Source organism: Gordonia sp. NPDC003376 (assembly GCF_053589235.1).
In genome coordinates this window covers 258,997-316,667 of record NZ_JBSFRM010000004.1, presented here as the reverse complement: position 1 = coordinate 316,667, position 57,671 = coordinate 258,997, and the positions used below count along the sequence as shown (strand labels likewise).

Annotated in this window: 50 protein-coding genes (2 of these 50 only partly in view); 27 read left to right on the top strand and 23 right to left on the bottom strand. The window is 68.9% G+C overall.

Annotated elements, in window-relative coordinates; translation table 11 throughout:
- A protein-coding gene (locus tag ACWDUA_RS07075; protein WP_449750299.1) for a polyprenyl synthetase family protein crosses the window boundary here: on the bottom strand, positions 1-439 show its start. Its footprint begins 578 nt before the window's first position; the window shows 439 of its 1,017 coding nt (coding positions 1-439); it begins with the start codon at positions 437-439; its stop codon lies beyond the left edge, outside the window.
- Positions 440-591: 152 nt separating this feature from the next.
- Between ACWDUA_RS07075 and ACWDUA_RS07070 the strand changes: the two genes are divergently transcribed.
- Positions 592-1,848, top strand: a complete 1,257-nt coding sequence (locus ACWDUA_RS07070; RefSeq protein ID WP_449750298.1) for a geranylgeranyl reductase family protein — start codon at positions 592-594, stop codon at positions 1,846-1,848.
- 24 nt (positions 1,849-1,872) lie between these two features.
- Here the strand turns inward: ACWDUA_RS07070 and ACWDUA_RS07065 are convergent, their stop codons facing one another.
- The 4 genes from ACWDUA_RS07065 to menD all read right to left on the bottom strand — a co-directional run bounded on the left by ACWDUA_RS07065 (position 1,873) and on the right by menD (position 6,045).
- Positions 1,873-2,568, bottom strand: a complete 696-nt coding sequence (locus ACWDUA_RS07065) for a demethylmenaquinone methyltransferase (RefSeq protein WP_449750297.1) — start codon at positions 2,566-2,568, stop codon at positions 1,873-1,875.
- Between the two features lie 10 nt (positions 2,569-2,578).
- The gene (locus tag ACWDUA_RS07060) at positions 2,579-3,748 is read right to left on the bottom strand and encodes a glycosyltransferase family 4 protein (RefSeq protein WP_449750296.1); all 1,170 of its coding nucleotides are present in this window, start codon (positions 3,746-3,748) and stop codon (positions 2,579-2,581) included.
- 97 nt (positions 3,749-3,845) lie between these two features.
- Positions 3,846-4,349 (bottom strand): hypothetical protein, encoded by a 504-nt coding sequence (locus tag ACWDUA_RS07055; RefSeq protein ID WP_449750295.1) that lies wholly within the window; start codon positions 4,347-4,349, stop codon positions 3,846-3,848.
- A 37-nt stretch (positions 4,350-4,386) separates the two neighbouring features.
- Positions 4,387-6,045, bottom strand: coding sequence for a 2-succinyl-5-enolpyruvyl-6-hydroxy-3-cyclohexene-1-carboxylic-acid synthase (gene menD, locus ACWDUA_RS07050; RefSeq protein ID WP_449750294.1), 1,659 nt, complete (start codon positions 6,043-6,045; stop codon positions 4,387-4,389).
- A gap of 27 nt (positions 6,046-6,072) precedes the next feature.
- On the opposite strand from menD, the gene ACWDUA_RS07045 reads away from it, so the two are divergent.
- From ACWDUA_RS07045 to ACWDUA_RS07035, 3 genes are all read left to right on the top strand, one after another.
- Positions 6,073-6,687, top strand: a complete 615-nt coding sequence (locus ACWDUA_RS07045) for a class I SAM-dependent methyltransferase (RefSeq protein WP_449750293.1) — start codon at positions 6,073-6,075, stop codon at positions 6,685-6,687.
- A 390-nt stretch (positions 6,688-7,077) separates the two neighbouring features.
- Positions 7,078-8,193: an AbrB family transcriptional regulator gene (locus tag ACWDUA_RS07040; RefSeq protein WP_449750292.1), complete on the top strand. Its 1,116-nt coding sequence runs from the start codon at positions 7,078-7,080 to the stop codon at positions 8,191-8,193.
- A gap of 43 nt (positions 8,194-8,236) precedes the next feature.
- Positions 8,237-9,511: a saccharopine dehydrogenase family protein gene (locus tag ACWDUA_RS07035; RefSeq protein ID WP_449750291.1), complete on the top strand. Its 1,275-nt coding sequence runs from the start codon at positions 8,237-8,239 to the stop codon at positions 9,509-9,511.
- A 174-nt stretch (positions 9,512-9,685) separates the two neighbouring features.
- On the opposite strand, the gene ACWDUA_RS07030 is transcribed toward ACWDUA_RS07035, so the two are convergent.
- Both ACWDUA_RS07030 and ACWDUA_RS07025 read right to left on the bottom strand, forming a co-directional pair.
- Complete coding sequence (locus ACWDUA_RS07030) at positions 9,686-10,342, bottom strand: PaaI family thioesterase (RefSeq protein ID WP_449750290.1); 657 nt, start codon at positions 10,340-10,342, stop codon at positions 9,686-9,688.
- Positions 10,343-10,392: 50 nt separating this feature from the next.
- Entirely contained in the window at positions 10,393-10,578 is a 186-nt protein-coding gene (locus ACWDUA_RS07025) for a hypothetical protein (RefSeq protein ID WP_449750289.1), read from the bottom strand.
- A 154-nt stretch (positions 10,579-10,732) separates the two neighbouring features.
- Between ACWDUA_RS07025 and ACWDUA_RS07020 the strand changes: the two genes are divergently transcribed.
- The 7 genes from ACWDUA_RS07020 (at position 10,733) to ACWDUA_RS06990 (ending at position 18,443) form a co-directional block, all read left to right on the top strand.
- Positions 10,733-11,653, top strand: coding sequence for a LysR family transcriptional regulator (locus ACWDUA_RS07020; protein WP_449750288.1), 921 nt, complete (start codon positions 10,733-10,735; stop codon positions 11,651-11,653).
- 140 nt (positions 11,654-11,793) lie between these two features.
- A complete protein-coding gene (locus ACWDUA_RS07015; protein ID WP_449750287.1) occupies positions 11,794-12,954 on the top strand; it encodes a hypothetical protein in 1,161 nt (386 codons plus the stop codon).
- Complete coding sequence (locus ACWDUA_RS07010) at positions 12,951-13,829, top strand: glycosyltransferase family 2 protein (RefSeq protein ID WP_449750286.1); 879 nt, start codon at positions 12,951-12,953, stop codon at positions 13,827-13,829. Before ACWDUA_RS07015 ends, ACWDUA_RS07010 begins: the two co-directional genes overlap by 4 nt.
- Complete coding sequence (locus ACWDUA_RS07005) at positions 13,826-15,208, top strand: O-antigen polymerase (RefSeq protein ID WP_449750285.1); 1,383 nt, start codon at positions 13,826-13,828, stop codon at positions 15,206-15,208. Before ACWDUA_RS07010 ends, ACWDUA_RS07005 begins: the two co-directional genes overlap by 4 nt.
- Entirely contained in the window at positions 15,205-16,293 is a 1,089-nt protein-coding gene (locus ACWDUA_RS07000) for a right-handed parallel beta-helix repeat-containing protein (RefSeq protein WP_449750284.1), read from the top strand. The genes ACWDUA_RS07005 and ACWDUA_RS07000 overlap by 4 nt, the downstream gene beginning before the upstream one ends.
- Positions 16,294-16,299: 6 nt before the next feature.
- A complete protein-coding gene (locus ACWDUA_RS06995) occupies positions 16,300-17,343 on the top strand; it encodes a glycosyltransferase family 4 protein (protein ID WP_449750283.1) in 1,044 nt (347 codons plus the stop codon).
- Positions 17,344-17,345: 2 nt separating this feature from the next.
- On the top strand, positions 17,346-18,443 hold the full coding sequence (locus ACWDUA_RS06990) for a glycosyltransferase family 4 protein (RefSeq protein ID WP_449750282.1): 1,098 nt from the start codon (positions 17,346-17,348) through the stop codon (positions 18,441-18,443).
- A 17-nt stretch (positions 18,444-18,460) separates the two neighbouring features.
- Here the strand turns inward: ACWDUA_RS06990 and ACWDUA_RS06985 are convergent, their stop codons facing one another.
- Positions 18,461-19,789: a lipopolysaccharide biosynthesis protein gene (locus ACWDUA_RS06985; RefSeq protein WP_449750281.1), complete on the bottom strand. Its 1,329-nt coding sequence runs from the start codon at positions 19,787-19,789 to the stop codon at positions 18,461-18,463.
- Here ACWDUA_RS06985 and ACWDUA_RS06980 point away from each other — a divergent pair.
- The gene (locus ACWDUA_RS06980) at positions 19,788-21,266 is read left to right on the top strand and encodes a glycosyltransferase 87 family protein (protein ID WP_449750280.1); all 1,479 of its coding nucleotides are present in this window, start codon (positions 19,788-19,790) and stop codon (positions 21,264-21,266) included. The two genes, ACWDUA_RS06985 and ACWDUA_RS06980, sit on opposite strands and share 2 nt — an antisense overlap.
- Here the strand turns inward: ACWDUA_RS06980 and ACWDUA_RS06975 are convergent.
- Both ACWDUA_RS06975 and ACWDUA_RS06970 read right to left on the bottom strand, forming a co-directional pair.
- Positions 21,216-22,220: a polysaccharide deacetylase family protein gene (locus tag ACWDUA_RS06975; RefSeq protein ID WP_449750279.1), complete on the bottom strand. Its 1,005-nt coding sequence runs from the start codon at positions 22,218-22,220 to the stop codon at positions 21,216-21,218. The two genes, ACWDUA_RS06980 and ACWDUA_RS06975, sit on opposite strands and share 51 nt — an antisense overlap.
- Positions 22,217-22,984 (bottom strand): hypothetical protein, encoded by a 768-nt coding sequence (locus tag ACWDUA_RS06970; protein ID WP_449750278.1) that lies wholly within the window; start codon positions 22,982-22,984, stop codon positions 22,217-22,219. Before ACWDUA_RS06970 ends, ACWDUA_RS06975 begins: the two co-directional genes overlap by 4 nt.
- 235 nt (positions 22,985-23,219) lie before the next feature.
- On the opposite strand from ACWDUA_RS06970, the gene wecB reads away from it, so the two are divergent.
- From wecB to ACWDUA_RS06945, 5 genes are all read left to right on the top strand, one after another.
- Positions 23,220-24,449, top strand: a complete 1,230-nt coding sequence (gene wecB / locus ACWDUA_RS06965) for a non-hydrolyzing UDP-N-acetylglucosamine 2-epimerase (protein ID WP_449750277.1) — start codon at positions 23,220-23,222, stop codon at positions 24,447-24,449.
- Positions 24,450-24,703: 254 nt separating this feature from the next.
- The gene (locus tag ACWDUA_RS06960; protein WP_449750276.1) at positions 24,704-25,549 is read left to right on the top strand and encodes a glycosyltransferase family 2 protein; all 846 of its coding nucleotides are present in this window, start codon (positions 24,704-24,706) and stop codon (positions 25,547-25,549) included.
- 4 nt (positions 25,550-25,553) lie between these two features.
- Positions 25,554-26,924: an FAD-dependent oxidoreductase gene (locus tag ACWDUA_RS06955; RefSeq protein WP_449750275.1), complete on the top strand. Its 1,371-nt coding sequence runs from the start codon at positions 25,554-25,556 to the stop codon at positions 26,922-26,924.
- Positions 26,869-28,218, top strand: a complete 1,350-nt coding sequence (locus ACWDUA_RS06950; protein ID WP_449750274.1) for a sugar transferase — start codon at positions 26,869-26,871, stop codon at positions 28,216-28,218. Before ACWDUA_RS06955 ends, ACWDUA_RS06950 begins: the two co-directional genes overlap by 56 nt.
- A 300-nt stretch (positions 28,219-28,518) precedes the next feature.
- Positions 28,519-30,864 carry a diguanylate cyclase gene (locus ACWDUA_RS06945; RefSeq protein ID WP_449750273.1) on the top strand — a complete coding sequence of 782 codons (2,346 nt, stop codon included), beginning with the start codon at positions 28,519-28,521 and terminating at the stop codon, positions 30,862-30,864.
- A gap of 14 nt (positions 30,865-30,878) precedes the next feature.
- Here the strand turns inward: ACWDUA_RS06945 and ACWDUA_RS06940 are convergent, their stop codons facing one another.
- On the bottom strand, positions 30,879-31,589 hold the full coding sequence (locus tag ACWDUA_RS06940; protein WP_449750272.1) for a hypothetical protein: 711 nt from the start codon (positions 31,587-31,589) through the stop codon (positions 30,879-30,881).
- Between the two features lie 386 nt (positions 31,590-31,975).
- On the opposite strand from ACWDUA_RS06940, the gene ACWDUA_RS06935 reads away from it, so the two are divergent.
- Entirely contained in the window at positions 31,976-32,935 is a 960-nt protein-coding gene (locus ACWDUA_RS06935; protein ID WP_449750271.1) for a 1,4-dihydroxy-2-naphthoyl-CoA synthase, read from the top strand.
- Between the two features lies 1 nt (position 32,936).
- Positions 32,937-33,536, top strand: coding sequence for a YdcF family protein (locus ACWDUA_RS06930; RefSeq protein WP_449750270.1), 600 nt, complete (start codon positions 32,937-32,939; stop codon positions 33,534-33,536).
- 28 nt (positions 33,537-33,564) lie between these two features.
- On the opposite strand, the gene ACWDUA_RS06925 is transcribed toward ACWDUA_RS06930, so the two are convergent.
- Positions 33,565-34,275 carry a hypothetical protein gene (locus ACWDUA_RS06925; protein ID WP_449750269.1) on the bottom strand — a complete coding sequence of 237 codons (711 nt, stop codon included), beginning with the start codon at positions 34,273-34,275 and terminating at the stop codon, positions 33,565-33,567.
- Positions 34,276-34,609: 334 nt separating this feature from the next.
- Here ACWDUA_RS06925 and ACWDUA_RS06920 point away from each other — a divergent pair, with 334 nt between their 5' ends.
- Positions 34,610-36,754, top strand: coding sequence for an Rv1355c family protein (locus ACWDUA_RS06920; RefSeq protein WP_449750268.1), 2,145 nt, complete (start codon positions 34,610-34,612; stop codon positions 36,752-36,754).
- Here the strand turns inward: ACWDUA_RS06920 and ACWDUA_RS06915 are convergent.
- Both ACWDUA_RS06915 and ACWDUA_RS06910 read right to left on the bottom strand, forming a co-directional pair.
- Positions 36,722-38,059 carry a glutamate-1-semialdehyde 2,1-aminomutase gene (locus ACWDUA_RS06915; RefSeq protein WP_449750267.1) on the bottom strand — a complete coding sequence of 446 codons (1,338 nt, stop codon included), beginning with the start codon at positions 38,057-38,059 and terminating at the stop codon, positions 36,722-36,724. The two genes, ACWDUA_RS06920 and ACWDUA_RS06915, sit on opposite strands and share 33 nt — an antisense overlap.
- Entirely contained in the window at positions 38,052-39,188 is a 1,137-nt protein-coding gene (locus tag ACWDUA_RS06910; RefSeq protein WP_449750266.1) for a class I SAM-dependent methyltransferase, read from the bottom strand. Before ACWDUA_RS06910 ends, ACWDUA_RS06915 begins: the two co-directional genes overlap by 8 nt.
- Positions 39,189-39,202: 14 nt before the next feature.
- Between ACWDUA_RS06910 and ACWDUA_RS06905 the strand changes: the two genes are divergently transcribed.
- Complete coding sequence (locus ACWDUA_RS06905; protein ID WP_449750265.1) at positions 39,203-39,754, top strand: dTDP-4-dehydrorhamnose 3,5-epimerase family protein; 552 nt, start codon at positions 39,203-39,205, stop codon at positions 39,752-39,754.
- Here ACWDUA_RS06905 and ACWDUA_RS06900 read toward each other — a convergent pair.
- The 5 genes from ACWDUA_RS06900 to ACWDUA_RS06880 all read right to left on the bottom strand — a co-directional run bounded on the left by ACWDUA_RS06900 (position 39,738) and on the right by ACWDUA_RS06880 (position 45,072).
- Positions 39,738-40,766 carry an NAD-dependent epimerase/dehydratase family protein gene (locus tag ACWDUA_RS06900; RefSeq protein WP_449750264.1) on the bottom strand — a complete coding sequence of 343 codons (1,029 nt, stop codon included), beginning with the start codon at positions 40,764-40,766 and terminating at the stop codon, positions 39,738-39,740. The genes ACWDUA_RS06905 and ACWDUA_RS06900 overlap by 17 nt on opposite strands.
- 1 nt (position 40,767) lies before the next feature.
- Positions 40,768-41,418 carry a PIG-L deacetylase family protein gene (locus tag ACWDUA_RS06895; RefSeq protein ID WP_449750263.1) on the bottom strand — a complete coding sequence of 217 codons (651 nt, stop codon included), beginning with the start codon at positions 41,416-41,418 and terminating at the stop codon, positions 40,768-40,770.
- Positions 41,415-42,233: a glucose-1-phosphate cytidylyltransferase gene (locus tag ACWDUA_RS06890; RefSeq protein WP_449750262.1), complete on the bottom strand. Its 819-nt coding sequence runs from the start codon at positions 42,231-42,233 to the stop codon at positions 41,415-41,417. Before ACWDUA_RS06890 ends, ACWDUA_RS06895 begins: the two co-directional genes overlap by 4 nt.
- 1 nt (position 42,234) lies before the next feature.
- Positions 42,235-43,485 (bottom strand): methyltransferase domain-containing protein, encoded by a 1,251-nt coding sequence (locus ACWDUA_RS06885; protein WP_449750261.1) that lies wholly within the window; start codon positions 43,483-43,485, stop codon positions 42,235-42,237.
- 207 nt (positions 43,486-43,692) lie between these two features.
- Positions 43,693-45,072: an exopolysaccharide biosynthesis polyprenyl glycosylphosphotransferase gene (locus ACWDUA_RS06880; protein ID WP_449750260.1), complete on the bottom strand. Its 1,380-nt coding sequence runs from the start codon at positions 45,070-45,072 to the stop codon at positions 43,693-43,695.
- Positions 45,073-45,538: 466 nt separating this feature from the next.
- On the opposite strand from ACWDUA_RS06880, the gene ACWDUA_RS06875 reads away from it, so the two are divergent.
- Positions 45,539-46,666 (top strand): diguanylate cyclase, encoded by a 1,128-nt coding sequence (locus tag ACWDUA_RS06875; RefSeq protein ID WP_449750259.1) that lies wholly within the window; start codon positions 45,539-45,541, stop codon positions 46,664-46,666.
- A 62-nt stretch (positions 46,667-46,728) separates the two neighbouring features.
- Here the strand turns inward: ACWDUA_RS06875 and ACWDUA_RS06870 are convergent, their stop codons facing one another.
- From ACWDUA_RS06870 to ACWDUA_RS06860, 3 genes are read right to left on the bottom strand one after another with little or no spacing between them, the layout of a single operon-like run.
- Entirely contained in the window at positions 46,729-47,838 is a 1,110-nt protein-coding gene (locus ACWDUA_RS06870; RefSeq protein ID WP_449750258.1) for a glycosyltransferase family 4 protein, read from the bottom strand.
- The gene (locus ACWDUA_RS06865; protein ID WP_449750257.1) at positions 47,835-49,403 is read right to left on the bottom strand and encodes a flippase; all 1,569 of its coding nucleotides are present in this window, start codon (positions 49,401-49,403) and stop codon (positions 47,835-47,837) included. The genes ACWDUA_RS06870 and ACWDUA_RS06865 overlap by 4 nt, the downstream gene beginning before the upstream one ends.
- A gap of 14 nt (positions 49,404-49,417) precedes the next feature.
- Positions 49,418-50,473 carry a glycosyltransferase family 4 protein gene (locus ACWDUA_RS06860; RefSeq protein WP_449750256.1) on the bottom strand — a complete coding sequence of 352 codons (1,056 nt, stop codon included), beginning with the start codon at positions 50,471-50,473 and terminating at the stop codon, positions 49,418-49,420.
- A 258-nt stretch (positions 50,474-50,731) separates the two neighbouring features.
- Between ACWDUA_RS06860 and ACWDUA_RS06855 the strand changes: the two genes are divergently transcribed.
- Genes ACWDUA_RS06855 through ACWDUA_RS06845 form a run of 3 tightly spaced genes read left to right on the top strand, consistent with a single transcriptional unit; the run spans position 50,732 to position 54,638 of the window.
- Positions 50,732-51,895: a glycosyltransferase gene (locus tag ACWDUA_RS06855; RefSeq protein WP_449750255.1), complete on the top strand. Its 1,164-nt coding sequence runs from the start codon at positions 50,732-50,734 to the stop codon at positions 51,893-51,895.
- Between the two features lie 2 nt (positions 51,896-51,897).
- Complete coding sequence (locus ACWDUA_RS06850) at positions 51,898-53,559, top strand: hypothetical protein (RefSeq protein WP_449750254.1); 1,662 nt, start codon at positions 51,898-51,900, stop codon at positions 53,557-53,559.
- Positions 53,556-54,638 (top strand): glycosyltransferase family 4 protein, encoded by a 1,083-nt coding sequence (locus ACWDUA_RS06845; RefSeq protein ID WP_449750253.1) that lies wholly within the window; start codon positions 53,556-53,558, stop codon positions 54,636-54,638. Before ACWDUA_RS06850 ends, ACWDUA_RS06845 begins: the two co-directional genes overlap by 4 nt.
- 10 nt (positions 54,639-54,648) lie before the next feature.
- Here ACWDUA_RS06845 and ACWDUA_RS06840 read toward each other — a convergent pair whose 3' ends face one another.
- Positions 54,649-55,473: a glycosyltransferase family 2 protein gene (locus tag ACWDUA_RS06840; RefSeq protein WP_449750252.1), complete on the bottom strand. Its 825-nt coding sequence runs from the start codon at positions 55,471-55,473 to the stop codon at positions 54,649-54,651.
- A 101-nt stretch (positions 55,474-55,574) separates the two neighbouring features.
- Between ACWDUA_RS06840 and ACWDUA_RS06835 the strand changes: the two genes are divergently transcribed.
- On the top strand, positions 55,575-56,966 hold the full coding sequence (locus tag ACWDUA_RS06835; RefSeq protein WP_449750251.1) for an O-antigen ligase family protein: 1,392 nt from the start codon (positions 55,575-55,577) through the stop codon (positions 56,964-56,966).
- Positions 56,966-57,671: the 5' portion of a beta-xylosidase gene (locus tag ACWDUA_RS06830; RefSeq protein ID WP_449750250.1), read on the top strand. The gene runs 431 nt beyond the window's last position; the window shows 706 of its 1,137 coding nt (coding positions 1-706); it begins with the start codon at positions 56,966-56,968; the stop codon falls past the right edge of the window. The genes ACWDUA_RS06835 and ACWDUA_RS06830 overlap by 1 nt, the downstream gene beginning before the upstream one ends.

Below are 57,671 nucleotides of genomic sequence, written 5' to 3'. Positions count from 1 at the left end.
TCTCGGCGATGATCCGTACCGCGTCGGGACCCAGCGTCGACACCAGCCGCGAGGCGCGGGCGAACAGGAAGTCGCCGGCGAGGATCGCGATCGAATTGGTCCAGCGCGCGTTCGCGCTCTGTGCGCCACGTCGCATCGGCGCCTCGTCCATCACGTCGTCGTGGTACAGCGTCGCCAGGTGGATCATCTCGACGACGGTGGCCGAGGTGATCACATCGCCGCTGCCGGCCTCCGGCCCGAACTGGGCGGCCAGGATCGCGAACATGGGCCGGAACCGCTTGCCACCGGCCCGGGCCAGGTGGGTGGCCGCCTCGGTCATCACATCGTCCCCCGACGCCAGCTCGGTGAGCAGCAGGTCCTCGACCCGTGCCAGTGACGATCGAACCGTCTCGGCGAACTCGTCGGTCACGAGGTCTACCCCGGTGAATGTCGACTTCACGTGTTGCGCCGCTCCCCTCGAGAACGTGGACAGCCCAGTCCGCGACACCTGTGTCGGCGCGCAGAACCCGGGCACTTCTGCTAGCAGCCTATCCGCAACCCCTCCCACCGCCCGATCGACGTGGGTCACCCGCGCGCCGACATACTTGTCCGGTGACCACCGACGCGCCACGTATCGACATCCCTGCCTCCGCCGACGTCCTGGTGGTCGGCGCGGGTCCCGGCGGGTCGGCCGCCGCCGCCCACGCCGCCGACGCCGGATATGACGTCGTGCTCGCCGACGCGGCCGCCTTTCCCCGCGACAAGACCTGCGGTGACGGCCTGACCCCGCGCGCGGTGGCCGAGCTCGACGCCCTGGGCCTGGGTGACCTGCTCGACGGACGGCCGCGCCTGGACGGCCTGCAGCTCAACGGGTGGGGCCGGTCGGTGTACGTGCCGTGGCCGTCGGGCCGCTTCCCCACCCATGGCAGCGCCATCGCGCGCACCGAACTCGACGACGCGATCCGCCGCTTCGCCCTCGGCCGCGGTGCGCGGATGGCCGCACCCGCCAAGGCCGTCGACGTCGTCCTCGACGACGGCCGGATCACCTCGGTCGTCCTCGACACCCCGGCCGGGCGGCACACCATCCGCGTCGGACAGGTGATCGTCGCCGACGGCGTGCGGTCCGGGCTGGGCAAGATCCTCGGCCGCACCTGGCACCGCGACACCGCCTACGGCGTCGCCGCCCGCTCCTATGTGCCGTCGCCGCTGTCGGATGCGCGGGTGATGGGCTCACATCTGGAGTTACGCGGCCCCGACGGCGAACTGCTGCCCGGTTACGGCTGGGTGTTCCCGCTCGGGTCGACGGGCCTGCTCAACGTGGGCGTGGGTGCGCTCGCGACGGCCAAACGGCCGGCGAGCATGGCGTTGCGGCCGATCCTCGAGCACTACGCGCGGATGGTCGGCGACGAGTGGCAGATCACCGGCGACCCGGTCCGGATCGCCTCCGCACTGCTCCCGATGGGCGGGGCGGTCAGCGGTGTCGCCGGCCCCAATTGGATGCTCGTCGGCGACGCCGCGGCATGCGTCAACCCGCTCAACGGTGAGGGCATCGACTACGCACTGGAGACGGCGCGACTGGCGGTGGCACGCCTGGCCGCCGGCGATCACACCGAGGCGTGGCGGGCCGAACTCGTCGAGCACTACGGGACGGCGTTCTCCGCGGCCCGACGCCTGGCCGGGCTGCTCACCATGCCGCGAACCGTGCCGATCCTGGGTCGTCCCGGAATCCGGTCGCAGCGACTGATGTCGATGGTGGTGCGCGTGATGGGCAACCTGATCACCCCCGACGACGCCGACCTGATCGCCCGCGCCTGGCGGTCGGTGGGTGGCGCCTCCAGCCGGCTGGACGATCGCCCACCCTTCGCCTGAAAACCGTTGTAGGACAACCAGAAATCAGGCGCGGACCCCGGAGTGGATCGCTGCGATACCGCCGGTGAGGTTCTCCCACCGGACGCTCTCGAAACCCGCGTCACGGAGGAGATCACCGAGGCCGAACTGGTCGGGCCACGCCCGAATCGATTCCGCCAGATAGACATACGCGGCCGGATTCGACGACACCCGGGTCGCGACCGCGGGCAAGGCCTTCATCAGGTACTCCATGTACACCGTGCGGAACGGCCGCAGCGTCGGCGTGGAGAACTCGCAGATCACCAGGCGCCCACCGGGTCTGAGGACCCGATGCAGCTCGCTGAGGGCCTGTGGGACGTCGTGGACGTTGCGCAGGCCGAACGAGATGGTGGCCGCGTCGAACGATCCGTCGGCGAACGGCAGGGCCAGCGCGTCGGCGGCCACCTTCGGTACGTCGCGGTGCGCGCCGGCCTTGAGCATGCCGAGTGAGAAGTCGGCGGCCACACACCGCGCCCCCGACGACGCGAGTTCGGCCGTCGAGACGGCGGTCCCGGCGGCCAGGTCGAGCACGATGTCGTCGCGGGTCAGTGCGAGGGCCTTGCGGGTCGCCTTGCGCCAGCGTCGATCCTGCGCGAACGAGAGCACTGTGTTGGTGATGTCGTAGCGCTTGGCGACGCCGTCGAACATCGCCGCGACCTCGGTGGGATCCTTGTCCAGACTCGCGCGATCGGTATCGGCCATGCCGACCACGCTACCCGGCGAGCCGAATCCCCTCGGACGCCAACCCGCCCTCACCCCGGCTGTGCGTGATCACCGCACGGTAGTGACCGACGAGTTCCTCACACAGCACCGGCCAGGTGCGCGCCCGTACCGCGGCGAGCCCGGCCCGGCCCATCGTCGCCCGCTGCACCGGATCGCGCAGGGCGTCGACGGCCTCGCCGATCCGCGCCTCGTACTCACCGGGTGCCAGCAGGAAGCCGGTGGCCATCGGCGTCACCAGATCACGCGGCCCGCCGGCGTCGGGTCCCACCACCGGCAATCCCGACGCCATCGCCTCCTGGATGGCCTGACAGAACGTCTCGTGCTCCCCGGCGTGCGCGAACACGTCGAGGCTCGCATAGGCGCGGGCCAGTTCGGCGCCCCGCAGTTCGCCGGTGAACACCGCATTCGGGCACAGCCGGCCCAGCCGCGCACGCTCCGGGCCGTCGCCGACGATCACCAGCTGCACGCTCGGGTCGGCGTCGAGCGGGGCGAGGCGTTCGACATGCTTCTCCGGGGCGAGCCGACCGACGAATCCGACGATCAGCCGACCGGGCCCGCCGGTCCACTCCGATCGCAACCGCTCGTCACGGTTGGCCGGCGAGAACTGTGCGGTGTCCACCCCGCGCGCCCACCGGTGCAGCCGCGGGATTCCGCGGGAGGCCAGTTCGGCCATCGTCGCCGACGACGGCACCAGCGTCCGCGCACACAGGGTGTGCAGCACCCGGGTGTACTGCCAGGCGGCACGCCCGGCGAGTTCCATCTTGTAGGCCTCGGCGAATCCGGCGACGTCGGTCTGGAACACCGCCACCGTGGGCACGCGCAGCGTGCGGGCGGCAACCGCACCGGCCCCGCCGACGACGAACGGTGACGCCAGGTGCACCACATCGGGCCGCGCATCCCGCAGCGTGCGGTACAGCGCCGGCGTCGGCACCCCGATCGGCAGGGAGGTCACGCCGGGGAACCGCATCGACGGGACGGTGTGCACCGGTGTGCGGCGACCCACCAGCGGTGGCGCGGTGTGTCCGTCCCGGACCGAGTCCGGGGCGATCACCACGGCCGTGTGCCCGGTGCGCTCCAGGTGGTCCACCACCCGCAACACCGAATTGACGACCCCGTTGACCTGGGGGAGGAAACTCTCGGCGACGATCGCGACGCGCATGAGGGCATCGTCCCGACACGCGGTGACGGTGGTGGGGGCCGGACATGACGCCGACACGAACTGTCCACGAATGTCCGGCGTCACATGGCCTCACCCCTCAGGCGTCGACGGTCTCCCGCTCGTCGGCGGGCCCGGGCTCGGGCCTCGACTCGTCGTCGGTGGAGGATCGACGCTGCGAGCGTCGTACCCACCGACGGTTGACCTCGGCGATCAGCAACATCAGCGCCACCACCACGATCCAGCCGATCACCGCGACCGAGGCCGCCGGGATGATCGACAGCGTCCATCCACGTCCCGCCGGCCGTGCCAGATCGGGGTTGGTCGTGTCGTATTCGACGCTGATCCGCTGTCCGGTGCCCAGCTCGGTCGGGTAGAGCAGCCCCAGGCGTGGACTGACGATCTGCCCGTCGGGGGTCTGGAAGTAGGCGACGGCGTGCAGGCGGTCGGCCGAGACGATGTCGGCCATCACGGTGCCCTTGTTCGCATCGATCGCCGCATCGTTGCGATAGGCCGCGACGACGATGCACGCCGATAGCACCGTGACGATCAGTCCGATCACCAGCAGCGTCTTCTGGACGCGACGCAGGATGACCGGACTCATGTCGATCAGGATACTCAGCCCCGTCAGCCCGGACCCGTCAGCGCAGGCGCGCGACGATCCCGGCGTGTACCGCACGCAGCCGGTCGCGGTCGGTGCACACCTCGATCACCTCGATACCGGTGTCGGCGACCTGTGCCAGCGCCGTCGGCAATCCGTCGAGTGTCACCAGCCGATGCGGGATGTGGAAGCCGGCACACACCGAGGCGATGTCGGTGTGGTGTGGCGTCCCGAACACCCGCTCGTAGGCCCCGGCGTAGGCCCCGGTGTTGAACCGCGGGTCGCCCTGCTCGAGCATGCTGAAGATACCCCCGCCGTCGTCGTTGGCCACCACGATCGTGAGGCGTCGCGGGCGCGGTTCGCTTGGACCGACGATCAGGCCGGTCGCGTCGTGGATGAAGGTCAGGTCCCCCATCAGCGCGACGGTCCGCGTGCCGGGGTGTTCGGCGTCGCGGGCCAGGGCCGCGCCGATCGCGGTGGAGTTGGTGCCGTCGATGCCGGCCACGCCCCGGTTGGACAGCACCGTCACACCGTGCCCGAGGCGCCCGGCCAGGGCGATGTCGCGGATCGGGTTGCTGGCGCCGACGACGAGTTGCTCACCGGGTCCCATCGCCGCCGACACCACCCGCGCCACGTGTAGGCCGGTCGCCGAGCCGGGTGCGTCGAGTTCGGCGTCCACGGCGTCGAGCACCCGCTGGTGCACCGAGGCGCAGTCCTTGAGCCAGTCCTCGCGGGGTTCGGCGATCGCCTCGACACGGGTACCGGTGGCGTACACGTTGCCCGACACGTCCGGCCAGCGTGGGCCGGTGGTGACCGCATATACCTTGACCTGCGGATCGGCGAGCAGCCGGGACACCCCGCGGTGCAGGGTCGGCCGCCCGCAGATGATCGCCTGCCGGGGCGTGATCCGGTCGAGCGCGAGTGGATGCAGTGGCGTTGCCGGGTGCGGTGCGGTCGGTTCGGCGATGGTCGGGATGCCGTCCAGCGCCAGATGGTGCCCGGCGCCGTGACCGGCGATGACGACGGTGTCGGCGGAGAGATCGATGGGCAGTGGGATGTCGAGTTTGCCGACCGGTGCCTGCGTCCACGGCATGCCGTCGGGTCGTCCGGCGCAGCTCCCGAGGTCGTCGTCGGGGAAGGTCTCGGGGTCGGGGACGAGGGGTTCGCGCAGCGGGATGTCGAACTGCACCGGACCCGCGTTGCCGGTGCGCGCCCCGCGCGCGGCGGCCAGGACACGGCCGACCGCCGACCGCCACTGGCTGTTGGTGTCGAGGTCGGCTTCGGCCAGCCCCAGGCTGATCGTCGCCCGCACCTGGGTACCGAAGATGCCGAACTGTTCGACGGTCTGGTTCGCCCCCGACCCGAGTAGCTCGTACGGCCGATTGGCGCTGACCACCACCAGCGGGACACGGGCATAGTTGGCCTCGAACACCGCCGGACTCATGTTGGCCACCGCGGTGCCACTGGTCATGACGATGGGCACCGGACGGCGCGACGACACCGCCAGACCCAACGCGAGATATCCCGCCGACCGCTCGTCGATTCGGACGTGCAGCCGCAACCGTCCGGCGGTGTCGGCGGCGTGCAACGCGAAGGCGAGCGGTGCGTTGCGGGAGCCGGGACACAGCACCGCCTCGCGGACACCGCCACGGATCATCTCGTCGACGATCACCCGCGCCTGCAAAGTCGAGGGATTCATGGCTCCCAGAGTATTAGGATGGTGGTGATGGGTTTCTACGACGACCGCGTCTTACCCCACGTCATCGACCTGACCTGCGGGTCCTCGATGCTCGATCCTCTGCGTGCCCGGACCTGTGCCGGTTTGTCGGGTGAGGTGATCGAGGTCGGTTTCGGGTCCGGCCGTAACGTCGGCCGCTACCCCGACGCCGTCACCCGGGTGGTGGCGGTGGAACCGTCCGACGTGGCGTGGCAGATGGCCGACTCGCGGATCGCCGCCTCGTCCGTCCCGATCGACCGTGGCGCCCTCGACGGCCAGCGGCTGCCGTTCGACGACGATTCCTTCGACGCGGCACTCTCGACGTTCACACTGTGCACCATCGCCGACCTGCCGGCCGCGTTGCACGAACTGGCCCGGGTGCTGCGGCCGGGTGCGTCGTTCTGTTTCCTGGAGCACGGGCACGCGCCGGATGTCGGGGTCCAGCGGTGGCAGCGACGCCTCGAGCCCGTCCAGAAACGGATCGCCGGCGGTTGCCACCTCACCCGCGACATCCCGAAGCTGCTGGCCGACAACGGGTTCAAGGTCACCGACATCGACCAGTTCTATCAGCACGGCGTCCCCAGGGCCTACGGCGCACTCAGCGTCGGGACCGCCACCGTCTGAGCGTCCCTGCACCCCGAGTGTCGGCTCTGCCGTGGTCACCACCCGACGTCGGCCAACAGAGGTTTCGACACGCCTCGTCGCTCCGCTCCTCATCGGCTCAACCACCAACAGCCAACGCCCCGAACGATGATCGAGCCGGCACCGAGCGCAGCGAGAACCCCAGTCGACATCCCCGCAACCCACACCAACAGCCAACAGCCAACGCCCGAACGATGATCGAGCCGGCACCGAGCGCAGCGAGAACCCGAGTCGACATCCCCGCAACCACGCCAGAAGGCGACCATATTCCCAGCTGGTCACACCATCGACATCGGCCAAGAGGTTTCGACACACCTCGTCGCCCCTCCCCTCACCCGGACGAGCGCGGACGGCACCCCTACGCTGAACCCGGTGCCCCGCTGGATTCTGCTCATCGCCCTGACCGCGGCCGGGACACTTCTACTCGAACTCGCCGATGTCGATGCGGCCGCCCTGTTCGCAGGCCTGGTGGTGGCGGCAGTGCTCGCGATCGCGGGATGCGCACCCCGCGCCGCCGTGACCACCGCCCCTGAGGCGGCCTCGGATCCCGACGACGACAACCCCGACGACGACAGCCCCGACACCCCGATCGTCCCGCGATCTGCCTTCTTGTCCGCACAGGGCATCCTCGGTGTCTTCATCGGCACCATGGCCGACCCGGACACGCTGTCAGGCCTCGGGTCGTCGTGGTTCCCGGTGCTGGTCATGGGGTTGGGCACCCTCGCGTTGTCGGTGGCCGGCGGGACCCTCCTGGGCCTGCACAAACAGGTCGACACCCTGACCGGTGCACTGGCGCTGGTGGCCGGCGGGGCCTCCGGCCTGGTCGCCCTGACCCGCGAACTCGGTGGTGACGAGCGGATGGTCGCAGTCGTCCAGTACCTGCGGGTCGCCCTGGTCACGGTGACCATCCCCGTCATCTCGTCGTGGGTGTTCGGTGCGTCGTCTGCACAGGTCACCGCGGCGGGTCCCACTCTCGTCGATCAGGCGTGGGGTCTGCTCCTCCTCGCCGTGTGCATCGGGATCGGCGCCCCGCTCGGGCGCCGGGTACGTCTCCCGGCCGCGGGCCTGCTCGGCCCGATGGCCCTGACCACTGTCGCCGAGCTCACCGGCATCGCCGGGGATGCCGCGGTCTCGCCGGTGCTGCCGGCCGTGGCGTATGCGGTGATCGGCTGGCAAGCCGGGCTCGGCTTCACCCTGGCGCGGTTGCGGGCGATCGGCCGTGTACTGCCCCTGGCGGTCGTCCTGATCATCGGGATCGGCGTGGGATGTGCCCTGCTCGGCGTGCTGCTCTCGGCGTGGACTCACGAGTCCCTGTTCGACTGCTATCTGGCCACCACACCGGGCGGCATCTACGCGGTGCTGGCAGCGGCGACCGCAGCCGGCGGGAATGTCGCATTCGTGGTCGCGGCGCAGATCCTGCGGGTTCTGCTGATGCTGTTCGTGGCGCCGTTCGCCGCGCGGTGGGCCGCCCGCCGCATGCGACCATGAGCGCAACTGTGACGTACGTCGCGTAACGGTTACTCTCGGCACCATGAACGGGGAATCCACAGCTTCATCGTCCGACCGCGAGTTCGACGTCATCGTCTTCGGCGCCACCGGCTTCGTCGGCGAACTGACCGCTCGCTACCTGGCCGAACACGCGCCTGCCGGGACCCGCATCGCACTGGCCGGACGCACCGAGACCAAACTGGCCGAGGTCCGCCGCCGACTGCCGGCCACCGCGGCGTCGTGGCCGCTGGTGGTCGCCGACGCCGACTCACCGAGTTCGCTGGACGCGATGGTCGCCCGCACCCGCGTGATCTGCACGACCGTCGGCCCGTACCTGCGCTACGGCGAGGCCTTGGTGGTGGCCGCCGCCTCGGCGGGCACCGACTACGTCGACCTCACCGGCGAGGTGCCGTTCGTCCACTACTCCATCGCCAAGGCCCACGACACGGCCGTCGCGACCGGCGCACGGATCGTCCACTCCTGCGGTTTCGACTCCGTCCCGTCCGATCTCGGCGCCTACGTGCTGTATCGCACGGTGTCCGACGACGCCGCCGGCACCCTCACCGACACCACCATGGTGGTCCGGTCCATGCGCGGCGGAATCTCCGGCGGCACAATCGATTCGATGCGGGTGATCGCCGAGCAGGCCAAGGACCCGCAGACCCGCCGGCTGCTGCTCAACCCGCAGGCGCTGTCCGGTACCTCCGACACCACTCCGAAGGTGTCGATGTCGAGCGAGCCGAGTGATATCGCGATCGTCCGCGGCAAGAAGGTCGACCCCTCGTTGTCGGGGACACTCGCCCCGTTCTTCATGTCCTCGTACAACACTCGCGTCGTCCGCCGGTCCGATGCGCTGCTCGACGGTGCCTACGGCCCGGACTTCCACTACGCCGAGACGATGAACGTCGGTGGTGTACCAGGACTCTCGACGCTGATCGCCGGTGTCGTGGGCGTGGGAACCGGCGCCTTCCTGGGTGCGATGAGCTTCGGTCCCACGCGCCGGCTCCTCGACAGGGTGCTCCCCGACCCCGGGCAGGGGCCGAGCGAGAAGAGCAGGGACAAAGGCCATTTCGTCACCCAGACATTCACCCGCACCAGCACGGGACGTCGGTACCGCTCGCAGATGCGCGCCCAGGGCGACCCGGGGTACAAGGCGACCGCGGTGATGCTCGGTGAGAGCGCGTTGACCCTGGCGCTCGATCGCGCCACCCTGCCGGCCCGGACCGGTGTGCTCACCCCCGCCGCGGCGATGGGTGACGCATTGGTCGAACGTCTGCGGGCCGCCGGATTCCAGATCGACGCACAGGAACTCACCTGACCCCGGCGCACACGAACGAGCCCCACCGGGCCTGCGACGCCGCGGCCGACACCGCCGAGATCCCGGACCGAATCCTGTAGCACCCGATCCGGAATCGCCTTCCGCGTCAGCGGAATCGGCGCCGGCAAGGGGATACCCGCACCGGCCTCGTGAATCGATCAGACGATCAACCGATCACGGCTGTCCCGGTTTCAACGCGATGAACAGTGCATCGATGTCGGCGCACAGCCGCTCGCCGTCGTGCAGCGTGCCCTTCACGAACGCCTTGCGGCCATCGAGGGTCTCCACCCAGGTGCGCATCTGAAGCGGGGTGTTCAATGGGGTCAGCGACCGATAGCCGACGGTGAGGTACGCCGTGCGCGTCACGCCCTCCACCTTCAGCGCCGAAGCCAGCCCACCCAGGTCGTCGAAGGCGACGGCGATGTGCCCGCCATGCGCCGCCTTGTTGCCGCCGAGATGGAACGGCCGGAAGGTGACGTCGGCGGTCACGCCGTCCGGCCCGCCGTCGGTGACGACGTACGGCGGCACCGTCAGGTTGCCCCGCGACGGCAGATCGATCCGCGTCCCCGACGGCGTCTCCCACTCGTCCACCTGGACCTTGGCGAGGTTCTCGTTGAGCGCCCGGACCTGATCGATCATCGCCTCGGTCAGCTCCTCGGGCGGGCATGCATAGCGCGCCAGATCCATCAGGCGGCGCAGTTCCTCGTTGAGCTGGCCATACCGCGGGCCACCGCGCGTGGTCGAGATGTCGATCTGCGCACGGAACCCGCCCTCGTGCGGCGACGACGCGTCGGCGGGGCGATCCCATTCTGAATGCGAGGCTGGACTCATGTCCGCTACGGTATCGGCCGACGCACGGCAGAGCCCGGGCGAGGCGACGTTCAGGCACCCCGGTGATGGGTGGACGATCGCCCGCCACCCGACGCGGTCGGATTGCCGCGATGCGGTCGGCGAGGCTTCTCCTTGCGGTCACGCAGGGCGATCATCCGCCCGAGGACGACGGCAACCGACACCGACAGCACCACCCACACCAGGATGAGGATCGCGACGATGGCCCACGGACTCACCCGTCCAGGATGCCAGGAATCCGCCTGCGAAACCGCACCGCCCGAGAAATCGTATCCCCAGGTCCGGCATGCCCCGAATCCGCGTCAACGAAGACACTGTTTGCAATGATGGCGATTCGGAATGTCACCGCTGGGGATTTGCTTTGATTGAGTGGTGACAGCTGACGAAACGGGTCACACCGCCATCCGAGACCTGGACCTCCGTCGTCTGCGGCTGTTCGTGGCGGTTGTCGATGCACCCTCGCTACGCGTGGCGGCCGAGCAACAGGCCATCTCCCAGCAGTCGTTGTCGGTGACCATCCGGGAGCTCGAGAACCAACTCGGCGTCGAACTGTTCTCGCGGTCGCGGCGCTCACTCGCCCTGACCGATGCCGGACGCCGGCTCTACGACGGAGCCCTGCCACTGCTGGCCGGCGGGTCCCATCTCGCATCCGGGGTACAGGCGGTCGGAACCGGCCGGCCGGACCCGTACATGATCGGACATACCGCCGAACTCGCCCCGTCGGAGGCGTTCCAGGTCATCGAGGCCGCCGTCCTCCAGGACCCTGGTCTCGCCATCGACGTGATGCCGATCGCCGCACCGACCATCCGCGACAACCTGCTCACGGGCCGGATCGACCTCGCCCTGGCACGCCGCGCGAGCATCCCACCCGGCCTGTCCGGTGCCGTCGCCATGCAACACGAGCTCCGTCTCGCGGTGAATTCCACCCACCCCCTGGCCCACCAGGACAGTTGCGTGATGAGCGATCTCGAGCCGTACGAGATCGTGGTGTCCTCACTCGAGGACGAGTACACCCGGATGGTCGAATTCTATTGCCGACGGGCTGGTTTCGATCCGACGATCATCACCTCCACCCAGCGCGGGATTCCACCGCACACCTCGGTGGTGGTCCGCCCCAAGGCATGTGCGCTGGTGACCAACGAGCCGGGGTGGGCGCACCGCGGTCAGGTACGGATTCTCCCGTTCGAGAATCCTCCCTTCGCCCCCGTGATGGCGATCTGGCTGCCGACCACCTCCGCCGCCACACGCACCCTGATCCTGGAATCGGTCGGCGCCAACATCGATGTCGGCTGACTCGATGCAATTGTTCAGCGCACCTCCGAAAGGCCTTTCACTTCGCTATTCTCGTCCTACGTTGTGAAGGGAGGTGATTCACCATTCCCGCACCGATCACCCGGTTCATCTCACGCCTGTGGCCGGTCACCCTGGTGATGATGGTCCTCGGCGGCGCCCTCGGCGCGATCGTCCACGCGTCCACCACCGCCACGGCCACCGCCGAGACCCTCATCCAGGTGCAACCGCCACTCGACAATCCCCAATGGACCAGCGACGACGCACATATCGAGGTCGCCAACGAGGTCGCGTATCTCTCCGGTCCCGGCTACCACAACGCCGTCGACCAGCGACTCGCGCAGCATCCGGGGGCGACGATCACCGCCACCCAGAACGGACAGTCCGCGGTCATCACGCTCACCACCACGGCCGACCACGCCGACGACGCGCTCTGGGCGGCCGGGGTCGCCCTGGAGGTGTACACCGACCATCTGCGATCCCAGCTGACGAGTCAGGGTGAGGCCACCATCGCCGCGATCCGGCGGGTGATCGACAGTGAGCTGGCCGTCGACCCCACCCGCGAGACCTTCGAGCTCCGATCCCAGATGGCCGGTGTCGCGGTGCAGGTGGAAGCGGGCCCCAACGTCACGGTGGTCCAGACCCCCACCGTGTCGTCGTCGGGCGGCGGTGGTGGATGGACTGTCGCCATCGCACTCGGTGCCGTCGCCGGCGGGATCCTCGGACTCGGCGGCGCACTGCTCTGGCGCAACCGACGCGGCATCGTCACCTCCACGGAATCCCTTCTCGGCCAGGGCATCACGGTACTGCAGCCGGAGATCGACACCGCCTCGGGCGACCGCGACCCGATCACCGGCGCCGAGATCCGGGCCGGCCGCCGGCTCCTCGACCAGCTGGCCCCCGGCCCCGGCGGCGGAATCGCGGTGATCGGGACCGGTCCCGACTCGGGCGCCGGCCGGATCCGGACCCTGCTGGTCGCGGCGATCGGGCCGGGGACCGCGATCGACGCCACCGACATCGTCGAGATCGGCCCACTCGGTGATGCGCCCGACGTGGTCGGCCTCGTGCGTGAGTACACCACGGTGGCCGTGGTCATCCGCCTGCACACCGACACCCAGGCCGCGCTCGACGCGGTGCTGGCGCTCGACACGCCGAGTGCCATGCAGGTCGTGGTGACCCGTCACCGACGCCGGTGGGGCCGCGATCGCGGAACCCGGCCCCACGCCGACCGCACCGACGCGGCGGTCCGGTTCCCCGAACCGATCCCCGCGTCCGTCGCCGAGACCCATCGCAGGTCGAGATGACCGCGCCCGCGATCAGCCTGGTGTGCAGCACCATCGGCCGACCCGACGCGTTCGGCCGTCTGCTGCAGTCGATTGCCGACTCCGACATCGTCGACTCCGACATCGCGGACGGCGTCGAGCTGATTCTCGTCGATCAGGACCCGGACCGGCGATGTACCGAGGTCCTCGACACCCACACATTCCGGGGAACCGCGATCGCCACCACCAGTGGGCGCGGGGCATCCACCGGCCGCAACGCCGGAACCATCCTCGCCACCGGCGACCTCCTCGCGTTTCCCGACGACAACTGCTGGTACCCGCCGGAGACCCTCCGGCGAGTCGTCCGACGCCTCCGCAGCACTCCCGCGATCGACGGCCTCAGCGGGATCCAGGTGACCGTCGACGGTAGTCCGTCCATGCTGCGCTGGCAGAGCCATGCGACCACGGTGTCGCGCTCGAACATCCTCCGGACGAGCGTGTGCAGCACCATGTTCTTGCGGCGTTCCGCGTTGCCGTCGCAGGCCCCCTTTGACGAGGGGATCGGAGTCGGCTCGCCGGGATTGCGCGGTGCGGGCGAGGAATCCGACCTCTTGCTGCGCATGATCGCGGCCGGCTCCACGATCGCCTACGACCCCACCGTCCGGGTGTTCCAGGCAGATGATCGCCACGACATCAGCGAGGCGTTCATCGACAAGATGTACAAGTACGGCATCGGCACCGGCCACCTGTGGCGACGCCATCGCCTGTCCCGAACACAATTGCTCTACTACGCCGGCCGCAAGGCCGGCGCGAGCGTGGTCCGCCGGGCCCGCGGCGACCGCATCCTCGCCGACTCCGACATCGCTTATCTCCGTGGCGAATTCATCGGTTATCTGGGCCGGGATCGACAGTCATGACCGCCCGCACGGCCATCCGAGGAAGACCGGAGAGCGTCCGGCCCGACGACGCGACCCGGCCCCCGTGGCGGCCGCGGGTGTGGTGGGTGCATCCCGCAGGCGTCATCCTGCCGGTCGCAGCGTTGTCGCTCATCCCGGCCATGATGATCGGCGACACCGAGTTCCGCCTGTTGTGGCACTCACCCAAGACCCTCACCACGACCACCGCACTCATCTTCGCCTGCGGCGCACTCACACTCGCGTTGACATCGATGATCGGCGCCGCCCTACCCGGCGGTACCGGGCCACCGCGCGGCCCGCTCTTCTCCGCGGAAACCATCACCCTGCTCCATCGATCGAGCTCGATTCTGTTGTGGCTGACCCTGTTCGGCTATGCGGGATTCGGGATACTCGCCGTCCGGGCCGGCGTGACCCCCACCGAACTCCTGGCCGGAAGGACAACCGGGGGAACCGGACTCAAGGATGTGATCGGGACCCTGCCGGGTGTCACCACCTTGACACAATGCGGTGTCGCCGTCGTCGTCATCTCGGCCCTCTCTCTGATCGAACAGCCGAGCCGATCGGCGATCCTCAAGATCGTGACGGTCGTCGCGCTGGCCACCGGTCGCGCCTACGTGCGTTCGGAACGCCTCGCCGTGCTCGAGTTGGTGGTGCCTCTGGTGGTCATCTGGGCCTGCCGGCTCGACGCCCGCCGGGGCGCCCGGCGGGTGTTGGCCCGCCTGGCACCGATTGCCGCACTGCCACTGTTGATCTCGGTGTTCGGGCTGTTCGAGTACTTTCGGTCGTGGACGTTCTACCGCAGCCAGACCGACCGCGGATTCGGGACGTTCGTGGTCGACCGAATCGCCGGATACTACGCCACCTCGATCAACAACGGGGCCATCCTCTACGAGCACTCCCGCTGGCCACAACGCATCCCCTACGACTCCATCGAGGGGGTGTGGACCGCGCCCGGCGTCGCCCAACTCGATCTGTACTCCGGCCTCACCGAACCGCAGGCGAATCCGAGCCCCGGCCCCGATGGCTACGACACCCTGCTCGGGATATACGGCAACGCCGAGTTCAACAACCCGAGCGGCTACACCGGCCCGTTCACCGATTTCGGATTCCTCGGCGGCATCACGTATTTCGCGGTGATGGGGCTGATCGTCGGCGTGGCATACCGGAGCTTCTGCAACGGACGACTGCTGGGCATGATGGCCTACCCGATCATTTTCATCGGGCTCCTGGAGATGCCGCGATATCTCTACTGGGTCCAGGGACGCGCAACACCGATCTGGGTGTCGATCGCCGCGGTCGCCGCGGTCGCGGCATGGCACCACCGGTACCGGCCTCCGGCCCGCCCCCGCGCCCCGGCACACCGGGACAGCGGACCATGATCGCTCCGCCGGTCGGCCGGGCGGCCGTCGCCGCCATCACGCTGTGCGTCCTGCTCGTCCTGGGCAGTTGCGCCGATACCTCATCGGCACAACCGATCCCGGATCTGCAGATCGCACTCCGGTCGCTGGGTCCCGGACAGACCCTCGACCTCGCCGACACCACCTACACCCAGAACACGACCCTGGCGATCACCACCCCCGGCGTGACGATCCGGGGGCACGGCGCCACGGTCCGGGCCACCAACGCCATCACGTCGTCACTGCAGGTGCGGGCCGCCGGCGTGACCATCTCCGACCTCACGTTGATGGGACCGCCGACCGATCGTCGCTATTCCGGACTCGACCAGCACCGACTGGTGATCCAGGGCGACGACGCCCACATCTCCGGTGTGCGGGTGTACGGTTCGGCCGCCGCGGGGATCTTCGTGTTCGGCGCCCGGCGATTCCGACTCGACGACGTCGATGTGCGCGACACCCGGGCCGACGGAATCCACGTCACGCACGGCGCCACCGATGGCACCATCACCGGCGCCCACACCACCGCCACCGGCGACGACGGCATCGCGGTGGTGTCCTACGGCGGCGAGGAGATCACCTCCGGGATCGCCGTGCGTGACATCACCGTCTCCGGAACACATTGGGGCCGAGGGATATCCGTGGTCGGCGGTCGGATGATCACCATCGACGGGTTCACGGTGTCCGACACCAATGCGGCCGGGCTCTACATCGCGGCCGAGGGCTCCCCCTACAACACCCAAGGCGTCAGCGATGTCACCGCGACCCGCGGCAGTCTCCGGACCACGAACCTCAATCCCCTGGTGGTGCAGGGAGCGATGCTGGTCTCCGCACGCCCCGGCGAGTCCGTCACCGACGTCCGGATCTCCGGCGTGTCCATCACCGGCACACCGCTGACCGCGCAGCGCGACGTCGGCGCATTCGCCCACGGTGGTCGGGTCGAGGATCTGGTGCTCTCCCGGATCGATGTGCGGCAGAGCCTGGTGCCGCCCTTCGCCACCGATCTCCCCCCGACGGCATTGACGCTCGGCGGCTGGACCGTCGACGGCCGTCCGACCCAGGTTCGGTGAGCCGCAATGCGCACCGTCATCCATGTCACCGAGTCCTTCGCCAGCGGGACCGCCTCGGCGATCCGCGACTACGTCCGCAACTATCCGCGCGCCGAGCACCACCTGGTGTTCGCGACGCGACCCGAGGCGCCGGTCGACGACGCCGACCTGATCGGGTTCTCCCGGATCAGTACGCTGCCCGCCGGAACCCCGGCACGAATCCTGTTCCTCCGCCGCCTGCTCGCCCACCGGCGGGGTGCGATAGTGCACGCACATTCGAGCAGGGCGGGCGGGTACGTCCGGTTGGCCGTCACGAGATCCGACGCCCACCCGATCGTCTACACCCCGCACTGCTATGCCTCCGAACGCCGCGACGTCGCGAGCGTGACCCGCCGCGCCTTCCGGGCGGTCGAGTGGGCGCTCTCGTTCAACACCACCGCGGTGGCGGCGTGCTCGCCCCGCGAGGCCGACCTGTCGCGGTGGCACCCACGCGCGCCACAGATCGTCTACGTCCCCAACGTCGCCCCCGCCGATGTCCCCGCCCACACCGGCGGTCCCGGACAGATCCTGCACGTCGTCGGCAACGGACGGCTGAGCGCGCAGAAGGACGCGCGGTTCTTCGCCGCGACGGTGCGTGCCGCGCGGGCCGAGGGTGTGCCCCTGGTCGCGCGATGGATCGGGGACGGCGACCCCGAGCAGGTGGCGACGCTGCACGCGGCCGGGGTCGAGGTCACCGGGTGGGTGCCCCGGCCGATCGCCCAGGCCCAACTGGCCGCAGAGGACGTCTATCTGCACACCGCGCGGTGGGAGGGGTTCCCGATCTCGGTGCTCGAGGCGGCCGCCGCAGGTCTGCCGGTGATCGCCCGACGACAACCGTATCTGCGCGGTGTGGGGTTGCCGTTGATCGCCGACTCCGCCGACGACGGGGCGTGCCTGCTCGCCGCCCTCGCCGAGCCCGGTTACCACCATCGTATGGTCGAGCAGACCCGGACCTCGCTCGGCGACCACACCGACAACGCCCAGCACGACGCCCTCGACCGCCTGTACGCCCCACTGTTCGGGGACGGGTGAGCATGCGCATCCGACCGCGCACGGCGGGCGCGACCCGGCGGCCGCTCCATGTGAACGGAAAATGGCTGTCCCAGAATCTCTCCGGGACACAACGTTACGCCGCCGAGATCGTCGCGCAGTGTGTCGAGCTCGGCACCGATCTGGTCGTCCACATCCCCGCCGGGGTCACGCCGCCGGAATGGATGGGCGGCAGCCATGTCCGGGTGGTCCGGTCACGGTTCTCCGGTGTCGTGTTCGAGCAAGTGGCACTTCCGCTCTCGAGCCGCGGTGCCGTCCTGCTCAACTTTGCCGGTCCGGCACCGCTGTTCAAGCTGCGTCAGCTCGTCACCATGCACGACGCCACCCCGTTCCGGTATCCGCGCACCTTCCGTCCCGCGTTCGTGGCGTTCTATGCGCTGCTCTACGCGGTGCTGTCGCGCACCGCAACCCATGTGATCACGGTGTCGGCGTTCAGTGCCGGCGAGTTGAGCCGGCTGCTCCGGGTCCCCCGTGAGCGCTTCGTGGTGGCGGGGTGCGCAGCGGGATCGGTGACGACGGCCGCCCCCGAGCGCCCGCCGCTCGCCGATCGTGTCGAGGACATCGGAGCGTGCTACCTCGTCGTCGGAAACCTGGCGATACACAAGAATCTTCGTGAGCCGGTCGCCGCCCTGGTCGGATCCGGCCGGCCGGTGATCGTCGTCGGCGCCGCGGGTGATCCCCGGGTGTTCGGTGCCGCTTCACCACTGGCGTCCGCGGCGATCATCGCCGGTCGGCTCACCGACGGCGAGCTGCGATGGATGTACGAGAACTGTCGGGCACTCGTATTCCCTTCGCACTATGAGGGATTCGGGCTACCACTGGTCGAGGCGCAGTCGCTGCGGTGCCCCGTGGTCAGCAGCAGGTCCGGATCGTTGCCCGAGGTGGGGGCCGACGCGGCGCTCTACTTCGACGCCGACGACACCACCGAGTTGCTGTGCGTCGTCACGCGTTTGGAGAACGACGATCAACTGCGGTCCGATCTGATCGAACGTGGCGTGACCAACGCGGCGCGCCACTCCTGGCGTGTCTCGGCGGAGACCGTTCTGGCGACTCTCCGGTGCCCCGTCGGTCGGTCTTCGTGACCCCCCGACGACGATCGTCAACCGCGAAACGAGTTCAGCGAGTACCGCAGATCCGCACGCGGAACAGGTACCCGGTCGGTGCGCCGCCGTGCGCCGAGCCACTGGGCGACGGCGATGGCCGTCGCGGCGACCGTCGACGCCCACGCCAGCCCCTCGGGTCCGCCGAACCGGGCGGCGACGATCCCGACGGGCACCATGACGGTCAGCAGGATCAGCGCCGTCCACGCGGCGTCGTTGACGTGATCGGACACGATCAGCACCGTCACGTTTCCGCCGAGCGCGGCCTTGGCGACCCCACCCAGCGACAGGATCAGCAGGATGACACCACCACCGGCCATCGAAGGTCCATACGCCCACGTCATGAGCGTGTCCCCGAAGACCGCCACGATCGCCACGATCGCCACGGTCACCGCGGTGCCCACGGTCGCGACGGCCGAGAGCATGGCGACCGCCCGATCGTGGTCACCGGCGACCCACAATCGGGCGATCACCGGCGTCACGGCCAGTGAGGCGAGGCTCTCCAGCACGGTGACCTGCAGCGCCAGTGTGGCCGCCGCCGAGTAGATTCCGGCGGTCTGCGCCTCGAACACGACATTCGCCAGCCAGACCGTGCCCGGCAGACACACGAACGCCGACAGATCGAGCATGAACAGTTTGGCGCCATGCCAGATCGGCACCGCCAGGGTGTCCAGGCCGCGCAGGGTGGGACGTGCGAGCTCATCGCGGCCGATGGTCATCGCGATCGTCAACTGCAGCACCGACACCACGGTGTAGACCCCCACCACCACCGCCAGCGATCGGGAATGGGCGAGGAGCAGGACCACGGCGAGCGCGGGCAGCACGATGCCGCTCCGGACGTGATGGGTGGTCGCCACCGCCATCCGTACCCGGCCGGTCGCCGCGAAGATGTCACTGAGCGTGAGTCGCATCGACTCGGCCACCACCACGACCAGGGTCATGACGACGACCGCCGCGTAGCCGGGCTGACCCCGGAACGCCCACGTCGCCACCACCGTCACGAACGGTGCAGTGACCGCCGAGATCATCAGTGTCGCCTGCAGGTGCACCGTGGCGATCCGACGACGCCCGGTGAGTGTCGTCGCCGTGGGCAGCAAGCGGATCACGTTGGGGCCGAGCCCGAGTCGGCCCACCATCGGTCCGATCGCCAGGGCGGCGAGGATCGCGAAGAACACCGACGACTCCCGAACGGGCAGGACCCGATAGACCATCACGGTGACGAGGAAGGTCGAGCCGAGACCGATGGCCGCCGCCAGCACCCGCAGCGCGAAGCTCCGGCGGACCTCCGCCGCGTGCCGGTCGGGCGGCGTCCCCTCATTCTCGTGCATGGCGATCCCCGACTGTGGCCCGCCGGAGGGCGATCATGGGTATCGTTGTCGCACAGCCGACATCGCCGAGGACAGAAGAACTGTCGTGTACCGGACATCGCAGACACCACTCCCGCGCGGATTCCGGTACGTGCTGTGCGCCGTGTCGGTGGTCGGCGTGGCGGCGCTCGGCGGCGCCTGGGCGGCAAAGGCGTGGACGCACCGGATCGGCGCCGGACAGAATCCCGTGTGCGGGCAGCCGTTGTGCTCGTTGTCCATGGTCGACTTCCGCGATGCCACCTGGCGACCGTCGGGGTGGTTCCTGGACGGACACAATCCGTACGATACCGCCGACTATCTCGCACACTTCCCGAATTCGCTGGACTACCCGACCTACCTGCCCGGCCACCTGGTGCTGTGGTCCCCGCTGGGGTCGGTGGACTGGTCGACCGCCGTCGTCCTGGACATCGCGATCAACCTGCTCGTCGTCCTCGCCGTCGGCACGTGGACCGGGCTCACCGCCCTGCGGTCGCTGCGCCCACACGGGCGGCTCGCGGCGGTCGACGGCGTCACCGCGGCGTGTGCGATGACGGCGTTGCTGCTGATCACCCGGCCGCTGACGCTCGGGGTGTTCCTCGGTCAGCCGTCGGTGGTCTACGCCCTGCTCGCGGTCCCGGCCGTCCTCACCAGGCGCCGCATCCCGGCGATCCTGCTCGTCGCGATCGTCTGTCTCAAGCCCCAGGCCGGGATCGCCGTGATCGTGGTGCTGCTCGCGCGGCGGCAGTGGCGTCGTGCCGCGGCCGGCGTCGCCCTGGCCGGCGTCGTCAGCCTGGCCGCGGTACCGGTCCTCGCCGGTGGTCTCGGTCGGATCGGGGGGTTCGTCACCGGTGTGCGCGACAACGTCCGGACCGCCTCCAGCATCCGGTCGAGCGAATGGCTCGCCGAGCGGATCGACATCGCCGGTGCACTCGATCATCTCGGCCTCCGTCCCTCGACCGCCGCGACCGCCGCGATCATCGTGGCCGGACTCGTCCTGGCGTACTTCGTGGTCGGTCACCTCACGCCGGTGTTCCCGTTCACCGCCACCCTGCTGGGATTCGGCGTCGTGACCATCGCGATCTACCACAACGCCTACGACGCCGTCTGGCTGATCCCGTTGTGCGTCCTGTCGGGGGTCGAGTTGTTCGGCACCCCGGACCGGCGACTGCTGCACGCCGTGCCCGGATGGCTCCTGATCTTCTTCGGCGCGGGATTCGCCCACTACTACATCATCGACCGGTTGGGATCGGGACTCCCGGACGCCTCCATCTGGTTGATGCGCGCGTCCCTGTGCCTCGGCGCCGTCTGGCTGGCCACCGTCGTCTGGTCGGCCGACAGGCCCTCGCGTCCCGACAGCACCGGCGCCGAGCCCCCACCCGGACACGCCGCCGACGACCCGGTGCACGGGTCACCCCCGCAGGCCGGCAGCGGAAACGACGCGACCGGCGCCGACGGCTGATCGGTCGACGAACGCCCCGGTGCCCATCAGGTCGAAGTGGCGGCCGATCGTGCGCAGGACCCAGGTCATGAACGCGACCTTGGCCGCGGCGGGCACCGACATCCCCGGGAAGAACGCCAGTTGCGGGATGTCGCGGCGATCCATCACGTCGGTCGGGTGTACCAGCATCGACATCGCGACGCCCCGGCGGCGGCACAATCCCACCGCCAGGGTGAGGTAGGTCCGGGCCAGGCGGGGCGAGATCGCGTACAGCTGCATCAGATACGACCCGTGGATCGGAATCCTGGTGAGCGGCATGGTGGTCACCGGCAGCTCCACGACCCGGCCGCTCGGGGTGTCCCACAGGTAGGGGTGCAGGCTCCGCGTCGCATCCCCGACACCTCCGAACAGGTTGTCCCGCAACAGCTTCTCCGACTCGGTGAAGTCGCTGGTACGAAAGTGTTCGAATCGGGCGAGCGGCCCGATCCAGGTCGGTAGCGTCGACGCGTCGTAGCGGTAGCCGCGGGCGGCGAGCAGGTCGAGCAGTTCGGCGGTGAGCGCGAAGCCGGGTCCGCGGAAGCCGACGGGTGCCGGTACACCGGTGGCCACGATCGCCGCATCCGTGCGATCGATCTCGGCCACCAGTCGCGTCCGGGTGAAGTGCTGGGGCCACGGTTCGTGCTCGAAGGTGTGGTTACCGATCTCGTGACCCGCGGCGTGGAATGTCGTCACCGCCTCGGCCCCGTCGTCGCGTTCGGCGTCGGCACCGATGACGAAGACCGTGCTGCGCACCCCGACGTCGGCGAGCAGGTCGACGATCCGGGGAACCGCCGACGCCAGATGGCTGGGTCGTGATTCCCACTCCGGGTCGCCGTGCGTCTTCAGATACGACCAGATGTTGTCCAGATCGACCGAGACGCTCGCGGGCGGCCGTTCGATGGTACCGGGCTGCCCCGGCCGGCGGACGTGCTTCATTCCCGAGCCCTTCTTCCCATGCTCTGTTGCGGTGTCGCGGCGCCGACGCCCGACCTCTCCGGCGGCGTCGACTCGCCCGAATCCACCCGATCCCCGTAGCGGGCCAGCGCGGCCACACCGACGAGTGTGAGGACCACCCCGGCCGCCACCATCGGCTCGTCGCCGGGTCGAATCCGGTCGCCCAGTGCGATCACCCCGAGGGCCGAGGCGACGATCATCGTCACCGAGTCCATCACGGCACCCACGACCGTCGGCGGACTGCGTTGCAGCGCCGCCGCCATCTGCACCTGCCCGATCCCGGCACACGCCAGGGTCAGCCAGGTCAGCGGATGCCACAGCATTCCCGGTCCCAGCTGGGCGACCAGTGGCCGGCCGGCGACGGCGAGGATCGCGAACACCACACCGGCCAGAACGGCGAGCGTGACGCCCGATCGCAGGCGGGCGGCGCCGACCGAGAGGACGGCCGCGGCGAGGAGTCCGGCGGCCAACCACATCGTGGTCGCCGGGTCGGGTGTCACCGCGACCGACGGTTCGGCCGCCGCGGCGAGCAGTCCCACCGCCACTGCGAGCACGCCCAGCGGAATCCAGTGTGTGGCCGGGACGTGCCACCGCAGCACCGCCATCCCGAGGACGGCCGTCACCCCGACCGACGCACAGACCGCCGACTGCACGAGGTACAGCGGGAGTCGTTCCCGGGCGAAGAACGCGAGAACGAATCCGGCGACCTGACAGAGGAATCCGCAGAGATATATCGGTTGTCCCACCAGCCTCACGACGAGTCCCGCATCGACACCCGCCCCATTTCTACCGGCGCGTCGCGCGCCGACGGTCTGTGCCAATAATCCGATCGCGTAGCACAATACTGCCGCAATAAGCATAATATGCTCTGACATTGTCGCCCTTTGAATACGTCGAGGGTGTCCCGATATCAGTGTCACGCAGAATTCCACACCCTGCGCACGTTATGACTCAACCCGAAGCACAAAGTTGGTGAATCGAATGATCTCCGCACACCTTCTGATGGGAACCCGCCCGGAATCCATCAAACTCGCCCCGCTGCACAGCGCACTTCTCGACGTCGGAATCGCCAGCAGCATCATCGCCAGCGGCCAGCATCCGACGATGGTCGCCGACTCGCTCCGCGCATTTCTCCTCGAACCGGACGTGGCCCTGTCGATCACCCGGACCACGGGCAGCCAGCCGGAACTGATGGGTGCACTCCTGGCCGCATTCTCCGAGCTCTGGAGCAGAGAATGCCCGGATGTGGTTGTGGTGCAAGGTGATACCACCACCGCGCTCGCCGGCGCACTGGCCGCCTTCTGGGCCCGGATCCCCGTGGTCCACCTCGAGGCGGGGCTGCGTTCCCACGACCTCGACGCCCCGTTCCCGGAGGAGGCGAACCGTCGGATGATCGGCCAGATCGCCGCGCTGCACCTCGCGCCCACGGATCGGGCCCGCTGCAATCTGCTCCGCGAGGGTGTCGACCTGCGGTCCATCGAGGTGGTCGGGAACACGGTGGTGGACGCGGTACTGCAGGTGGCCGACCGTCTACCCGACCTCACCCTCACCCCCGAGGTGTCCGGGTTCCTCGACCGGTCGAGGAACCCGGACGTACCGGTCATCCTGCTCACGATGCACCGCCGGGAATCGTGGGGCCGGCCGATGAGTCGCACCCTGGCCGCCGTCCGGCAGCTCCTCCACCTCCACCAGAACCTGCAGGTCTTATGCCCGGTTCACCCGAATCCGGATGTGGGGCAACAGGTTCATTCAGCACTGGGAGATCAGCGCAGGGTCACGCTGACCCCACCCCTGCCCTACCCCGATCTGATCGCGGCCATGCGGCGGGCGACCGTCATCATCTCCGACTCCGGTGGAATCCAGGAGGAGGCCCCGTCCTTCGGCGTCCCTGTGATGGTCGCACGCGAGGTCACCGAACGCGTCGAGGCCATCGAGAGCGGCTGTGCCGTCGCGGTGGGGACCGACACCGCGGTGACCGTGGACACCGCCGACCGCCTGCTCTCCGATCCACAGGCCCGACGCGCGATGACGGTGGCCGGCAACCCGTTCGGGGACGGCCGTTCGGCACCGCGATCGGTGGACGCGATCCGGAATCTCCTGATGCGACGCGCCTATTCGGACGAATTGAGATCTCATTCCGTCAATTCCTCTTTGTCACTTGTCACCGCAAGCGGGACACCTGAAAGCGGAATTCGAATTCCTTCGAAATAGTTTCCGCGTGATCATCCGGGCGGCATGTAGAGACGACAACCTGTGCGTGACAGTCGAGCGATGGCACTCGGCGAATTCTCAATAATTCATCTGTTGGATGGACACCGACTGCTCGGTTCGGGTCCGGTCAATCGAAAGAAGCGGTTAAGGTTCCTGCGAGGGGTCAGAAAAATCATGAACCGGTCGGTCTCCTGCGACGCCTGGCGCCACTTCGGGACTCTCCCCAACAATCAGCGACAGATGACAATGATTGGTTGAGAACATTGGAAACACCACTCACCCCACTCGACTCCACCGACCTCCCGACACGATCGACCGTCACGACCGTCGACGGTGCGGCCCTGCACACGGTGCACCTGATCCTGCCCGCCTTCAACGAGGAGGCGTCGCTCGGCGACCTGCTCGAGCGACTCGCACACACCCGGATCACCGATCATGTTCTGCGGGTGTGGATCGTCGACGACGGCTCCTCCGACCACACCGCCGAGGTCGCCCTGGATCCCCACGGCACGCTCACCGCCACCCTCGTCCGGCACCCGGTCAACCGGGGCCTCGGACGTGCGGTGTCCACCGGGATCCGCAATGCCCTCCACGACGCCACCGACGACGACGACGTCATCGCGATCATGGACGCCGACAACACCCACGATCCCGAACTGTTGCAGGCCCTGGTCGACGACATCGAGAACGGCGCCGACATCGCGGTGTGCTCCCGATTCGTCCCGGGCGGCGACGACACCACCGCACCGTTCCTGCGGCGCATCATGTCCCGAGGGGCCGCCGAGGTCTTCGCCCGGATCGTCCCGATCTCGGGACTGCACGATTTCACCTGCGGCTACCGCGCCTACCGTGCGGGTCTGCTGCGTCGCGCACAGCAGCAGTGGGGCGAAAGCCTGATCACCGAACAGGGTTTCGCGTGCATGGTGGAACTGCTGATGCGGTTGCGGCACTTCCACCCGTCGGTGGCCGAGGTGCCCATGGTGCTGCAGTACGACCTCAAACAGAGCCCGAGCAAACTCCGTCTGGCCCGGACCCTGCGCCAGTACGCCGCACTGGTGGTGCGCGACCGCGTCACGCCCGAACCACAACTGGTGGCCTGAGCACATGGACTGCCACACATCCGATCACCCGATCGTCGTGATCGGCGGCGGGATCTCCGGACTCGCCGCCGCATACCGACTGACGCAGCGTGGTGAGCGGGTCGTCCTGCTCGAGGCCGGCGACGTCCTCGGCGGGCTCGGGGTCGAGGGATCGATCGGCGGGTACCCGATCGAGCGGTTCTACCACTGCATCATGCCCACCGACGACGCACTCCTCGCGATCGTCGACGAGCTGGGACTCGGCTCGACGATCCGGTGGACGTCCACCACGATGGGTATGGTCGTCGACCGTACGCGATATCCGTTCAACTCCCCGATGGATCTGCTTCGGTTCCGCGCCTTGACCTTTCCGCAACGTGTCCGCTTCGGCGCCGCCACCCTGGCGTTGCCCCGGCTCGGCCGACGAATCGATCTCGACCGCACCCGGACCGCGGACTGGCTCATGTCGGCGTACGGCGAACAGATCTGGGATCGCCTGCTGCAACCGATGTTCGGGGCCAAGTTCGGCGATGCCTTCGGCGAGGTCCCGGCTCGTTACCTGCACGAGCGGCTCGGGCGCGAGAGCAACGTGGCGATACGGGGCCATCCCGAGGGCGGCTATCGCGCGATCGTCGCCGCCCTGCGCGAGGCGATCGTCGCCGGGGGCGGAACCGTCGAGGTGTCCCGGCCGGTGCGTCACATCGCCGACACCGGCGACGCGGTGGAGGTCACCGACGACCTCGGCACCATCACGGCGTCGTCGGTCATCTCCACCATCCCGATCCCGTTGTTGCGCAGAGTGAGTGACCCCGATCTGGCCGGCCGCCTGCCCACCGGCGACATCCGCTACCAGGGCGTCGTCAACGCGGCGATCCTGCTTCGGCGACCACTCGACGGCCACTACTGGACGCCGGTCGTCCACAGCGGCACCGACTTCGACGGTGTCATCGAGATGTCGGCACTGACCGGCACCCGGCGATTCGACGGCCGCACACTCGTCTATGTGATGAAGTACTGCGACCGCGATTCGGACCTGTTCCGGGCCGATCCCGCCGAGCTCGGTCGTCGCTGGGCCGGACAACTGTGCCGGCTGTACCCCGATCGTGTGACCGCAGAGGACATCTGCGCCGTCGAGGTCTTCGCCGCCCCCTTCGTCGAACCGGTTCCGCAGGTCGGGACCACTGGTATCAGGAGACCCACACATGTCCAGGGAACCCGGGTCCACCTCGCGACAACAGCCCATCTCTACCCTCGGGTCAACAGCTGGAACTCCGCGGTCGGATTCGCCGACGGCGTCGTCACGGCCATCCCCGCGACGGTCCTACTCGACGGTGCTGCGCGTGGGCGAGGTGGTCACGGTGGCCGGGGCGACGTTGTTCGCGGTCATGGTCAGTGACGACACCCCGGTCGCGTCCGAGGTGGCCACCCGGGTGGTCTTCGGCGTCGGCATGGTGGCGTGCTGGGGACTGCTGCTGATCCACGAGGGCACCACCAATGCCCAGATCCTGGGACGCGGACTCGAGGCGTACAAGCGGATTCTGATGGCGACGGCCAAACTGCTCGCCCTCATGGCCGCGTTCATCCTCGTGCTGGGCGTGCCGGTGCCCCGGCAGACCCTGTTGGTCGCGCTCGCAACGGGTCTCGTCGGGTGCGTCGCGCTGCAGGTCGTCGGCACCATCGACATCCGGCTGCGCCGGGTCCGCCACGGCGAGGCCACCACGCGCGTCCTGGTCGTGGGAGATCCGGCGGCCACCGACCGGATGTCGTTGGCGCTCACGATCAATCCGCGCTCGGGATACATCCCCATCCCTTCCGCCATGGAGACCACCGGACGCGCCGGTGGCATCACCGCGCTGCGTGACCCGGGTGAGATCGTCGAGGCCGCCCGCACCGCCGGGGCGGAGTACGTGATCCTCGCCGGACACGATCCGCTGAACGACGAGTGGTTGCGGGTGCTGCGCTACGGACTGCGGGATGTCTCGATCGGTCTGATGCTGGCCCCGCAGGCGTTGGGTCTGGCCAAACCCAAGGTGACCCTGGAACAGATGGGCGATCTCCCGCTGCTCTACGTGGACGATCCCGGCTACTCACGCACCAACTGGGGCAAGATCGCCTTCGACCGTCTGGGCTCGCTGCTCGGTCTGATCGTCCTGTCGCCGTTGTTCCTCGTGACGGCGGTGGCCATCCGGATCGGCGATCACGGTCCGGTCTTCTACCGGCCCACGCGGGTCGGCCGCGACGGGACCCCGTTCCGGATGTGGAAGTTCCGGTCGATGTACCCCGACGCCGACAAGCGATGGGCCGAGATGACCGCGGCCGCCGGCGGGGGCAACGCCTTCTTCAAGATGCGGGACGACCCGCGGATCACCCCCGTCGGCCGGTTCCTACGCCGCACGAGCCTCGACGAACTACCCCAGCTGATCAACGTGCTGTCCGGGTCGATGAGTCTGGTGGGCCCGCGACCGCTGGTCGACGGCGAGGGCCGCTCGTTCCCGGGATTCGTCGAGCGACGCGAGCTCGTCAAACCCGGGATGACCGGTCTGTGGCAGGTGTCCGGACGCTCCGACACCGATGAGGCAGACCGTGTCGAACTCGATCTTTACTACGTCGAAAACTGGTCTCTCGAACAGGATCTGCGAATCATGCTCCGCACCGCCGTCACCGTGGCCCGCGGCGACGGGGCGTACTGAGCGATTCCCAGGTCGGAGCAGGTGAGACGCGCCGAGGTCACCGGCCGTGGCGGTGTACCACGATCATCCACCCGGTGCCCGGCACCGAGAATTCACTCGGCCCGACGACCACGTTCCCACGCCCGGCGCGCACGAACCCCGTACAGTGTCGGGCACCGCGCAGTCCGCCAACTCGCGTCCGGTCCCGCGACCCACGCCGTCCCGCCGTACTGCCGACACCGACCCCGGAAGTACGTCCATGCCGCACACATCGCACCGCACCTCCTGCCGAGGAGGACTGCGGCGAGATCCCCGCACACCATGACCAACCGGTTCCTGTCCGGGATGACCGGCCGTTTCGACCAGCGGACGATCGGGGTGCTGTCCAGTGAGATGGGCGCGATCCCGCTCATCGTCGTGGGCCTGCTGGCCCCCGGATTCATCCGGCCGGGCCTGCACCCGTTCCTCGCGCTCATCGGCCTCTACACCGTGGTGTGCGTCGCGATCACCGTTTGGGCCGGCCGACTGTCGGACCGGCAGTTCATCGTGCTCAGTCTCGGTGGCATGGTCGGCATCGCGGTGTCCGGGGCGCTGATCAGCGATCCGGGTACGGGGCTGGTGGTCCTCGCGTTGCTCGCGGCCATCCCCGCACTGGCGGCGATGAGCTCACCTCGACGGGTGGTGATCGTCTTCGTCGTCGTCGCCGTCGGGCTCGCCGTCACCGTGGCCGTCGCCCGCGCGCCGTCGTGGTCGATCCTGATCATCGGTGGTGGCGCGGTACTGATGGCCATCGCGGCGCCCACCTACATGGTGACCATGCTCCGTCGGAACCTCACGGCGCTGCTGGCCCGGCAGGAACACCTGAGCACCACCGACCCCCTCACCCAGGCGCTCAACCGTCGGGGCCTGGTCGACAATGCACGGTCGCTGTTCCGTGCCGCCGCAGGCCGCCGACTGGTCGCGTTGATCGTGGTGGACGTCGACTACTTCAAACGGTTCAACGACCTCTACGGGCATTCGGCCGGGGACGCGATCCTGGTCGAGATCACCGAGGCGATGCGCGCCTGCACACCACCGGATGCGCTGGTCGCCCGCAGCGGCGGCGAGGAGTTCGCCGTGCTGACCCTGGTCGACGACCCGGACGAACTGCAGCAGATGGCCGATGCCATGCGGGTGTCGGTGGCCGAGGCCACCTCGGCCACGGTCAGTATCGGGGCGGTGTGTGCCCGGATTCTCGAGATCGGTCCGAGCGGGTCGGCCTTGTCCTCCTCCGCGGTGCTCGACTGCCTCGCCGCCGACGCCGACCAGCTGCTGTACTCGGCCAAGGGCATGGGTCGCAACCGGGTCGAGACCGCGGACCTCCCGCCGCTGCTGTGGGATCGGCACGCCGATGACGCCGGCCCGGCACCCGGCATCTCCGCCGACACGCAGGCGCGCAAGCGGCCCGTCGTACCGCCCGGGGGCCGCACCGCTCCGACCGTCTCGGCGCCCGGTCGGGGCGCGGCAGCCGGGTCGACCCAGACCGCGGCGATCGTCGAGATCCTGCATCCCCACCGCGATCGCGACCGCATCGATCACCTGCGCGGCTCCGGGGCGTACAGGTTCGTCGACACGTGGGCGAGTGCCGCCGCCGAACTCGGACAACTCGACCGGCTCGATCATGTGGAGCCCGGGTTGCCGCGACCGGTGTCGTTCGACGTCACCGACCCCGACGCCGTCGAACAGCACAGCCGCTACGTCGTCTTCCCGTGGCGTGCCACGGTGGCACGGGTTCCCGATCCGGGGACCTACTACCGGCTCAAGACCGCACGCAACCGTTTCCTGATCACCTCGACCGAGCAGGACCGATGGCGGGACGCGAGGATCGCCGTGGCCGGTCTCAGTGTGGGTACGGCGGCCGTCGTCGCGAGCGCACTCACCGGCGCCCGCCACTTCGGCATCGCCGACTCCGACGGCCTGTCGCTCACCAATCTCAACCGGCTGGTCGGATCGGCGTGCGATGTGGGGATGACCAAGGTGGAGCTGGCCGCCCGCCGCATCCTCGAACTGGACCCCTACACCCACATCGACACGTTCCCGGACGGATACTCCCCCGCCGTCGCCGACGACTTCCTGGGGTATCCCGACGGAAGGCAGGTGTCGGTCCTCATCGAGGAGATCGACGACGTCGCGATGAAGATCGACCTCCGCCGCCGGTGCCGGGCGGCGGGTATCCCGGTGGTCAGCGCGACCGACATGGGCGACAACGTCATCCTCGACGTCGAACGGTTCGATCTCGATCGCTCCTACCCCATCTTCCACGGCCGGGGTGAGCACTTCTCGCCCACCGACGCCTCCGATCCGGCGGAGCGGTTGCGGATGGCCACCGCGATCGTCGGCGATGTGGTCACACGACGAATGGCATTCTCCGCCAGTCAGATCGGACGAGGTCTCAGTTCGTGGCCGCAGCTGGGTTCGACGGCGTCGATGGCCGGGGCGATGGCCGCCGCGGCGGCACGGAACATCGTGTGCGGACGCCCGGTCGAATCCGGGCGGTATCAGCTCGACGTCGAGGGCCTGCTCCTGTCCGGGGAGACCACGCTCGACGGGGCGTGGAACGAGCTGAGCACGGAGGATCTGATGGCGATGGTGGCCCGACTCACCGCGTCCCCCGACGGCGCGGCGTGATCGGGAAGCACCGATCAGGGCCGACGGTCTCGACCGCAGATGAGCGCCGCCTCGTCCTGCATCCGTTCCCAGACCTCCGCGGATGTGGAGGACCCGATGGAGGTGCGATCCCACCACATCAGCTGGGTGCGGTATCGCTCGTCCGGGAACGGTGTCGCGGGGACCGTCACGTCCACCACGCCACCCCCCGACGCCCATCGGCGCAACACGTGGTCTGCGGCCGTCGCCATCATGTACCGGACGTCGCACATCTGCAGGATCGGCAGCCCGAGGCGGGACAGTTGGGCCACCACGATCGGTGCCATCGGCGACCGCTCGTCCACCCAGGCCGTCTTCACCTCGACGATCCCCTCGTCGAGTCGCCGTTCGATGGCGTTGACCAGCTGCACCTGCCCGGGCTGTCCCGACCATTCCTCGACCGCGTGACTCTGCGCCGCGGCGGTCAACCTCGGCTGGATACGCAGGCCACCGCAGAGTCTGCCCACATCGTCGTGCACGGTGACGAAGATCGACGTGGTGGTGCCGGTGACCACGTCGTCGAGGTCCAGCGCCGCCGCGCAGTCGTGTCGTCGATAGGCGTCCATGGCCCCCGCGAGGTAGTCGATCCAGAGGTGCGGGTCTGATCGTGGAGTCGCTGTGGTGAGGATGTGACTCCCCAGATCCACGGCGTGGACGTCGTGCCGGGTGACTCCCACGGCCGGCGAATTTCTCGGATTCGTGAACATGCGTGCCTTCTCACCTCCTGCCCCGCGGTCGGGCGGGTCCCGACAGGAAAGGCAGGTACAGATTCGATTCCGCTTTCGACACTGTATTCGCCTTTCTGCAGATTTCGCGGACTCCGGGGCTGCCCGGGCGCACTCGGGCCGTCGATGTGCCACAGATGTCGTACACGTGACGGCCGGATGGTCCCGATCCCGGTGGCGGATCTGGCGTTCGAGCGCGTCGGCGGCGTCGGCGTACCAGCGGGCGTCGATCGGCACGGTCGCCGGTATCCGGTCGACCACCTCGTCGAGGTCGCCGGGTCTCACAGCGCCGCCTGATCCCCCGGGCGGGACCACCCTCCCCCATGCGTCGGCGGATACAACCGGCCCGCCCGACTAGGCTCTCACCCATGAGTTCCGCAGCGACTGAGCAGCCGTTCGACCCCTCCCTATGGGCCCCGGTTCCCGGGTTCGCAGACCTCACCGACATCACCTACCACCGCCACGTCGGCGAGGGCCGCACCAACGGCATCGTGCGCATCGCCTTCGACCGTCCCGAGGTCCGCAACGCCTTCCGGCCGCACACCGTCGACGAGCTGTACCGCACGCTCGATCACGCACGCCGCTCCCCCGACATCGGCACCATCCTGCTGACCGGCAACGGCCCGAGCCCCAAGGACGGCGGCTGGGCCTTCTGCAGCGGCGGCGACCAGCGGATCCGCGGGCGTTCGGGCTATCAGTACGCCACCTCCCACGACTCGGATGTGACCGCCGCCGACGCCGGCGGCGTGGACGAGGCCCGTGCGAAGGCCGAGGGCGGCCGCCTGCACATCCTGGAGGTGCAGCGCCTGATCCGGACCATGCCCAAGGTGGTCATCGCGGTGGTCAACGGCTGGGCCGCCGGTGGCGGACATTCGCTGCACGTGGTCTGCGACCTCACCCTCGCCTCCCGTCAGCACGCACGCTTCAAGCAGACCGACGCCGATGTGGGTTCCTTCGACGCCGGCTATGGCAGCGCCTACCTCGCCAAGCAGGTCGGCCAGAAGTTCGCCCGCGAGATCTTCTTCCTCGGCGAGGCCTACGATGCCGAGACGATGCACCGGATGGGTGCGGTGAACCGGGTCGCCGACCATGCCGAGCTGGAGCGCACCGCCATCGAGTGGGCACGCAAGATCAACGGCAAATCACCTACCGCACAACGGATGTTGAAGTTCGCGTTCAACCTCACCGACGACGGTCTGATGGGGCAGCAGGTGTTCGCCGGAGAGGCCACCCGTCTGGCGTACATGACCGACGAGGCCGTCGAGGGCCGCGACGCCTTCCTGCAGAAGCGCGATCCCGACTGGGACGCCTACCCCTACTACTACTGACATGCCCGGTCCGTCGACGACCCGCCGGCGGCGGGCCGCACTGATCGTCGTGGTGACGGTGCTGGTGGTGACCGGCGCGTTCTACGGCCTCGGCTTCCAGCTCTTCTATCGTGACCACTCCGATCCGCTACGCCACGCCGACGCGATCGTGGTGCTGGGCGGGGAGCACGACGGCCGCGAGGACTACGGTCTGCGACTCGCGCGCGAGGGCTATGCGAACACCGTCGTGATCTCCAACCCGTATCTCAACGAGCACTACAACACCGCGGCGAGCGGTCGTCTGATGCAGCGAGTCTGCTCGTCGGGCACCGACACCATCGAGGTGATCTGCTTCGCCCCCGATCCGTCCACGACGCGCGGCGAGGCGATGAAGGTGCAGCAACTCGCCCGGCAACGCGGCTGGACCACGGTGATCGTCATCAGTTGGCGTTATCACCTGGTCCGTGCGCGCTACATCTTCGGGCAGTGCTTCGGCGGCAACGTCATCATGCGCGCCGTCCCGCGGTCCTACCCCGCATCGCCCAAGTACTGGTCCTACCAGTTCGCCTATCAGTACGGCGGACTCGCCAAGGCCGTGACACTGGGATGCGGCGGAGCGTGATCGCGCACGCTCCGCCGCACACCAGGTTTCACGCAGACCGCGCCACCTCGTCATAGTGCTGCAGCCCTGCCATCTCCCGCCGGACCTGCTCCCAGATGTCGGGCCGGGCGTCGGAGGCCAGAGTGGTACGGTCGATCCACATCAGCCGGGTCACGTAGCGCTCGTCCGGATACGGCGTCGGCGCCACCGCCTGCGCCACCCGGCCGCCGCCGGACACCCACCGCGCCAGGACATGTTCGGCCGAGGTCGCCATGATGTAACGCACACCACACACCTGCATGACCACCAGCGCCAGTCGCGACAGCCGGGGCGCCACCGCCGCGGCGTGTTCCGAGCGTTCGTCGACCCACGCGCTCTTCACCTCGACGATCCCGTCGGCGAGGCGTTCCTCGATCTCGTTGACCAGGTCGACCTGCGAATCCTGACCGCTCCACTCCACCAGAGCATGCGACGACGCCGCCGTCTCGAGCCGATCCTGGATGCGCAGCCCGCCGACGACGCGCCCTCGCGCATCGAGTACCGCGCAGAAGATCGCGGTACTCTCGCCGCCTCGCGTCTGCTCGTAGTCGAGCGCCGCGGCACACCCGTGCCGCGTATACGCATCGCGCGCACCCTGCAGATAGCGATGCCAGAGCACCGGCTCACCGTCCGGGGTCCCGATCACGACCGACAGCGGTGAATCGGCCATCAGGAGGGTACGGAAGCGGTGGGTGGACGCGAGCGAAACAGTGGTGTTCATGTAGTGTCCTCATGTTGAGTGTGCTGAGCGGAGGGGATGAGATCGGCCTTCGGGCCCCGGCATCCCGAGACGTGGCGACCGTGTCCGACAGACGATGTCACCGACGCCGAGCGTATTCGGCCCCGGCCTCGACCCGATCGACGAGATCGACCATTGTCCTTTGTTCGACCCCGTCGACCGCGCCGACCGTCATTGTCGGCCACCCGGCCCGACAATGACAATGGCGGAACACCGAGTTTGATATCGCGTACCCGCCGCGACGTCGACCCGTCGACAAGGCGATGGTGTGACCGGCGACGCGCCGAACCGATCCTGCTCTGGCACAATCACTCCCATGCCTGAATCCACTCGATCGGCAATCAGGCCGACGATCTTTCCCTTCGATTCGATCCCTGCGGAAATCGTCGACAAATGCGCCGATTCCACCGTTGACCTCACCGAATTCGACCGAACGGGCTTCATTCCACCGGTCGATGAGCCGACTGCCGACGACCTCGTCTGGGTTCATCTCCCCTGGCGCAATGCCCTCATCAAGTGCTTCGGGCCGGCCACCTTCCGGCGGATTCGTTCCGACCGGAATCGGCACAAACTCACCACCGACGAGCAGGATCGTGCCGCCGAATTCGCCATCGGCGTGGTCGGACTGAGCGTCGGCCATGTGATCGCCCACACACTCGCCATGGAGGGGCTGGCCGGGACGATCCGCCTCGCCGACCCGGACATCCTCGAACTGAGCAACCTCAACCGCGTGCCCGCATCGCTGGTCGACATCGGGGAGAACAAGGCCGTCGTCGCCGCCCGCAGGATCGCCGAGATCGATCCGTTCGTGAACGTGGAGATCCATCCCGCCGGGGTGACCCAGGACACGATCGCCGAGTTCTGTGCCGGACTCGATCTCGTCATCGAGGTGTGTGACTCATTCGACATGAAGCTCCTGGTGCGGGAAACCTGCCGCGCACAGGGCATTCCCGTGATCATGGAGACCAGCGACGGCGGGGTGCTGGACGTGGAGCGGTTCGACCTCGAACCCACTCGCCCGCCATTCCATGGAATCCTGGGCGACATCACCACCGCCCAGTTCACCGGACTCGATGCCTCGGCACGCACGGCGACCGCTGCCGCCATCCTCGACGGATCCCGGGTGACCCCGCGGATGGCCGCCTCGGCCATCGAGATCGGCCAGACCGTCACGGCGTGGCCGCAGCTCGCCGGCGACGTGGTCCTCGGGGGTGCCACCGTCGCGGCGGCGGTCCGGTGGATGGTGCAGGGCCGCCATCTCCCCTCCGGCCGCACTCGCCTCGATCGCGACGAGTGGCTCACCACACTCGTCGACCCGCTCGCCTCCGTCGAGCCGGACCTGCCCAGCCCGACCGGGTCGGCCGCGTCGGTCCCGACGGGGTCGCACGCGTCGATCCCGACGGAGTCGGCCGACCCGTCCACGATGTCCGATCTCGACCTGATCGTCCACGCCGCCGGGCGAGCGCCGTCGGCCGGCAATCAGCAACCGTGGACCTTCGAGGTCACGCCGACGGCGGTCACGGTGGCCCTCGACCCCACTCTCACCTCGACGCTGGATCTGGCACACCGGGCCTCGGCCGTCGCCGTCGGCGCCGCCGCCCACAACATGGCGGTGGCCGCCGCAGCACGGGGGCGTGGCGGACCCCTGACCTTCACCGGCTCCGATGGCGATCTCCGTGTCCGGCTCGACCTCGGCTCCGGCTCGTCGCAGGTCGGCGAGCTCGACGCGATCCTGGCCCGCCATACCAACCGTGCCCCCGGCGACCGCACACCGATGCCCGATGAGGAGGCGGCCGCGCTCGTCGACGCCGCCGCCTCCGGGCACACGCGCGCCGTCCTCGTCCGTGATCCGGCCGCCATCGCACGCTTCGCGGAGATCGCGGGCCGCAGTGACCGGATCCGATTCCTCACCCCGGGCCTGCACGCGGACATGATGTCGGAGCTGGTCTCCGACGGCGAGCCGACCGGCATCGACCTCGCCGATCTGGCCCTGCCCCCGGCGATGTCGGCGCTGCACGATATCCTCGCCCGGCCGGAGGTGATGGCGTTGCTCGACGACTGGGACGGGGGTACCGCACTCACCGGTGACGCCATCGGACGGATCGCGACGGCGTCGGCATTGCTGGCAGTGGTGCAGGCCGGCACATCCATCACCGACTACGCGCGGGCCGGCCTGACCGTCGCCTCGGTGTGGACCACTGCCGAGTCGCTGGGCTGGGCGGTGCATCCGATGACCCCGGCCTTCCTGTACGGGCTCACCGACGACGAACTGCGTGGCCTGTCACCGAAACACGGCCTCGAGCTGATCGCCTTGCAGCAGCAACTGCACTCGCTGTGGCCGCTCGGTCCCGACGAGGCCATGAGCATCGTGCTGCGCCTGTCCCACGCGCCCGGACCGGCCTCGCGCAGTCGGCGGCGCACACCACCGTCACAACCGGCGGGGAGCCGCCACACGTCGTAGGGCCGGGGCGACCGGCCGGCCGCGCAGGAACCCGGCGACCGAACCCGCCTGGAGCGCATCACGATACACCGACAGCGCGCCGCACACCGCCTCGATCGTCACATCGACGTCGTCGTCGGTGTGCGCCGCCGAGGTCACGAACGACTGGCCCAGCACCCCCCGCTCGATGATCTCCTGCAGGAACAGTGTTCGGTAGGCCTGCGATGGTGCTCCGGACGGGTCCCTGGTGACGAACACCAGACACGAGGGCCGTCCGATCACCGATACCGCAGCGGCGACGCCGGCCGCCGCGGCCGCGGCGTTCACACCGTCGGCGAGCCGACGGCCCGCCGCCTCCATCGCACCGACCGGGTCGGTGTCCCGGTATGCCCCGACCACGGCACGGAAGGCGGCCAGCGACCCGGTCTCCGGCCCATGCGTCGTCGACAGCAAGAACACCCTCTCGGCATCGGTGTTCAGGCCGCCGAGCTCCATGATCTCCCGCTTGCCGGCGAGCGCCGAGATCGGGAATCCGTTACCCATCGCCTTGCCCCAGCACGACAGGTCGGGGGTGACGCCGTACATGCCCTGGGCACCGTGCTCCGACCATCGGAACCCGGTGATCATCTCGTCGAAGATCAGCACCGTTCCCGTTCGATCACACAGTGCCCGAACACCTTCCAGGAATCCCGGGGCGGGTTCAGCGGTGGCGGTGGCGGCCTCGAGGATCACTGCGGCGATCTCCCCGGGATGCCGGGCGAAGGCGCCCTCGAGCGAATCCAGGTCGTTGTAGGAGAACCGCGGATTGCGCTCGTGGGCGTTGCCGGGGATACCCGCGGACATGTCGGTGGTGCCGATGAACCAGTCGTCCACCGAGAAGAACGGATGATGACAGATCGCCACGCGGTCACGGCCGGTCGCCGCACGCGCCAGGCGGACCGCAGCAGTGGTCACATCCGAGCCGTTCTTCGCGAACTTCACCATGTCCGCGCCGGGTACGAGCTCCAGGAAGTCCTGCGCTGCTTGCACTTCCAGAACCGTCGGGCGGGAGAAGTTCATCCCCGCCGACGCCGCCGCATACGCGGCGTCCACCACCGGCCGATACCCGTGCCCGAGGGTCACCGACCGCAGACCGATGCCGTACTCGACGTAGGAGTTGCCGTCGGCATCCCAGACCCGTGCACCGGAACCGCGGACCAGGATCGGTGCCATCTCGTCGGGATACTGGTCGGAGCCGCGCGCATAGGTGTGCGCACCACCGGGCACCATGCGGTGCAGGGCGGCCTGCAGACGGTTCGATTCGGTGAACACCCGGCCATCAGACATGCTCGCGTCCTTCCGTGTTCGCGTCGGCGGCCGGCGTGCGGTAGGCGTGCACACCGTCCGCCAGCCAGCGACCGTCGAGCTGCGGGTGACGTCGCTGCACCTCGTCGAGCAGATCCGGCACCATCAGAATCACCCGGTCCGGGTCGGCGGCGACGAGCTCGTCCGGCGAGACGATCGGGACATCGCAGCCGGGCATCCGCCGCCCCTGTTTACCCGGTGAGGCGTCGGCCACCGCGGTCAGCAGCCGCGAGTCCACCCCGGCCGCGCTGAACACGGCGACCGCTCGCGACGCCGCGCCGTAGGCATACACGCGTCGCCCCGAATCTCGCTGGGCCCGAAGCCATGTGGCGAGACCATCGACATGCGTGTCGACGGCGGCCTGCAGCTGCGCGACGGTGTGCGCATCGGTGATGCCCGCCTCGCGGTCGAGCAGGGCGCGCACCCGGTCGTCGGGCGCCTGTGCGCGGTGGACCGCGGCGACCATCACGGTGCCGCCGTAGAGGTCGTACTCCCACGCCGAGGTCACGCTCATCCCCACCCCGGCCAGCAGGCGCACCACGACGGGCAGCGAGTAGTAGGCGAAATGCCCGTGCCGCAGCGCATTCCACTGACCTTGCCGCACGATGGCGTGGAGCGAATGGAATTGCAGCAACAGCACACCACCATCGGAGGTGGCGGCGGCTCGCCGGGCGAAGGCAGCGGCCTGGTCCGGCTCGTGCATGATGCCCAGCGAGTCGATCACCACGTCGGCGCCACCGGGATGATCGTGGCCCACCTCGCCGAATCCCCGGGCGGTCAGATGCGGCACCCACGTTCCCCCGTGAGGACTGCCGAACTCGGTGACGGTGTCCCCGGTCAGCAGACCCGCCGCGGCGGCGTCGGCCACCGCCGCCAACGCCTGGTCCACCAGTGCCCGGGGCTCCACCCCGCGCACTTCCCGCGTCACCGTGTCGTCGTCGGCGAGTTGGGCGAGTCCGCACACCGCGCAGAGCACCATGCTCGCGGGATGCGCGGTCTCGGCCGGCGACACCGGCTCGGCGGCACCCGGGAAATGGTCGGCGGCCGGGACCGGACCGAGGTCCAGGACCGTCTCGAGTTCGGTGCTCGCGCACGCACGGCAGGTTCTCATGCGACCATGACCTCGTGCGTATCGAGACCACCGAGCTGACCGACGTCCTGCTGCTGATCCCCCGACCGCATCGGGACGACCGCGGACTGTTCACCCGTACCTTCGACGCCGGGATCTTCGACGCCCACCTCGGGAAGCCTGGTACGGCAGCAACTTTCGTCCAGGACTCGCAGTCGCGGTCGGCGGCCGGGGTGATCCGCGGCATGCACGGCCGTGCCGGACGCGGAGAGGCCAAGCTGGTGCGGTGTGCCCGCGGGGCGATCCACGACGTCCTCGTCGACATCCGTCCGGATTCCCCGACGTTCGGTCGCCGGCAGGCATTCCGGCTCGACGACGCCGATTTCCACCACCTGTACATCCCGCCGGGTTTCCTGCACGGTTTCCAGGCGCTCGTCGAGGCCGATGTCTGCTATCGGATCGACCGGCCGCACGACCCCACCGAAGACCTCGGGGTCGCCTACGACGACCCCGAACTCGCCATCGCCTGGCCGATGCCGGTGGGCGTGGTCTCGCCGCGCGACATCGCCGCGGGTAGCTGGGGCGAACTCCTCACGCACCTGCGGTGATCCGCCGCATCGTCGCGTCGAGCCGGCCCGCACCACGCAATTCCTCCAGCCGTGCCAGGCGGGTGAAACGGTGCGTGAACGCGTCAGCGGTGAGGCCGTAGGCCGTGTAGGCCTTGTACAGTTCCTCGGCACCCGCCGGGATGGTCCACACCGCGGTGTAGTCGAGTTCATCTCTGGCACGGGAGAAGTCGACGCGATACGACCGTGGGTCGGGGCCGCTCTCGCCGGTGATCACCAGGGCCGAGCCGGGCACGGTCTGCGCCACCGACTCCGCGATCTCGGCCACGGTCAGGTTGTTGTCCTCGGTCCCGACGTTGTAGGCGCGAGCACTGATCGTGGTGGCCGGCGCGGTCAGACACACGATGAAGGCGCGCGCGATATCCTGCGCGTGAACCAAAGGGCGCCATGGGGTTCCGTCGGACAACACCCGCACGTCGCCGGTGAGCACCGCATGCCCCACCAGATTGTTCAGCACGATGTCCGCACGGAGGCGGGGCGAGAAGCCGAAGGCCGTCGCGTTCCGCAGGAACACCGGCACGAAGCCGGAATCCGCCAGGGCCGCCACATCGTCCTCGACGCGGACCTTGCTCACCGCGTACGGGGTCAGCGGGTGCAGCGGGGCGTCCTCGGCGACCAGACCGTCGCCGGCGGCGCCGTACACCGAGCAGGTCGAGGCGTACAGGAAGCGACCCACTCCGGCCTCCTTGGCCACCCGGGCCAGACGCACAGACGCGTGATGGTTGATGTCGTAGGTGATCTCGGGATCCAAGGCGCCCAGCGGATCGTTGGACAAGGCCGCCAGGTGGATCACCGCGTCGAACCCGGTGAGCTGCTCGACGGTCACGTCACGCAGATCACCGTCGACGATCGGCGGATCGTCGGGTACCGGACCGAGCACGCACTCGGCGAAGTATCCGTTGTCCAGACCCACCACCTCGTGGCCGGTCGCCTGCAACATCGGCACCATCACGGTTCCCAGATAGCCCTGATGGCCGGTCACCAGCACGCGCATGTCATTGTCCTCCGAATCTCACGGTTGCCTTCTCCAGCACAAAGGCCTCGGCGTGCCGATTGCGGCACTGGACGCCCCGCAGCCGGGACAGGCCGAGGAACGACTCCTCGTCGAACCAGTCGTGTGCCACCTGCGACGGATAGTGCTCGTGCAGCAGCCGGACCTTCTCGCGCGCGACGTCCTCGGTCACCGGGTGGAAGACGGTGGGTGTGGGAGTGTCGGTCTCCCACTTGAGGATCTCGTAGCCCAGGATGAGGTGGTCGCGGAACTCGGTGGGCGCCAGTTCGGCGACCAGCCGATGGTCCTGGTGCGCGTCGTGACGGTGCGGGGCGAACACCAGCTGCGGATCGACGCCGCGACGGAACGCGCCGAGCGCGTCCTTCACCGCATCCCACCGGGCCGGGGTCCGGCCGTCGGGGAAGTCGAGCACGGTCACCTCGACCTGCGCGCCGGGACAGAACGCCTCGAGCGCCACGCGTTCCTCGGTCTCCCGCGCGGTCCCCCCGCCGGTGAGCACCAGCGCGCGTACCCGCAGCCCCGGGTTGTCCCGGGCCGCGGTCAGCAGGGTGGCGCCCATCCCGATCGGGATGTCGTCGCAGTGAGCGGCGAGCAGCGCCACCTCGTCGACACCCGCGGCGGTCAGCCCGATCATCGGGGCAACGCGCCGGAACTCGTCTCGCCGAAGCCCGATTCGTCTGTCTCCCAGAGCATCCAGGGCCGATCCCCTCGATGGTAGCGGGCGTCGAGCTCGGCGCGTTCCTTGAACGTGTCGGCCGGCTTCCAGAAACCGAGGTGCCGGTAGGCGTACAACCGCCCCTGCCCGGTCAGGGCCCCGCACACGTCCGCGACGAGGTCTCCGCCTTCCGGCAGGTGCGCCCAGATCTCCGGGGTGAGAACGAAGAACCCGCCGTTCTCCCAGATCGGGAACTCCGACACCGGGGTGATCGCGGTGACCACCCCGTCCTCGGTGGCCTCCACGCAATGGAACGACGACTGCGGGGGCACCAACATCATCGATGCCGCGGCCCCGTTGCGCTTCACCTCGTCGATCATGTCGTTGAGCGGCGCATCGGTGAGCACGTCGGCGTAGTTCGCCAGAAAGTACTCGTCGTCGCCGAGGTACTGCCGGACGCGACGCAGACGCTCGCCGATCGCCGACTCGATCCCGGTGTCCACGAAGGTGATCGACCACTCGCTGATGTCGGAGGAGAGCAGTTCCACCCGCCCGTCGGCCATCACGAAGTCGTTCGACGCGGTCTCGCGGTAGTCGAGGAAATAGTCCTTGATGTGGTTGGCCCCGTACCCCAGGCACAGGATGAACTCGGTGTGACCGAAGTGGGCGTAATAGCGCATCACATGCCAGATCAGCGGACGCGAGCCCACCATCTGCATCGGCTTCGGGACCGCGTCGTCGCCGCTGTTGCGCATCCGCATCCCGTAGCCGCCACAGAACAACACGACCTTCATGTCATCGACCTCCAGTTGCCGTGAGCGACACCGACACCGTCCGCACCTGCGGCAGCGGGTACACCAGTTCGGCACCCCACTCGCCCACATATCCCAGTTGCGCGGTGATCTCGGTCTCCAGATTCCATGGGAGGACGACGATCACGTCGGGCCGGTCCTCGGCGATGCGCCCCGGGTCGTGGATCGGGATCCGGGTCCCGGGGGTGAATCGTCGGTGTTTGTAGGGGTTGCGGTCGACGGTGTACTCGAGCAGGTCGGGCCGGATGCCGCAGTAGTTGAGCAGCGTGTTGCCCTTGCCGGGTGCGCCGTAGCCGACCACCCGCTTGCCCTCGGCGCGCCGGTCGAGCAGGTACCGGAGCAGGTCCTGGCGGACGGCTTCGGCCTTCGCCTGCAGGTCCAGGTATCCCGACACCTCGTGCAACCCGGCCTCCCGCTCCAGCGACAGCGCTTGTGCGACACCATCTCCCGGCTCACCGGCGACACCTTCGGGCCGGGCCCACAGCCGGATGGACCCACCGTGGGTCGAGAGCATCTCGACGTCGACGACGATCAGCCCCGCGGTCGCGAGCGCCCGTGACGCGCTGAGCACCGTGTAGTACTGGAAATGCTCGTGATAGATGGTGTCGAACTGGCCCAGGGTCACCAGGTTCAGCGCGTGGTGGACCTCGATGCTGACCCACCCGTCGTCGGCCACCAGGGTACGCAGCGACCGGGTGAAGCCGAGCAGGTCCGGGATGTGGGCATAGACGTTGTTGGCGACGACGAGGTCGGCGGGCCGGTGCTCCGTACGGACCCGGGCAGCGAGTTCCTCGTCGAGGAACGCGGTCTCGGTGGGCACGCCCTTTGCCCGGGCGGCGGCACCGACGTTGACCGACGGTTCGATTCCGAGGCAATCGATTCCGGCGTCGACGACGTGCGTCAGCAGGTAGCCGTCGTTGCTCGCGACCTCCACCACGAACGATCTGCCGTCCAGCCCCACCCGGCTCCTCGCGTCGTCGACGAAGGTGCGGGCGTGGGCCACCCATGAGTCCGAGTACGACGAGAAGTATGCGTACTCGGTGAACGTGTCCTCCGGCGTGATCAGCGCCGGGATCTGCAACAGCAGACAGTGCTCACACAGTCGGAGATGAAGGGGAAAGGTCGGCTCGGCCTCGTCGAGACCGGCAAGGGTCAAGAAGCGTTCACACGGGGGCGTGGCCCCCAGATCGAGAATGCTGCGCAGGTCCGACGAGCCACAGAGGCGGCAGGTCATCGACTCAAGCTCTCCCGTCCGCGCAGGGAATGGCTCCATACGCATATATTCGATTTCGTGAACGCGACGTATCGAACGCTAACACAGGAGTGTCGGATTTTCCGCCGGGGCGCTCGATCGGGTTCGACGAAAGGACAATGACACCGGGAAGCGCTCGGACGAGTAAATCTGATCACAGTAGATATCGGAGCGCCAACGCCCGACCACTCAACGACCCGTGCCCCGCACCACCGACCCCACCGTGCGGACGATGATCTTGGTGTCGAGCCAGATGCTCCAATTCTCGATGTAGTAATTGTCGTAGAGGGCGCGGTCACTGATACTCGTGTCGCCGCGCAACCCGTTGATCGCGGCCCAGCCGGTCAGGCCCACCGGAACCCGGTGCCGATCCACGTACCCGTGCACGGTGCCGACGAACTGTTCGACGAAATGCGGCCGTTCCGGACGCGGTCCCACGATCGACATCTCACCACGCATGACATTCCACAGCTGCGGCAGTTCGTCGAGTGAGGTCTTGCGCAGGAACGCACCGAGCCGGCTGATCCGATCGACGTCGGCCGGCTGCCACTCCACATCGGAGCGGGTCGCGGGCACCGGGCGCATCGACCGGAACTTGAGGACGTCGAACAGCACCCCGTTGCGTCCGATGCGCTGCTGCCGGAAGATCACCGGCGCGTCACCGCAGTCCAGCCGGACGGCGGTCGCGATGATCGCCATCAGGGGTGCCACCAGGATCAGGGCGAGGGTCACCATCACCAGGTCGAAGGCCCGCTTGGACTGCCAGTGCCAGGTGCGCAGTGCGTCACGGCGGATGTGCACCAGCGGGATCGTGTGGATCCGGTCCATTCCCGGGGTGAGTCGGGTGAACTCGAAGAGCCTGGGCACCAGATAGATCTCGCAGTCCAGCTCGTCGCAGCCCCGAAGTGGCTGGACCAGCGCCGAGTCCGGGGTACTGCTGAAGGCCACGACGAGGGTGTCGACGCCCAGGCGCGACACCAGATCGGCGATGTCGCCCGGCCCCGACTCGATCGGCACACCCGTGTCGTACAGCAACGGCATCGGGTCGTCGCTGACGATGCAGGCCACCTCGAGCCCGAGGCCGGGAAACGACCGCGCGCTGCGGACGAGCTCGGCGGCCACCACCCCGTCACCGATCACCGCGAGCCGACGCCGGTGCCGGACGTTGCGGCGACGCCGCCGCAACAGCGCGTAGTAGACGACACGCACACAGAACAGCGCCACGAAGACGAACAGCGCGTACTGGGTGGCCCGCGTGAAGCTGACACCCGACCGCACCAGCGCGAAGAACACACCCGAGACGATGATCGACCATGCGCCCAGTCGTGGCAGGTCGTCGAGCGCCGAGACGGTGATCCGCGGCCGGTACAGACCGGCAGCGGCCAGGATCCACACGGTGAGCACCACGCCGAGCACGCTCAACGTCAGGGTGACCCGCCCACGGTCGGCGCTCGTGACGACGGCGATCAGGAGCAGAAGCCCGAAGTCGAGGGTGATCAGGGTCGGATCGGTCCGGCTGCGCGAGACGGCCAGACGCCACCATCTCGTCGGCGCCCCGCGCTCAGCCATCGCCACCGGGCTCCGCGACCATCCCGGTGATCGTCGGCCCGTCCTCGCACGCATCGTCATCTCGTCGGCCGTCCTTCGGGTGCCCCATCAATTGGATCATTCGACCCACACTGTTCTACATTGAAAACCCCCGATGTGTTTATCGCCGACTCTTACACGCAAAGAAACAAACCGCCTTTGGGGCTCCACAGTGGAATGAACAACGCACGACGTCGCGCAGTTCACTATGCCCAGTTCCGCCCCGAACACCAAGTCGAATCATGGACAAATATGAGCCACGCACGACACGAATTCATCACCCGCTCACCAATGACATTTGTAGTGTGACCCAGGCCATACAGCACAGGACCGATTTCTGGTTTAGAATTCGACATCAGCGATTTTGATGACACAAATCGCTGACCAGACATCCACTGGCGGCGGCGGGGCGCCCGCGCCAGGTGCCCACACCATCAGGAATGGTGACGTGACCAGAATCCGTAACGCGTTGTCCGCCTACGACGCCCGTTCGATGGCGGTGCTGCTGAGCACCGGCGGAGTGCTCCCGCTGCCCGGCGTGTGGGTGTTGGCCCCACACATCGTCCGCCAAGGCGCCTGGCCGGTGATCGTCGTGGTCTGGGTGTCCATCACCTCGATCTTTGTCTACGCCGCGGTCCGGCGACGGCTGACCGACACCGAGTTCGCGATCCTGGGCATGGCGGGGATCACCGGAATCCTCAGTACGGCAGTGGTCGTCGCCGATCCACGGGCCAGCGAGGCGGTGGTGCTGCTGTGTGCGGTGATCCCGACGATCGGGGCGATGTCGCCGGTCCGGGCGCTGACCGTTCAGCTCGCCGGCTTCGCGACCGCCGGGTCGCTCCTGGTCATCGCGGCGCTCAGCGATTCACCGGCCGGGTTCATGATCAGCGCCGGTTGCATGATCGGCCTCATCATCGTCCCGCTGTTCCTGGTCTCCGCACTCCGCAGGTCCCTCATCCGCTCGCTGGAGCAACAGACGCGCATCAGCGGGCTCGATCCCCTCACCGGAATCCTGAACCGGCGTGGTCTGCTCGCGCAGGTCGGCGAGATGCTCGGCGGCATCCACACGACGCAGGGACTCGTCGGACTGCTCCTCATCGACATCGACAGATTCAAGGCGGTCAACGACATTCACGGTCACGTGGTCGGCGACCGGACGCTGCTGCAGACCGCGGAGGTCTTGCGTCGCGCCGCTCCCCCGGGCGCTGCGATCTCGCGCTTCGGTGGCGAGGAGTTCCTGATCTTCTGCACGCTCGGCAGGTACGAGGATCTCGAGGCGGCCGCCGAACTCCTGCGCGCCGCCGTCGCCGAGTCGACGCCGGTGACGATCAGCGTCGGCGCGGCCTGCGTCCGCGTGGTCCCCACCCGGGAGCAGACGGCACTGTCCACCCCGGAACTGGTGGATCAGCTCGTCGGCACCGCCGACCGGTGCGTCTACCAGGCGAAGGCCGACGGGCGGAACCGGACGGTCACGGTGGTCGAGAATCCGATGTGGTGGCGGTTCACGGTGACCGAGAGCATCCCCGCCGGCCCCACCGTCGCCGACCGCAGCACGGCACCGTTGTTCCGGAGCTGAGACCGCACCCCGCGGGGTAGGCGCCGGCAGGACCCGTCATCGGGGCACGTCACCGGGCCACATCACCGGGGAGACGGCCGGGTCAGCGCCTGCAGCATCTCCGGCCCCGTACGACGAAGGTCGTGGCACTCCCGTACCCGTTTCCGACCGCGTTCGGACAGCTGGTGCCGCAACGACGAATCCGCGACCACCGTGGCGATCGACTCGGCGATCGCGGCCGGGTCCTCCGGCGGTACCAGCAACCCGGCCCCGTCGGCCAGGTACTCGGCGGTGCCGCCGAGCGCGGTACCGATCACCGGACACCCGGCGCTCATCGCCTCCAGCACACCCAACGGTCCCGCCTCCGGCGCGACGCTCGGCGAGATCAGCGCCGTCCACCGACGCAGGCACTCCCCGGGCTCGGCACGTCCGAGAAAGCGCACCCGACCGGCCAGTTCGGGTGCCGCCGCGATCGTGTGGAGCTCGGCGACGTAGGCCGCGTCGCCGGGGAACCAGTCCCCGGCGATCTCCAGATCGACGTCGGGCAACCGGGTCATCGCCTCGAGCAGCACCCGATGCCCTTTCCACGGTGTGAGCTTCGCGAGGACACCCACCACCGGCCGGCCGTCGGCGACATCGCGGTCGCCGGACACCACCGGCACACCGTTGTAGCGGACGACGACACGGAAACCGAGATGCCGCAGCGGCTTGGCGGTCTCCTCCGACACCGCGACCGCGACCCGGACCGCCGGCGCACCCAGGCGGGCCACCGCCATGCGTTTGGCGTCGACCACGGTGTCGTGCACCAGCCATGAGCAACCGCCGGGCAGACGGGACAGCCGCACCGCGGGCAACGCGAAGAGCGAGTTGACCACCACGTCGGAGTCGTCGCGACAGACCGTCCGCAGTGTCCGTCCCGCCCGTATCCAGCGAATCCCCAGGCGCGCCAGGCCTCGGACACGGGCCACGCGTCCGCCGCCGTCGAGTCCGAGGGCGGGCAGCTCGACGTGGCGCACGCCGGGCGGCAATGCCTCGACGAGCGGGCCGGCCGGGCACGCCACGGCGACCGGGTGCCCGTCGGCGAGCGCCAGACGGGTCAGGTGCAGCATCACCGCCTCGGCCCCGGACATCATCCCGGTGTGGGCGACGAACACGATCCGCCGGCGCGCCGGGGGCGTCCGGGAGGTGCTCACGCCACCCCCTGCCCGGATCGCCGCGACGTCATCCACCGCCACAGGCTGCGGGCGCTGACGCCGGGTGCCCACCCGGACGACACGATCACCGCAACGGTGACGACACCACCCAGGACGGCCGCGACCGGCCATGGCACGCTCCGCAGGCCGGGTACCGCCATCAGGGCCACGATCACCAGAGCGGCCACCGCCACCGATCCGACGATCGTGGTCACCGGGATCAGCCGCGGAACCGGAATCGACATCCGCACCACCACGGCGACGGCGAGGAGCATGAACAGCTGGCTGATCAGCATCGCCCACGCGGCTCCCTCGTAGGAGTGACGCGGGATCAGCCAGAGGTTGCCGAGCACGTTAATCGTCAAGGCCACCAGCGCCACCCACGGATACACGCGGTGGCGACCGGCTGCCACCAGCACCATCAGGCCGAGCTGGCTCAGCGCGCCCATCACCCCCGCCGCGACCAGCAACTGGGTGGACGTGCTCGCCGCACCGAATCGTTCACCGTAGAGCAGTTCGAGCAACGGCCGGGTGACCGGCCACAGAGCGGCGAGACCCCCCGCACACAGGACCATCACGATCGACACCGACTGCCGGGTGGCCCGCCGAAAGCCCTCGGTGTCACCGGGCCATGCGGTCACCAGCAGCGTCGTGAACGGGGTGATCACCGCAGCCGCGGCGACGAGGACGAAGTCGGAGAACTTGAATCCGATCGAGTACAGGCCCACCGCGTCGAAGTCGTCGAGCCGACCCAGCATGAGCACGTCGACCTTGGAGGTCACCTCGATGAACGCGAATCCGATGCTCAGCGGCACCGCCTCGAGCAGCATCTCCTTCCAGCGCCACACCTCGGGTCGCCCGCCCGGACGCGGCCCGGTCAGCCCTCGCCGCAGTCCCCGGATCTTGACGACGAGGGACACGAGTTCGTTGACCACCGCCGGCACCACCAGCAGCAACAGCAGCGGTTGGGTCAGGGCGATCACGACGGTCAGGGCGAGCTGAACCGACTGCGCCAGCATCTCCCCGGCGGCCACGTATCCCAGTCGCAGACGGCTCTGGAACAACACCGTCAGCGCGTGACTCGGGGTCGCGAGCACCACCACCAACCCGGCGATCACCGTGGCGAGCACGACGTCGGAGGGATAACCGGAGAGCGCCACGAACCCGACGGCGACGACGTAACCGATGAGTCCGAGAGTGGTGCGGAGCGCGATGAACGATGCGGCCACCGACCGGATCTCGGCGTGGTCGTCACCGACGAGCCGGGCCAGGACGACGCGGCCGACGCCCAGATCGGTGACGATCGACATCATGCCGAGCACACCGAAGACGAAGGAGAACTTGCCCCAGTCGTCCGGGGAGAGGACACGCGCCATGACCACCGTGCCGGCCCAGCCCATCACGGCGATCGCCACTCGGCTGCCGAGCATGACGGCGGTGTTGCCGATCGCGCGGCGCGAGTCGTCGGCGGTACCCGACCCCGGGGTGTCGGACCCCGTCTGCGCAGCCGTTTCCGTCCCGGTGCCCGGCGCCGACCCGCGCACCGCCGTCACCGACGGCGACACGCGTCGTGACCTGATCACGCCGCGAGCCCCGCCGACCGGTAGACCGCGACCGTCCGCTCGGCGAGCGCCGACCACGTCAGCGCCCCGGCCGCGCGGATCGCCGCCCCGCCGAGCTCGGCGCGTGCGTCGGCGTCGTCGATCAGGCCACGCAGGACCCGCGTCCAGTCGGTCAGCCGCGTCCCGGACACCAGCACCGCCCCGTCGCCGACCACGTCGGGAAGCGCACCGACGGCACTCGCCACGACGGTGGCCCCGCAGGCCATCGCCTCCACCGGCGGCAACGAGAAACCCTCGTACACCGACGCATAGGTCACTACGGTGGCCGCGCCGTACAGCGCGGGGAGGTCGGCGAGATCGGCATAGCCGAGACCGATCGCCGTGCGAGGGGCGTGCGGTCCGTCCGATCCCTGTCCGGCCAGGACCAGCGGGATGTCGAGCGCCCGCGCGGCCTCGGCGACGAGGTGCGGACGTTTGCGTGGCTCGATGGTGCCGACCTGCAGGATGAACCGCTCGGGCAGGTCGTAGGTCGCGCGCACCCGATCGATGTCTGCCTGCGATGCCGGCCGCGCCCACGGTCCCGGGGCGAGCTCGGTGACCGTGGCTTCCCGCCGGTACACCTCCCAGATCCGCGCAGCGGTGAACTCCGACACCGCGATCAGCGCGTCGGCCCGCCGCAGGCTGTCGCGCAGCAGGAGTTGTTCACCGCGTGCGCGCACCGCAGAGTGCGCCCACGGCACGTCCACCACGGACAGGTCGTGCACGGTGGCGACGGTGGCCGACGGCCCGGCGAGCGGCAGGTCGACGTCGAGCGCATGGAACAGTCCACCCCGTCCCCGAGGCCGTTTGCCCTGCACCATCCGGACGATTCCCCTGCTCGCAAGGGTCTGCACGACGGACACGGCCGACGGCACCTCGCTCGACGCCGCACCCTGCACGACCGCCGACATCGAGACATGGTCTGGCACGATCTGTGCGATCGCCCGCATGGCCTCCCGCGCATAGGTACTCACACCGGTCCCACCGCTGTGCATCGCCAACGCGCCGAAGGTCAGATCTGCGTCCGGTCTCATCACACCCGCCTGTTCGCGACGACGGCAGTCGGCGCCTCACACATACCGACCGCCAATCATAGAGTGTCACCCCACTTCCCACCGATGTGACCGAAACCACCCTGGTCGACACAGGCAAGAAGGCATGTAAGATCGAGAAGTCGTCGGAAGACGGCCGGTGATCCGGCCCATGACAGTGGTACGTACGACTTGGTGCTGTCGGGTTCGGAACACATTGTCGGGGGGGCCGCCATCACCGACCGAGGAAGCTGAGTCCTGTTGAGTAGCAACGCCTCCGTGATCGTCCATGAGTGGATCGAGGAGACCGGCGGCTCTGAGACGGTCGTCCAGGCATTCCGGGAACTCCTCCCACGTGCCGACATCGTCTGTCTGTGGAACGATGCACCGAATCGATTCCCCGGAGCGCGAATCCGCCAGAGCCCGCTGTCGCGGACCCCGCTGCGCCGCACCAAGGCGTTGTCGATCCCCTTCCAGCCCCTGCTGTGGCAATGGGTTCCGGGCTCCTACGACTTCGCACTGATCAGCTCGCATCTCTTCGCCCACCATGCCCGGTTCTTCCGTGCCCAGCCCGAACTCCGGTCCTTCATCTATGTGCACACCCCGGCGCGCTACATCTGGGAACCCCAGCTGGACCCGCGCGGGGCACAGCAACTCGGTGGACTCGGGCTCCCGGTCCTGCGTGCCGTCGATCGCTGGGGCGCCCGGGGTCCGCGCACGGTGGCCGCCAACAGCGCCTATGTCGCCGAACGGATCCGACGCAGCTGGGACGACGACCCGGTCGTCATCCATCCGCCGGTCGACGTCCGACGCATCACCACCACCGACTGGACCGCCGAACTCGACGCCACCGAGGCCGCCACTGTGCACGCCCTGCCCGGCGAGTACCTGTTCTGCGTCGGACGCATGATCGGCTACAAGCGTTTCGACCTCGCGATCCGCCTCGCTCATCGTGTCGGCATGCCCCTGGTCCTCGCCGGCAGCGGCCCGCTGCAGCCGGAACTCGAAGCGCTGGCCGCAGAGCTGGACGCCGATGTGACCTTCCTCGGCCGCGTCAGCGATCCCCTGATGTACACCCTGCACGCCCGTGCCACCGCGTTCGTCTTCCTCGGCACCGAGGACTTCGGCATCTCCACCGTCGAGGCCATGGCCCTCGGTACGCCGGTGATCGCGGCAGATGTGGGCGGTTCCACCGAGATCGTCACCCTCGGACTCACCGGGGCGCTGATCGATCCCGACGCGGCCACCACCGGCGCAGCCGTCGCAGCACTCGAGATCGCCCGCCGATGCGATCGCGACGTCGTCCGCGCCGACGCGACACGCTTCTCCAAGGAGCGATTCCTCACCGAGATCTCCGACTGGACCGGCCTCCCCGCGGTGGCCGACGCTCCATCGGCACTCCCCGACCCCGACCATCGAGGTTGAGCATGGGTTCCCACTCACGCCCCGGGCGGGCTTCGCGCCCCGGCCCCGGTTCCGGTTCCGGCCCCGACATCCCCGTGCCGGAGCGGCGATCCGGCCCCGATCTCATCGGGCATCTGCGCCAGATCGTCCTGGTGCTGCCGATCGCACTCCTGATCGCCCTGATCGCCGGCGGCACGACCCTGGCGATCACACAGAGCGAGCCGGAGCGCTACCAGATCACGTCCACCGCCCAGATCGACGCCCAGATCCCGATCGTCTCCGGCGACTCGTACCTCTACCAGAACTCGGCACCCTACATCGCTCTCGCCTCGTCGTCGGAGCTGTACGAGGCCATCGCGACGGCTCTCGGCGCCCCGTGGACCGCGGACGAGGTGGCCGGCGCCATCACCGTCTCCGAGACCAAGTCGCCCCTGCTGCTCGACGTGACCGGTGTCGCCCCGACCCGCGAAGAAGCGGTCCGGTTGACCCAGCAGACCATCTCCTCCCTCGACAGCATCTCGCGACGCCAGCGGGCCGGGGAACTCGACCGTGCGATCGAGGCCCAGAGCAAACAGCAGGCCGACCTCGAGGATCGCATCGACAAGATGGGCCGCAACGATCCACTCCGTGGGGCCCTGGTGTTGCGGCTCAAGGACATCCAGGGTGAGATCAACCGCATCCTGGCCGGTGGCGTCAACGGACTGTCCGCGTTGTCGGTGCCCGACCCGCACGACGCCCAGCAGATCTCACCGCAGTCGCCGATGCTCGCGGTCTTTGTGGGCCTGGTGGCCCTGATCGTCTCCGCCGAGATCCTCGCCTTCATCCGGGGTCGGTACGGCAGGCGCCTGCGTCCCGGCGACGCCGCGCGCCTCACCGCCGGGGCCGGCGTTCCGCTGGACACCGCATCCGGCGAGTCCCTGCCGCCGGTCACACGCGCGATCCTCACGCGGATCGGCCCGTTCCGCCGGCCGCTGTTCCTGCTGTCGCCCCAGGCTGCGCCCATCATCGCCACCGACCTCGAGAAGGAGTTCGGCACGTGGTCGGTGGCACCGCTCGACCCGCAATGGCCCACCGCCCTCGATGAGTCGGTGGAGCTGGTCGTCGTGGTCGCGATCCGCGACGAGGCCGTCCGGCCCCAGTTGCGTGCCGCCATGGCCGCCGCCGACGAGTTGGGTCTGCCCTGCCGGGTGGCCCTGATCGCACCGGCCGCCGACACCCCCGAGTCCGATCACCACGCCACCGACCGGCCGGCCGAGACGACGGCACACACCGGATCCCCCGCTGCGCCGATCGCCCATCGGGCGACCGCCGATCTGCTCCACTGGTACGACGGCGAGACGATCCAGTTGCCGCGCATCCCGTTCGACGACGCCGAGGTCGACGCCGAGGTCGACGCCGAGGTCGACGTCCCGCAGCCGGTCGCCGTGACCCCGACCGTGACACCGGCCCCAATCGTGACACCGGCCCCGACCCAGACCGCCCCGACACCCGTGCCCGTCACGACACCCGAGACCGCGACACCCGAGACCGTGGCATCCGAAATCGGGCCCACCCGGGACGACGACACCGAACCTCCCGCCCCCGACCTCCCCCTGGTCCCCGTGCTCAACGGCCACGATCACGGGGAGCACCCGGATTCGTCGTCGATCTGGGTCGACCCGTCGAAGGGGCCACAGCGGCCATGAGAATCACACACCTCGTCAACGAGCTCGTCGACACCGGCAACGGGATCGTCAACGTCGCCGTCGATCTCGCCTGCACCCAGGCCGCCGATGGCCACGAGGTCCACGTCGTCTCCCGCGGTGGCGAATTCGTCTCCCTGGTCGAACGTTTCGGCGTCGTCCACCACACGGTCGAGATGTCGTCGCACCCCCGCAGGCTGCGCCACACACGCGTGGAGCTCGACCGGATCCTCGACGGGACCCACCCCGACATCGTGCACTCGCACACCCTGACCCCGGCGGCCCTGGCCTTCTGGTCGAAGCTGCGCACCCGCGGGGGCGCCCCGCGTCCCCGGCTGATCACCACCGTCCACAACGAGTACCAGCGTGGTGCCGCGCTGATGGGTGCCGCGGACATGACCGTGAGTGTCAGTGCGGCCGTCGACGATGCGATGGCCACCCGACACATACCGGCCCGCCGGCGCCGGGTGGTACACAATGGCGTCCTCGGCTCACCGCGGCGGCGCCCGGTGTCGGAAATCGACCCGGTGGAGGTCGACGGGCGGATGATCCTGGCTCTCGGAGCGGTCTCGCACCGCAAGGGACCCGACCTGCTCGTCGCCGCCTTCGAGGGCCTCGCCGACGAGTACCCGGACGTATCCCTGTGGTTCGTCGGCAACCACGACTGGCCCGAGCTCGTCGCCCGGGCCCGGCGGGCGCGGCACGGTGACCGAATCCACTTCCCCGGGCTCGACCGTGAGCCCACCAAATACCTGAAGGCCGCCACCATGCTGGTCCTCCCGTCCCGGCGCGACCCGTTCCCGCTTGTCCTGTTGGAGGCCAAGGAGACCGGGACACCGGTGATCGGCACCGACGTCGACGGCATCCCGGAGGCCCTCGACCACGGCGAGTCGGGCCTGCTGGTGCCGGCCGACGATGCCGCCGGCCTCGAGAAGGCCATCCGTCACCTTCTCGACTCCGATTCCGCGCGTGCCGAGTTGGTGGCCCACGCCGATGCCGGACTCGAGCGGTACACGGTCCGCCGGATGACCGACGACTACGTCGACATCTACCTCGACCAGGTCGCGCTGGGGTCGGTCTGAGGTGGCAGGCTCACGCCCCGGTCGCCCGCTTGTACGCGCGGTGCGCGATCGACGACATCGCGCGGAGGTCCCCGGCCACCCGGTCCCTGCGGCGCAACGACCCCGCGGGGCTGCGATAGTGGGCGTCGGCCCAGCGGTTGAAGGCCATCACGTCACGCACCTTCTCGAGGGTCGAGGTGGTGCTGGAGACGTTGAACGTCGACGCGCGATTGGCGGCCAGGCACCCGTCGAGGCCGAGGAAGTCACCGAACGCGACGAGTTGCAGCCACAGGTCGATGTCCAGGGTGTATCCGAAGTCGTCACGGAAACCCGTTGTGCGATCGAAATGTTCGCGCCGGAACAGGGCAGCCGCCGACGGGAAGCACTCGTCGGGCATGCGGTGGACGAAGGCACGCATCGCATCGGCCGACGACACGCGACCCTCGAGGTCGGCCAGCCCGAGACCGCTTCGCAGCAGCACCCCGTCGTCGTCGATGAGGTCGAAGTGCGAGGCCACCAGCGCCAGGTCCGGATCGGCCATCAGCGGCACCTGGACCGCCAGGCACTCCGGGCCGAGCGTGTCGTCGCTGCAGACCACCTTGACGAGGTCGGTCGCGGAATCGCGCACTGCACGATTCCAGTTGGCGCCCATGGGCATTCGCTCGGTGTGTGCCACCACCCGGATGCGGGGGTCGCCGAACGCCCGGACCAGGGCGACGGTGTCGTCCTCGCTGGCGTTGTCGGCGACCACGAGTTCGAAGTCCGTCCACGTCTGCGCGAGGACCGATTCGATTGTGGCGCCGATGGTCCGGGAACCGTTCAGGACCGGGATGCACACCGACACACTGGGTCGCATGTCACTTCCTCCCTGAGGCGGCCGAATCGGCCGTCGACGCCGTCTTACCGGGCAATCCTCTCACACATGGCACCGGGACGGCACCGGCCCCGGGACGCGACATGAGTGCCGCGGGAACGGTACTGACCGTCGCGCTGCTGGCCGCGGCACTGTGTGTCGTGTGGCGACGACCTCAGCGCGGACTGCTGCTGACCGCGGCCCTCACCCCGTTCAACGGTCTCCTGATCCTCCTGCCCGACGGGACCGTGCCGGCCTGGTGGAAGGAAGCACTGCTGGCCCTGACGCTGCTGTGCGCACTGGCGCGGGCACGCCGAGATGAACTGCCACGCATGAATATTCCGTGGTGGCCGGCAGTGGTCGCGTTGGTCGTGATCGGCGTGGTGTCGGCGGTGATCGCCTTCGGGGCGCTCGCCTACCTCCCGGTCAAGATCACCTTCTTCTACGCGATCATCATCGTGATCGCCTGGCTGGCCCCGCTGACCGCGTCCGATCGCGACCATCTCGTCACGATCCTGATGGTGGCCGGAATCATCAACGCCGCGTACGGGATCGCCCAGCAGGCACTCGGCGTCGACACCCTGGTGGCGATGGGATACGAGTACGGGCAACAGGTCCGCAACGCCGGTGACCTCCTCCGCAGCTTCGGCACCTTCCATCAGCCGTTCCCGTACGGGCTGTTCCTGATGATCACCATCCTGGTGGGATCGGCAGTGGCACTGGCCGAGCCGCGGCGGCTGCGCAACCGGATCTTCTTCTGGTGCATTCCGCTGCTCCTGGTCGGACAGGCACTGTCGGTGGTCCGGGCGAGCTATCTCGGTCTGGCGCTGGGCCTGCTCACCTTGGGCATCATCCGCTATCGCAAGCTGCTGTACGGCCTCGGGATCGGCGCCGTCCTCGGGGTTCCGTTGGCACTGGTGGCGGTTCCGCCGGCCACCCTGTCGACGGTGCTGTCCTCCGACAGCTACAACACCCGTGCCAGCGGATGGGAGACCACCTGGGATTCCATCCTGGAGAATCCTTTCGGGCAAGGACTCGGCGCATCCGGCTCGGCCGCCGAGAAACTCGTCAGCGGTTCGGTGCAGCTGCCCGAGAGTCTGCGCGCCCGCATCGACGGCGACACGGCGTATGCCTTCGGCATCCCGTATCAGCCGGACAACTACTACCTCAAGCTACTGATCGAACTCGGCCCGATCGGACTGTGGCTGTTCGTCGTGTTCCTGGTCGTGGTGTTGGCCTCCGCCGTGTCCACCTGCCGCGAGGCCACCACCTCCGTCGACGCCGGACTGGCCGCGGGCATCGGGTCGATGGTGGTGGCCGCCGCCGCGGCATCCTCTGTCTCGACGTACCTGGAGATCTTCCCGCTCGACGTCTACACCTGGTTGTTCGTCGCCGTCCTGGCGGGCATCCCGCGCCGCTCACCACCCGAATCCGGGACCGCGGACGCTAGAATTCCCTCGCACCCCGCCTCCGACGAAATGACGATGCAGCCGTGATGTCCTCCGCCACGACCCGCTTGCGGTCCCTCACACGCCGCAGCACCACACCCGTGCTGCGGTGGACCGTGATCGTGTCGGCGGTGGCCCTCATCCTCGGTGGCGTGGCAGCGGTCACCTACTCCGCCGGCCCGGCCACGTCCGAGCCAGGCGGTTCCGGAGCCTGCCGGGCCCACGAGGTGATCGGATTCGCCGGTGGCGCGGAGATGATGGCCCTCCCCGACGACGTCCTCGACCGTGAGCTCGACGCGATGTACGCCATGGGCGCCCGCTGGATCCGGATCGGTGTCGAGTGGGATGCGGTGGAGCAGCGGTTCGGGAAGTACGACTGGACCATCCCGGACCGGATCATCAACCGCGCCGTCGCCAAGGGGTTCACCGTGTTGGGTGTGGTGCTCACCACCCCGCCGTGGGCCAGGTCTCCGGGCGCGGCGCAGAGCCCGCATGCGCTCCCGGCCGTCCCCTTGTTGTTCGCCCGGTTCGCCGGTGATGCCGCCGCCCGGTACCGCGGCAAGATCTCGGAGTGGGAGATCTGGAACGAACCCAACATCATCGTCTTCGCCAAGCCCAAACCCAGTGTCTTCCAGTACAACCTGATGCTGGTCAACGCGGCCCTGGCGATCCGCGCGCGGGCCCCCGGCGCCCGAATCGTCTCCGGTGGGCTCGCCCCGGCCGGCGACGATGGCACCAACATCGCGCCCACCA

Bases quoted from the DNA above. Each gene is read 5' to 3' on its own strand.
- ACWDUA_RS07055 (WP_449750295.1), bottom strand. From the start codon at position 4,349: ATGAGTCCGGTCATCCTGCGTCGCGTCCAGAAGACGCTGCTGGTGATC.
- ACWDUA_RS06940 (WP_449750272.1), bottom strand. From the start codon at position 31,589: ATGTTCACGAATCCGAGAAATTCGCCGGCCGTGGGAGTCACCCGGCAC.
- ACWDUA_RS06880 (WP_449750260.1), bottom strand. From the start codon at position 45,072: ATGGCTGAGCGCGGGGCGCCGACGAGATGGTGGCGTCTGGCCGTCTCG.
- ACWDUA_RS06980 (WP_449750280.1), top strand. From the start codon at position 19,788: ATGGCGATCCCCGACTGTGGCCCGCCGGAGGGCGATCATGGGTATCGT.
- menD (WP_449750294.1), bottom strand. From the start codon at position 6,045: ATGAATCCCTCGACTTTGCAGGCGCGGGTGATCGTCGACGAGATGATC.
- ACWDUA_RS06835 (WP_449750251.1), top strand. From the start codon at position 55,575: ATGAGTGCCGCGGGAACGGTACTGACCGTCGCGCTGCTGGCCGCGGCA.
- ACWDUA_RS06840 (WP_449750252.1), bottom strand. From the start codon at position 55,473: ATGCGACCCAGTGTGTCGGTGTGCATCCCGGTCCTGAACGGTTCCCGG.
- ACWDUA_RS06925 (WP_449750269.1), bottom strand. From the start codon at position 34,275: ATGAACACCACTGTTTCGCTCGCGTCCACCCACCGCTTCCGTACCCTC.
- ACWDUA_RS06845 (WP_449750253.1), top strand. From the start codon at position 53,556: ATGAGAATCACACACCTCGTCAACGAGCTCGTCGACACCGGCAACGGG.
- ACWDUA_RS06900 (WP_449750264.1), bottom strand. From the start codon at position 40,766: ATGCGCGTGCTGGTGACCGGCCATCAGGGCTATCTGGGAACCGTGATG.
- ACWDUA_RS06895 (WP_449750263.1), bottom strand. From the start codon at position 41,418: ATGATCGGGCTGACCGCCGCGGGTGTCGACGAGGTGGCGCTGCTCGCC.
- ACWDUA_RS07030 (WP_449750290.1), bottom strand. From the start codon at position 10,342: ATGAGTCCAGCCTCGCATTCAGAATGGGATCGCCCCGCCGACGCGTCG.
- ACWDUA_RS06890 (WP_449750262.1), bottom strand. From the start codon at position 42,233: ATGAAGGTCGTGTTGTTCTGTGGCGGCTACGGGATGCGGATGCGCAAC.
- ACWDUA_RS07060 (WP_449750296.1), bottom strand. From the start codon at position 3,748: ATGCGCGTCGCGATCGTCGCCGAGAGTTTCCTCCCCCAGGTCAACGGG.
- ACWDUA_RS07045 (WP_449750293.1), top strand. From the start codon at position 6,073: ATGGGTTTCTACGACGACCGCGTCTTACCCCACGTCATCGACCTGACC.
- ACWDUA_RS07065 (WP_449750297.1), bottom strand. From the start codon at position 2,568: ATGGCCGATACCGATCGCGCGAGTCTGGACAAGGATCCCACCGAGGTC.
- wecB (WP_449750277.1), top strand. From the start codon at position 23,220: ATGATCTCCGCACACCTTCTGATGGGAACCCGCCCGGAATCCATCAAA.
- ACWDUA_RS06915 (WP_449750267.1), bottom strand. From the start codon at position 38,059: ATGTCTGATGGCCGGGTGTTCACCGAATCGAACCGTCTGCAGGCCGCC.
- ACWDUA_RS06885 (WP_449750261.1), bottom strand. From the start codon at position 43,485: ATGACCTGCCGCCTCTGTGGCTCGTCGGACCTGCGCAGCATTCTCGAT.
- ACWDUA_RS06860 (WP_449750256.1), bottom strand. From the start codon at position 50,473: ATGAGACCGGACGCAGATCTGACCTTCGGCGCGTTGGCGATGCACAGC.
- ACWDUA_RS06975 (WP_449750279.1), bottom strand. From the start codon at position 22,220: ATGAAGCACGTCCGCCGGCCGGGGCAGCCCGGTACCATCGAACGGCCG.
- ACWDUA_RS06990 (WP_449750282.1), top strand. From the start codon at position 17,346: ATGCGCATCCGACCGCGCACGGCGGGCGCGACCCGGCGGCCGCTCCAT.
- ACWDUA_RS06935 (WP_449750271.1), top strand. From the start codon at position 31,976: ATGAGTTCCGCAGCGACTGAGCAGCCGTTCGACCCCTCCCTATGGGCC.
- ACWDUA_RS06995 (WP_449750283.1), top strand. From the start codon at position 16,300: ATGCGCACCGTCATCCATGTCACCGAGTCCTTCGCCAGCGGGACCGCC.
- ACWDUA_RS06955 (WP_449750275.1), top strand. From the start codon at position 25,554: ATGGACTGCCACACATCCGATCACCCGATCGTCGTGATCGGCGGCGGG.
- ACWDUA_RS07015 (WP_449750287.1), top strand. From the start codon at position 11,794: ATGGTCCTCGGCGGCGCCCTCGGCGCGATCGTCCACGCGTCCACCACC.
- ACWDUA_RS07010 (WP_449750286.1), top strand. From the start codon at position 12,951: ATGACCGCGCCCGCGATCAGCCTGGTGTGCAGCACCATCGGCCGACCC.
- ACWDUA_RS07000 (WP_449750284.1), top strand. From the start codon at position 15,205: ATGATCGCTCCGCCGGTCGGCCGGGCGGCCGTCGCCGCCATCACGCTG.
- ACWDUA_RS07035 (WP_449750291.1), top strand. From the start codon at position 8,237: ATGAACGGGGAATCCACAGCTTCATCGTCCGACCGCGAGTTCGACGTC.
- ACWDUA_RS06930 (WP_449750270.1), top strand. From the start codon at position 32,937: ATGCCCGGTCCGTCGACGACCCGCCGGCGGCGGGCCGCACTGATCGTC.
- ACWDUA_RS06945 (WP_449750273.1), top strand. From the start codon at position 28,519: ATGACCAACCGGTTCCTGTCCGGGATGACCGGCCGTTTCGACCAGCGG.
- ACWDUA_RS06850 (WP_449750254.1), top strand. From the start codon at position 51,898: ATGGGTTCCCACTCACGCCCCGGGCGGGCTTCGCGCCCCGGCCCCGGT.
- ACWDUA_RS06910 (WP_449750266.1), bottom strand. From the start codon at position 39,188: ATGAGAACCTGCCGTGCGTGCGCGAGCACCGAACTCGAGACGGTCCTG.
- ACWDUA_RS07005 (WP_449750285.1), top strand. From the start codon at position 13,826: ATGACCGCCCGCACGGCCATCCGAGGAAGACCGGAGAGCGTCCGGCCC.
- ACWDUA_RS06920 (WP_449750268.1), top strand. From the start codon at position 34,610: ATGCCTGAATCCACTCGATCGGCAATCAGGCCGACGATCTTTCCCTTC.
- ACWDUA_RS06985 (WP_449750281.1), bottom strand. From the start codon at position 19,789: ATGCACGAGAATGAGGGGACGCCGCCCGACCGGCACGCGGCGGAGGTC.